Source organism: Streptomyces sp. MMG1121 (assembly GCF_001280015.1).
Lineage (GTDB): Bacteria > Actinomycetota > Actinomycetes > Streptomycetales > Streptomycetaceae > Streptomyces.
In genome coordinates this window covers 115343-170790 of record NZ_LGDV01000201.1, presented here as the reverse complement: position 1 = coordinate 170790, position 55448 = coordinate 115343, and the positions used below count along the sequence as shown (strand labels likewise).

At 72.3% G+C, this 55448-nt stretch carries 55 protein-coding genes and 3 tRNA genes (2 of these 58 running past the window's edge); 29 read left to right on the top strand and 29 right to left on the bottom strand.

Annotation, left to right across the window (positions count from 1 at the left end):
- The 10 genes from ADK64_RS25860 to ADK64_RS25815 all read left to right on the top strand — a co-directional run.
- Nucleotides 1–1118 carry the 3' portion of a sensor histidine kinase gene (locus tag ADK64_RS25860; RefSeq protein ID WP_107093081.1) on the top strand. 1066 nt of this gene lie to the left of the window's left edge, so only the last 1118 of its 2184 coding nucleotides appear in the window; its start codon lies off the left edge, out of view; the stop codon is at nt 1116–1118.
- Between the two features lie 104 nt (nt 1119–1222).
- Nucleotides 1223–1657 carry a roadblock/LC7 domain-containing protein gene (locus ADK64_RS25855; RefSeq protein WP_053662433.1) on the top strand — a complete coding sequence of 145 codons (435 nt, stop codon included), beginning with the start codon at nt 1223–1225 and terminating at the stop codon, nt 1655–1657.
- A gap of 2 nt (nt 1658–1659) precedes the next feature.
- Complete coding sequence (locus ADK64_RS25850) at nt 1660–2031, top strand: DUF742 domain-containing protein (protein ID WP_053662432.1); 372 nt, start codon at nt 1660–1662, stop codon at nt 2029–2031.
- Nucleotides 2009–2608 (top strand): GTP-binding protein, encoded by a 600-nt coding sequence (locus tag ADK64_RS25845; protein WP_053662424.1) that lies wholly within the window; start codon nt 2009–2011, stop codon nt 2606–2608. The genes ADK64_RS25850 and ADK64_RS25845 overlap by 23 nt, the downstream gene beginning before the upstream one ends.
- 85 nt (nt 2609–2693) lie before the next feature.
- Nucleotides 2694–3269: a GAF domain-containing protein gene (locus ADK64_RS25840; RefSeq protein WP_053662422.1), complete on the top strand. Its 576-nt coding sequence runs from the start codon at nt 2694–2696 to the stop codon at nt 3267–3269.
- Nucleotides 3270–3495: 226 nt separating this feature from the next.
- Nucleotides 3496–4524, top strand: coding sequence for an L-threonine 3-dehydrogenase (gene tdh, locus ADK64_RS25835; RefSeq protein WP_053662420.1), 1029 nt, complete (start codon nt 3496–3498; stop codon nt 4522–4524).
- Between the two features lie 54 nt (nt 4525–4578).
- Nucleotides 4579–5778 (top strand): glycine C-acetyltransferase, encoded by a 1200-nt coding sequence (locus tag ADK64_RS25830; RefSeq protein ID WP_053662418.1) that lies wholly within the window; start codon nt 4579–4581, stop codon nt 5776–5778.
- Between the two features lie 31 nt (nt 5779–5809).
- Nucleotides 5810–6718: a LysR family transcriptional regulator gene (locus tag ADK64_RS25825; RefSeq protein ID WP_053662416.1), complete on the top strand. Its 909-nt coding sequence runs from the start codon at nt 5810–5812 to the stop codon at nt 6716–6718.
- Nucleotides 6719–6793: 75 nt separating this feature from the next.
- Nucleotides 6794–7153, top strand: coding sequence for an MmcQ/YjbR family DNA-binding protein (locus tag ADK64_RS25820; protein ID WP_053662414.1), 360 nt, complete (start codon nt 6794–6796; stop codon nt 7151–7153).
- A 96-nt stretch (nt 7154–7249) separates the two neighbouring features.
- Nucleotides 7250–8539, top strand: a complete 1290-nt coding sequence (locus tag ADK64_RS25815; RefSeq protein WP_053662412.1) for an MFS transporter — start codon at nt 7250–7252, stop codon at nt 8537–8539.
- Between the two features lie 87 nt (nt 8540–8626).
- On the opposite strand, the gene ADK64_RS25810 is transcribed toward ADK64_RS25815, so the two are convergent.
- Nucleotides 8627–9547: a transketolase family protein gene (locus tag ADK64_RS25810; RefSeq protein ID WP_053662410.1), complete on the bottom strand. Its 921-nt coding sequence runs from the start codon at nt 9545–9547 to the stop codon at nt 8627–8629.
- A 46-nt stretch (nt 9548–9593) separates the two neighbouring features.
- Nucleotides 9594–10301, bottom strand: a complete 708-nt coding sequence (locus ADK64_RS25805) for a transketolase (RefSeq protein WP_053662408.1) — start codon at nt 10299–10301, stop codon at nt 9594–9596.
- Between the two features lie 125 nt (nt 10302–10426).
- On the opposite strand from ADK64_RS25805, the gene ADK64_RS25800 reads away from it, so the two are divergent.
- Nucleotides 10427–10500, top strand: a tRNA-Pro gene (locus tag ADK64_RS25800).
- 120 nt (nt 10501–10620) lie between these two features.
- Here the strand turns inward: ADK64_RS25800 and ADK64_RS25795 are convergent.
- On the bottom strand, nt 10621–11028 hold the full coding sequence (locus tag ADK64_RS25795; RefSeq protein WP_053662406.1) for a hypothetical protein: 408 nt from the start codon (nt 11026–11028) through the stop codon (nt 10621–10623).
- A 142-nt stretch (nt 11029–11170) separates the two neighbouring features.
- On the opposite strand from ADK64_RS25795, the gene ADK64_RS25790 reads away from it, so the two are divergent.
- On the top strand, nt 11171–13306 hold the full coding sequence (locus ADK64_RS25790) for an NB-ARC domain-containing protein (protein ID WP_078992830.1): 2136 nt from the start codon (nt 11171–11173) through the stop codon (nt 13304–13306).
- On the opposite strand, the gene ADK64_RS25785 is transcribed toward ADK64_RS25790, so the two are convergent.
- From ADK64_RS25785 to ADK64_RS25760, 6 genes are all read right to left on the bottom strand, one after another.
- Nucleotides 13294–14907, bottom strand: a complete 1614-nt coding sequence (locus ADK64_RS25785) for a translation initiation factor 2 (RefSeq protein ID WP_420713041.1) — start codon at nt 14905–14907, stop codon at nt 13294–13296. The two genes, ADK64_RS25790 and ADK64_RS25785, sit on opposite strands and share 13 nt — an antisense overlap.
- A 166-nt stretch (nt 14908–15073) precedes the next feature.
- Nucleotides 15074–15871, bottom strand: coding sequence for a hypothetical protein (locus ADK64_RS25780; protein ID WP_053662402.1), 798 nt, complete (start codon nt 15869–15871; stop codon nt 15074–15076).
- 183 nt (nt 15872–16054) lie between these two features.
- Nucleotides 16055–16582 carry an NUDIX hydrolase family protein gene (locus tag ADK64_RS25775; RefSeq protein ID WP_053662400.1) on the bottom strand — a complete coding sequence of 176 codons (528 nt, stop codon included), beginning with the start codon at nt 16580–16582 and terminating at the stop codon, nt 16055–16057.
- A gap of 16 nt (nt 16583–16598) precedes the next feature.
- On the bottom strand, nt 16599–17786 hold the full coding sequence (locus ADK64_RS25770) for an amidohydrolase family protein (protein WP_053662398.1): 1188 nt from the start codon (nt 17784–17786) through the stop codon (nt 16599–16601).
- A gap of 2 nt (nt 17787–17788) precedes the next feature.
- Complete coding sequence (locus ADK64_RS25765) at nt 17789–19192, bottom strand: glutamine synthetase family protein (RefSeq protein ID WP_053662396.1); 1404 nt, start codon at nt 19190–19192, stop codon at nt 17789–17791.
- 44 nt (nt 19193–19236) lie between these two features.
- On the bottom strand, nt 19237–20046 hold the full coding sequence (locus ADK64_RS25760) for an SAM-dependent methyltransferase (RefSeq protein WP_053662394.1): 810 nt from the start codon (nt 20044–20046) through the stop codon (nt 19237–19239).
- A gap of 161 nt (nt 20047–20207) precedes the next feature.
- Between ADK64_RS25760 and ADK64_RS25755 the strand changes: the two genes are divergently transcribed.
- Nucleotides 20208–21062: a Cof-type HAD-IIB family hydrolase gene (locus tag ADK64_RS25755; protein ID WP_053662392.1), complete on the top strand. Its 855-nt coding sequence runs from the start codon at nt 20208–20210 to the stop codon at nt 21060–21062.
- 44 nt (nt 21063–21106) lie between these two features.
- Here the strand turns inward: ADK64_RS25755 and ADK64_RS25750 are convergent, their stop codons facing one another.
- Together ADK64_RS25750 and ADK64_RS25745 are read right to left on the bottom strand one after the other, a co-directional pair.
- Nucleotides 21107–21904, bottom strand: a complete 798-nt coding sequence (locus tag ADK64_RS25750; protein WP_053662798.1) for an SAM-dependent methyltransferase — start codon at nt 21902–21904, stop codon at nt 21107–21109.
- Nucleotides 21905–22024: 120 nt separating this feature from the next.
- Nucleotides 22025–22834 (bottom strand): alpha/beta hydrolase, encoded by an 810-nt coding sequence (locus ADK64_RS25745; RefSeq protein WP_053662390.1) that lies wholly within the window; start codon nt 22832–22834, stop codon nt 22025–22027.
- A gap of 161 nt (nt 22835–22995) precedes the next feature.
- Between ADK64_RS25745 and ADK64_RS25740 the strand changes: the two genes are divergently transcribed.
- The 3 genes from ADK64_RS25740 to ADK64_RS25730 all read left to right on the top strand — a co-directional run bounded on the left by ADK64_RS25740 (nt 22996) and on the right by ADK64_RS25730 (nt 26641).
- The gene (locus tag ADK64_RS25740; protein WP_053662388.1) at nt 22996–24183 is read left to right on the top strand and encodes a thiolase family protein; all 1188 of its coding nucleotides are present in this window, start codon (nt 22996–22998) and stop codon (nt 24181–24183) included.
- A gap of 73 nt (nt 24184–24256) precedes the next feature.
- The gene (locus tag ADK64_RS25735) at nt 24257–25786 is read left to right on the top strand and encodes a long-chain-fatty-acid--CoA ligase (RefSeq protein WP_053662385.1); all 1530 of its coding nucleotides are present in this window, start codon (nt 24257–24259) and stop codon (nt 25784–25786) included.
- Between the two features lie 72 nt (nt 25787–25858).
- Complete coding sequence (locus ADK64_RS25730; protein WP_053662384.1) at nt 25859–26641, top strand: sulfite exporter TauE/SafE family protein; 783 nt, start codon at nt 25859–25861, stop codon at nt 26639–26641.
- Here the strand turns inward: ADK64_RS25730 and ADK64_RS25725 are convergent.
- Nucleotides 26630–27415 (bottom strand): TIGR01458 family HAD-type hydrolase, encoded by a 786-nt coding sequence (locus tag ADK64_RS25725; protein ID WP_053662383.1) that lies wholly within the window; start codon nt 27413–27415, stop codon nt 26630–26632. The genes ADK64_RS25730 and ADK64_RS25725 overlap by 12 nt on opposite strands.
- A gap of 62 nt (nt 27416–27477) precedes the next feature.
- Here ADK64_RS25725 and ADK64_RS25720 point away from each other — a divergent pair, with 62 nt between their 5' ends.
- On the top strand, nt 27478–28224 hold the full coding sequence (locus tag ADK64_RS25720; protein WP_053662381.1) for a cobalt-precorrin-6A reductase: 747 nt from the start codon (nt 27478–27480) through the stop codon (nt 28222–28224).
- Nucleotides 28225–28259: 35 nt separating this feature from the next.
- Here the strand turns inward: ADK64_RS25720 and ADK64_RS25715 are convergent, their stop codons facing one another.
- The 3 genes from ADK64_RS25715 to ADK64_RS25705 form a co-directional block, all read right to left on the bottom strand.
- A complete protein-coding gene (locus ADK64_RS25715) occupies nt 28260–30344 on the bottom strand; it encodes an MDR family MFS transporter (RefSeq protein ID WP_053662379.1) in 2085 nt (694 codons plus the stop codon).
- A gap of 59 nt (nt 30345–30403) precedes the next feature.
- Nucleotides 30404–31189, bottom strand: coding sequence for a precorrin-6A synthase (deacetylating) (cobF, locus tag ADK64_RS25710; protein ID WP_053662377.1), 786 nt, complete (start codon nt 31187–31189; stop codon nt 30404–30406).
- 73 nt (nt 31190–31262) lie between these two features.
- Nucleotides 31263–31778: a DUF309 domain-containing protein gene (locus tag ADK64_RS25705; RefSeq protein ID WP_053662376.1), complete on the bottom strand. Its 516-nt coding sequence runs from the start codon at nt 31776–31778 to the stop codon at nt 31263–31265.
- A gap of 108 nt (nt 31779–31886) precedes the next feature.
- Between ADK64_RS25705 and ADK64_RS25700 the strand changes: the two genes are divergently transcribed.
- Nucleotides 31887–31963: transfer RNA gene (locus ADK64_RS25700), tRNA-Pro, on the top strand.
- A 27-nt stretch (nt 31964–31990) separates the two neighbouring features.
- Here ADK64_RS25700 and ADK64_RS25695 read toward each other — a convergent pair.
- The 6 genes from ADK64_RS25695 to ADK64_RS25670 form a co-directional block, all read right to left on the bottom strand.
- Nucleotides 31991–33034, bottom strand: a complete 1044-nt coding sequence (locus ADK64_RS25695; RefSeq protein WP_053662373.1) for an MASE1 domain-containing protein — start codon at nt 33032–33034, stop codon at nt 31991–31993.
- A gap of 144 nt (nt 33035–33178) precedes the next feature.
- Complete coding sequence (locus ADK64_RS25690) at nt 33179–34456, bottom strand: GAF domain-containing SpoIIE family protein phosphatase (protein WP_324614438.1); 1278 nt, start codon at nt 34454–34456, stop codon at nt 33179–33181.
- An 812-nt stretch (nt 34457–35268) separates the two neighbouring features.
- Nucleotides 35269–36156 carry a carbohydrate ABC transporter permease gene (locus ADK64_RS25685; protein ID WP_053662369.1) on the bottom strand — a complete coding sequence of 296 codons (888 nt, stop codon included), beginning with the start codon at nt 36154–36156 and terminating at the stop codon, nt 35269–35271.
- Nucleotides 36153–37133, bottom strand: a complete 981-nt coding sequence (locus ADK64_RS25680) for a carbohydrate ABC transporter permease (RefSeq protein ID WP_053662796.1) — start codon at nt 37131–37133, stop codon at nt 36153–36155. The genes ADK64_RS25685 and ADK64_RS25680 overlap by 4 nt, the downstream gene beginning before the upstream one ends.
- Nucleotides 37134–37153: 20 nt before the next feature.
- Nucleotides 37154–38467, bottom strand: coding sequence for an ABC transporter substrate-binding protein (locus tag ADK64_RS25675; RefSeq protein WP_053662367.1), 1314 nt, complete (start codon nt 38465–38467; stop codon nt 37154–37156).
- Between the two features lie 297 nt (nt 38468–38764).
- Entirely contained in the window at nt 38765–39556 is a 792-nt protein-coding gene (locus ADK64_RS25670; protein ID WP_053662365.1) for a GntR family transcriptional regulator, read from the bottom strand.
- A 174-nt stretch (nt 39557–39730) separates the two neighbouring features.
- Here ADK64_RS25670 and ADK64_RS25665 point away from each other — a divergent pair, with 174 nt between their 5' ends.
- From ADK64_RS25665 to ADK64_RS25645, 5 genes are all read left to right on the top strand, one after another.
- A complete protein-coding gene (locus tag ADK64_RS25665; RefSeq protein ID WP_053662363.1) occupies nt 39731–40750 on the top strand; it encodes a sugar ABC transporter substrate-binding protein in 1020 nt (339 codons plus the stop codon).
- Nucleotides 40750–41835, top strand: a complete 1086-nt coding sequence (locus ADK64_RS25660) for an ABC transporter permease (RefSeq protein ID WP_053662361.1) — start codon at nt 40750–40752, stop codon at nt 41833–41835. Before ADK64_RS25665 ends, ADK64_RS25660 begins: the two co-directional genes overlap by 1 nt.
- 3 nt (nt 41836–41838) lie before the next feature.
- Nucleotides 41839–42750, top strand: a complete 912-nt coding sequence (locus ADK64_RS25655; RefSeq protein ID WP_053662359.1) for an ATP-binding cassette domain-containing protein — start codon at nt 41839–41841, stop codon at nt 42748–42750.
- Nucleotides 42751–42752: 2 nt separating this feature from the next.
- Nucleotides 42753–43661, top strand: coding sequence for a sugar phosphate isomerase/epimerase family protein (locus ADK64_RS25650; RefSeq protein WP_053662357.1), 909 nt, complete (start codon nt 42753–42755; stop codon nt 43659–43661).
- 122 nt (nt 43662–43783) lie between these two features.
- Nucleotides 43784–43978, top strand: coding sequence for a hypothetical protein (locus ADK64_RS25645; protein ID WP_053662355.1), 195 nt, complete (start codon nt 43784–43786; stop codon nt 43976–43978).
- Here ADK64_RS25645 and ADK64_RS25640 read toward each other — a convergent pair.
- The 4 genes from ADK64_RS25640 to ADK64_RS25625 all read right to left on the bottom strand — a co-directional run bounded on the left by ADK64_RS25640 (nt 43966) and on the right by ADK64_RS25625 (nt 47429).
- The gene (locus tag ADK64_RS25640) at nt 43966–44256 is read right to left on the bottom strand and encodes a hypothetical protein (RefSeq protein ID WP_053662354.1); all 291 of its coding nucleotides are present in this window, start codon (nt 44254–44256) and stop codon (nt 43966–43968) included. The two genes, ADK64_RS25645 and ADK64_RS25640, sit on opposite strands and share 13 nt — an antisense overlap.
- 172 nt (nt 44257–44428) lie before the next feature.
- Nucleotides 44429–45433, bottom strand: coding sequence for a Gfo/Idh/MocA family oxidoreductase (locus ADK64_RS25635; protein ID WP_053662352.1), 1005 nt, complete (start codon nt 45431–45433; stop codon nt 44429–44431).
- 38 nt (nt 45434–45471) lie between these two features.
- Complete coding sequence (locus ADK64_RS25630) at nt 45472–46248, bottom strand: SDR family oxidoreductase (protein ID WP_053662350.1); 777 nt, start codon at nt 46246–46248, stop codon at nt 45472–45474.
- Between the two features lie 14 nt (nt 46249–46262).
- A complete protein-coding gene (locus ADK64_RS25625; RefSeq protein ID WP_053662349.1) occupies nt 46263–47429 on the bottom strand; it encodes a phytanoyl-CoA dioxygenase family protein in 1167 nt (388 codons plus the stop codon).
- 127 nt (nt 47430–47556) lie between these two features.
- Here ADK64_RS25625 and ADK64_RS25620 point away from each other — a divergent pair, with 127 nt between their 5' ends.
- Together ADK64_RS25620 and ADK64_RS25615 are read left to right on the top strand one after the other, a co-directional pair.
- Nucleotides 47557–48588, top strand: coding sequence for a LacI family DNA-binding transcriptional regulator (locus ADK64_RS25620; protein ID WP_053662347.1), 1032 nt, complete (start codon nt 47557–47559; stop codon nt 48586–48588).
- Between the two features lie 10 nt (nt 48589–48598).
- On the top strand, nt 48599–49219 hold the full coding sequence (locus tag ADK64_RS25615) for a poly-gamma-glutamate hydrolase family protein (RefSeq protein ID WP_053662345.1): 621 nt from the start codon (nt 48599–48601) through the stop codon (nt 49217–49219).
- 19 nt (nt 49220–49238) lie between these two features.
- On the opposite strand, the gene ADK64_RS25610 is transcribed toward ADK64_RS25615, so the two are convergent.
- Nucleotides 49239–50399, bottom strand: coding sequence for a Gfo/Idh/MocA family protein (locus tag ADK64_RS25610; protein ID WP_053662343.1), 1161 nt, complete (start codon nt 50397–50399; stop codon nt 49239–49241).
- 150 nt (nt 50400–50549) lie between these two features.
- Here ADK64_RS25610 and ADK64_RS25605 point away from each other — a divergent pair, with 150 nt between their 5' ends.
- Nucleotides 50550–51563: a LacI family DNA-binding transcriptional regulator gene (locus tag ADK64_RS25605; RefSeq protein ID WP_053662340.1), complete on the top strand. Its 1014-nt coding sequence runs from the start codon at nt 50550–50552 to the stop codon at nt 51561–51563.
- Here the strand turns inward: ADK64_RS25605 and ADK64_RS25600 are convergent.
- Nucleotides 51553–51897: a cupin domain-containing protein gene (locus tag ADK64_RS25600; RefSeq protein ID WP_053662338.1), complete on the bottom strand. Its 345-nt coding sequence runs from the start codon at nt 51895–51897 to the stop codon at nt 51553–51555. The two genes, ADK64_RS25605 and ADK64_RS25600, sit on opposite strands and share 11 nt — an antisense overlap.
- A gap of 130 nt (nt 51898–52027) precedes the next feature.
- On the opposite strand from ADK64_RS25600, the gene ADK64_RS25595 reads away from it, so the two are divergent.
- The gene (locus tag ADK64_RS25595) at nt 52028–52552 is read left to right on the top strand and encodes a hypothetical protein (protein ID WP_053662337.1); all 525 of its coding nucleotides are present in this window, start codon (nt 52028–52030) and stop codon (nt 52550–52552) included.
- Nucleotides 52553–52564: 12 nt separating this feature from the next.
- Here the strand turns inward: ADK64_RS25595 and ADK64_RS25590 are convergent, their stop codons facing one another.
- Nucleotides 52565–53143, bottom strand: a complete 579-nt coding sequence (locus ADK64_RS25590) for a TetR/AcrR family transcriptional regulator (protein ID WP_053662335.1) — start codon at nt 53141–53143, stop codon at nt 52565–52567.
- A gap of 134 nt (nt 53144–53277) precedes the next feature.
- Between ADK64_RS25590 and ADK64_RS25585 the strand changes: the two genes are divergently transcribed.
- The gene (locus tag ADK64_RS25585) at nt 53278–54705 is read left to right on the top strand and encodes an MFS transporter (RefSeq protein ID WP_053662333.1); all 1428 of its coding nucleotides are present in this window, start codon (nt 53278–53280) and stop codon (nt 54703–54705) included.
- 48 nt (nt 54706–54753) lie between these two features.
- Nucleotides 54754–54827, top strand: a tRNA-Pro gene (locus tag ADK64_RS25580).
- Nucleotides 54828–54901: 74 nt separating this feature from the next.
- Here the strand turns inward: ADK64_RS25580 and ADK64_RS25575 are convergent.
- A protein-coding gene (locus tag ADK64_RS25575) for an amino acid permease (protein WP_053662331.1) crosses the window boundary here: on the bottom strand, nt 54902–55448 show its end. It continues 893 nt past the right edge of the window; only the last 547 of its 1440 coding nucleotides appear in the window; its start codon lies off the right edge, out of view; it ends in the stop codon at nt 54902–54904.

Sequence of the window (55448 nt, the reverse complement as noted above, 5' to 3'; positions counted from 1 at the left end):
TGCTGGCCGACGGCCGCATCGGGCTCTACGTCGTCTCCCAGCTAGCCCGCCGGCACGGCATCCATGTGCGCCTGCAGACCAACATCTACGGCGGCGTGCAGGCCGTACTCGTCGTCCCGCAGGCCTTGTTGGGTACGGCGGCGGCAGCGCCCGGCGAGTCGGCCGACACCGGTGCGCCGCCGCAGACGGGACCGCAGGGACACGGGTCGCACGGCCAGGCGGAGGGGCACGCTCAGGTGCGGGCTTCCGCGCCCGCGTCAGCGCCGGTGCCGGGAGGTCGGCCGGAGTACGGAGCCGCCGCACAGGGCGGCGCAGGGCAGGTCTCCGGTACCGGACGGCGGAGGCACGCCCAGCACGGGACCGCGAGCGGCTCCGGGCAGCACGGTGTCGAAACCGGTGCCGGGCATGTCGGTCCTGGACACAGCGCTGCCGGACACAGCGGTTCCGCACATAGCAGTTCCGGACGCGTCGGGTCCGTACATGGCAGTTCCGTACATAGCGGTTCCGTGCATAGCGGTTCTGGAGACGGCGGTTCCGGAGACAGTGGTTCAGGGGGCCGTGGTTCTGAACGGCCCGTCACCGAGGCCGGCTCGGGGCGGCAAGGTGCCCTGGACGGCGCGGGCGGGCGGAGCGGAGGCGAACCCGCGCCGCTTCCCGTGCGCGGGGCCCGGCAGGAGCGGCCCACCCCCGCCGCGGCCGTGCCCGGCATCAGCGCCGGGGACCGGCCCGCGGTCGAGGCACACGCCGGCGTCCTGCCCACCCCGCGCGCCGGCACCGTACGCGGCACCATGGGCAAGCCCCAACTGCCCCGCCGCCGCGCCCAGGAGCACATCGTGCCCCAGCTGCGCGGCGGCCCGGCACCCCGCCAGGACGCCGACACCGTCGCGGGCCACGATCCGGGGCTGATGGCCGCCTTCCAGCGCGGCATCGGACTCGCCGAGGCGCAGCAGCACATGGAAAACCTGGGGCACCTGGAGGCCGTACCCATGGAGCCCGTACCCATAGAAGAGGCGGAGCACCTGGACCCGACGCCCATATCCCAAGGGCGCAGCCACGCGTCCGGATTCGACGGTGCCCATGGCGCCGGCCGGCCCGACGGGAGCGCCCCGGCCGGCTGACCGCCCGCACCTACCCACCCCCACGCCAGCCTTGCTCCACCCCGTCCCGTGTCCCAACTGCCCGCGCTCCCACAGACCTTCGTACCCCAAGGAGTCGATCCACCATGGCGAGCGATGCGCCGACCGCCCATGCATCCGACCTCGACTGGCTGCTGAGCGGCCTCGTGCAGCGCGTACCGCACACCAGCAGCGCGGTGCTCCTGTCCTGCGACGGGCTCGTGAAGTCCGTGCACGGCCTCGACATCGACAGCGCCGACCACATGGCGGCCCTGGCCTCCGGCCTGTACTCCCTCGGCCGCAGCGCGGGCGTCCGGTTCGGTGACGGCGGGGACGTCCGCCAGGTCGTCGTCGAGCTCGACTCGACCCTGCTGTTCGTCACCACCGCCGGCTCCGGCACCTGCCTGGCCGTGCTCGCGGGGCGGGAGGCCGACGCGGCCGTCCTGGGCTACGAGATGGCGATGCTCGTCAAGAGCGTCCGGCCCTACCTGGTGACCGCGCCCCGGCAATACCCTGTCGACTCCGCGGCGACGAGGCCTTGAGCGTGGCCGCAGCCGGCGACGGGCCCTGGCTGGACGACGCGGCCGGACGGCTGGTGCGTCCCTTCACGGTCAGCAACGGACGGACCGAGCCCAGCGTCGCCCTCGACCTGATGTCGCAGGTGATGGTCACCGGCGCCACCCCGCTCGGCTACCTCGGCCCCGAGCACGTCCAGGCGCTGGACCTGTGCCGGGCGCCCGTCTCGGTCGCCGAGGTCGCCGCGCAGCTGAAACTGCCCGCGGTGGTCACCAAGGTGCTGCTCTCGGACCTCCTCGACTGCGGGGCGCTGACCACCAAGCCCCCCGTCTTCCACCACACACCCACTGACCGGTCTCTGCTGGAGGCAGTGCTCGATGGACTACGACGACAGCTCTGACCCGTTCCCGACCGCGCTGAAAATCCTGGTGGCGGGCGGGTTCGGGGTCGGCAAGACGACCTTCGTGGGCGCGGTCAGCGAGATCGCCCCGCTCAGTACGGAGGAGCTGCTCACCACGGTCAGCGTCGGAACGGACAGTCTCGACGGCATCGAGAACAAGATGGAGACCACGGTCGCCATGGACTTCGGCCGGATCACCCTCGATCCGGAGCATGTGCTGTACCTGTTCGGCACACCCGGGCAGGAGCGATTCTGGTTCATGTGGGACGAGCTGTCCGAGGGCGCGCTCGGCGCGGTGATCCTCGCCGACACCCGCCGCCTGGAGGAGTGCTTCGCGGCCGTGGACTTCTTCGAGGAGCGCGGTCTCGCCTTCATCGTGGCGATCAACGAGTTCGACGGCGGCTTCCGCTACGACCCGGCGGAAGTGCGCGCGGCCCTCGACCTCGACCCCGGGATCCCGGTCGTCTGCTGCGACGCCCGCATTTCCAGCTCCGGCGTGCAGACCCTGCTCACCCTCGTACGCCACCTCCTCGCCCACGCTCCGGCGGCCGCGCCGAGCCACGGCGCCCACATGTGATCCCGACCTACCGCCCACGGAGTTCCTATATGAGGTACGCCCACAGCGCCGAAGCCCGGCCGGGAACCCGGCCAGGAGCCCGGCCATGAGCTACGAGCCGCCCCGGCCGGTCCGGGGTCTGCTGCTCACCCCCGAGGACAGAGAAGCCCCCGCGCGGGTCCACCGGCTGCGCCGACTCGGCCTGGCGGACCGCCCCGATCCCGCGCTCGACGGCTTCGCGGGTCATCTCGCCCAGCTCACCGGCGCTCCGTACGCCATGGTCAACTTCATCGGCGAGGAGCACCAGTTCTTCGCCGGCCTGAGCACCCCCGCCGTCGCACCGGTCGTCCGCGAGGACGGCACCAGAGCCGAGCTCGGCCGCGTCCTGCCGCGCGACCATGGCTTCTGCCCCCATGTGGTGGTCCGCCGTAAGGCGCTGGTCCTGGAGGATGTCCGCGACTACCCGCGTTTCGCCGGCAACCCGGTCGTCGACGCCTACGGCATCCGCTCCTACCTGGGTGCCCCGCTCATCGACAGTTCCGGCATGGTGCTCGGCACCGTGTGCGCGGCCGACATCGAGCCCCGTGGGTGGGGGAGGGCAGGCCTGGAGACCATCAAGGCACTCGCCGCCGATCTCGTCGTACGCCTCGAACGGAGCGCCGAGGACGGGTTGCCCCTCTGAGCCGGACGGGTGGCCCGCCGACACCGGCCGATGTGCGGGCAAACCCCCGCCGACGTGCGGGAAACCCCGCAGGCGTGAAGGAAAGCTGAGGCGGCGGTTAAGAAAAGCTCGATGGACCCGCACCCCGCACGTACGGCAGATTGCAGGGTGATTCCACCCCTCTGACCCGGTGCGGGCCTCTTACGGCTGCCCGCGCGCCGGGACCTCACCCACAGGAGCCGCACTCGTGAAGGCGCTGGTCAAGGAGAAGGCGGAGCCCGGGCTCTGGCTGACGGACGTCCCGGAGCCCGCGATCGGCCCCGGTGACGTACTGATCAAGGTCATGCGGACCGGTATCTGCGGCACCGACCTGCACATCCGGTCCTGGGACGGCTGGGCCCAGCAGGCGATCAGCACCCCGCTCGTGGTCGGGCACGAGTTCGTCGGGCAGGTCGTCGAAACCGGCCGGGACGTGACCGACATCCGCATCGGCGACCGGGTCAGCGGCGAGGGCCATCTGGTGTGCGGCAAGTGCCGCAACTGTCTGGCCGGCCGCCGCCACCTGTGCCGGGCCACCGTCGGCCTCGGCGTCGGCCGCGACGGTGCGTTCGCCGAGTACGTCGCCCTGCCCGCGACCAACGTGTGGGTGCACCGCGTCCCCGTCGACCTCGACATCGCCGCGATCTTCGACCCGTTCGGCAACGCCGTGCACACCGCGCTGTCCTTCCCGCTGGTCGGCGAGGACGTCCTGATCACCGGCGCCGGACCGATCGGCCTGATGGCCGCCGCCGTGGCCCGGCACGCCGGCGCCCGCAACGTCGTCGTCACCGACGTCAGCGAGGAGCGCCTGGAGCTGGCCCGCAAGATCGGCGCGAGCCTCGCCCTGAACGTCGCGCAGACCACGATCGCCGACGGTCAGCGCGAGCTGGGGCTGCGCGAGGGCTTCGACGTCGGCCTGGAGATGTCCGGCCGCCCCGAGGCCATGCGGGACATGATCGCCAACATGACGCACGGCGGCCGGATCGCGATGCTCGGCCTGCCCGCCCAGGAGTTCCCGGTCGACTGGTCCCGGATCGTCACCTCGATGATCACCATCAAGGGCATCTACGGCCGCGAGATGTTCGAGACCTGGTACGCGATGTCGGTGCTGCTGGAGGGCGGCCTGGATCTCGCCCCCGTGATCACCGGCCGGTACGGCTACCGCGACTACGAGGCGGCCTTCGCCGACGCCGCGAGCGGCAAGGGCGGCAAGGTCATCCTCGACTGGACCGCGTAAGCCGCGCGACGCCCGACTCCCGTCACCAGCCAGCACCTTCAGGAGAGCCCCCTCATGTTCGACTCCGTCCGCGACGATCTGCGCGCCACCCTCGACGAGATCCGCGTCGCCGGCCTGCACAAGCCCGAGCGGGTCATCGGCACCCCGCAGTCCGCGACCGTCGGCGTCACCGCCGGCGGCCGCCCCGGCGAGGTCCTCAACTTCTGCGCCAACAACTACCTCGGCCTCGCCGACCACCCCGAGGTGATCGCCGCCGCCCACGAGGCCCTCGACCGCTGGGGCTACGGCATGGCCTCCGTCCGCTTCATCTGCGGCACCCAGGAGGTGCACAAGGAGCTGGAGGCGCGCCTGTCGTCCTTCCTCGGCCAGGAGGACACGATCCTGTACTCCTCCTGCTTCGACGCCAACGGCGGCGTCTTCGAGACCCTGCTCGGCGAGGAGGACGCGGTGATCTCCGACGCCCTCAACCACGCCTCCATCATCGACGGCATCCGCCTGTCCAAGGCCCGCCGCTTCCGCTACGCCAACCGCGACCTCGCCGACCTGGAGACGAAGCTCAAGGAGGCGACCGAGGGCGGCGCCCGCCGCAAGCTGGTCGTCACGGACGGCGTGTTCTCCATGGACGGTTACGTCGCCCCGCTGCGCGAGATCTGCGACCTCGCCGACCGCTACGACGCGATGGTCATGGTCGACGACTCGCACGCCGTCGGCTTCGTCGGCCCGACCGGCCGCGGCACCCCCGAGCTGCACGGCGTCATGGACCGCGTCGACATCATCACCGGCACCCTCGGCAAGGCGCTCGGCGGCGCCTCCGGCGGCTATGTGGCCGCCCGCGCCGAGATCGTCGCCCTGCTGCGCCAGCGCTCCCGGCCGTACCTGTTCTCCAACACGCTCGCACCGGTGATCGCCGCCGCCTCGCTGAAGGTCCTCGACCTGCTGGAGTCGGCGGGGGACCTGCGGGAGAGGCTCGCGGCGAACACCGCGCTGTTCCGCGGCCGGATGACCGAGGAGGGCTTCGACATCCTCCCCGGCGACCACGCCATCGCCCCCGTCATGATCGGCGACGCGTCCGAGGCCGGCCGCATGGCCGAGCTGCTGCTGGAGCGCGGCGTCTACGTGATCGGCTTCTCCTACCCGGTCGTCCCGCAGGGCCAGGCCCGCATCCGCGTCCAGCTGTCCGCCGCGCATTCCACGGCGGACGTCAACCGCGCGGTGGACGCGTTCGTCGCCGCCCGCGCGGAACTGGCGGCCTGACCGGGGCGGACGCCCTGGGATAATGGAGCCCATGATCGAAGCGCGGCGGCTCCACATCCTCCGTGCGGTGGCCGACCACCGCACGGTCACCGCGGCGGCCGCCGCGCTCTATCTCACCCCCTCCGCGGTCTCCCAGCAGCTGACGGCGCTGGAGCAGGAGACCGGCCACCGGCTGGTCGAGCGCGGTGCGAAGGGGGTACGGCTCACCCAGGCCGGCGAGATCCTGCTCGGCCACACCAACGCGGTCCTGGCCCAGCTGGAGCGGGCCGAGGCGGAACTCGCGGCCTACGACTCGGGCGAGGCGGGCACGGTCACCGTGGCCGCCTTCGCCACCGGCATCACCCAGGTCGTGGCACCGGCCGTGGCCCGGCTCGCGGACACCGCGCCCGGCATCCGGACCCGGGTCCAGGACGTGGAGGGCGACGCGAGCCTGCCCATGGTGCTGGACCGGCAGGTCGACGTGGCGGTCGCCGTGGAGTACCGGGGTGCCCCGCCTGCCGACGACCCCCGGCTCACCCATGTCCCGCTCTACGCCGAGCCGTTCGACGCGGTCGTCCCGCCCGGGCACCGCCTCGCGGACAGCGCCGAGGTGCCCCTCGCCGACCTGGCCAAGGATCCCTGGATCGGTCCGTACCCCGGCAACCCCTGCCACGACGTGGTCGTCCTCGCCTGCGAGAGCGCCGGCTTCCAGCCCCGCCTGGAGCACTCCTCCGACGACTTCCGCGCCGTCGTCGCCCTGGCCTCGGCCGGCGCGGGCGTGGCCCTCGTACCGCGCTCCGCACTGAACGGCATGGACCTGACCGGCGTGGTCGTCCGCCCCGTCGACGGCGTGGCCCCGACCCGGCGCGTCTTCGCCGCGGTACGGCGCGGAGCCGAGGGACACCCGCTGATCCGCCCGGTCCTGGAGGCGCTGGGGCGGGCGGCGCAGGAGGCGGCGTGAGGCTGCCCTGACGCACGCGGGCCGGCGCGTTCGCCGGACGGGTGAGTGTCAGTGGCAGGGGCTACGGTGCGTTGCATGCCGGACGCAGAAGACGTACGCCGTATCGCCCTGTCCCTGCCGGACACCACGGAGAAGATCGCCTGGAGCATGCCCACCTTCCGGGTCGCCGGGAAGATGTTCGCGACCCTGCCCGAGGAGGAGACCTCCATCGCCGTGCGCTGTCCCAAGGACGAGCGCGACGAACTGGTGCTGGCCGAGCCGGAGAAGTTCTGGATCGCCTCCCACGAGGCGCAGTTCGCCTGGGTGAGAGCGAGACTCGGCGCGCTGGAGGACGAGGACGAGCTGCGCGACATCCTCGCCGACTCCTGGCGCCAGGCCGCCCCGCCCCGACTGCTGGACGCCTACCCCGAGTTGGGCCGTCTGCCCGGGGAGTGAAATTCCCCGGTGGGTGCGGGCCGGGCGTGGCATGATCCCGCGCGGCGCGGGCGGCGTGGTGGTCCGGCCGGGCCGGCAGGGGAGGGAGCATCCGCCATGACGGGAACGGACGCACAGCACGACAGCACCACCCGGGGCGCACGGCTGAGCGAGGCCGGGGCCCCGGCCGTCTGGTCACGGGACTTCGCCCTGTTCTTCGCGGCGCGGGCCGTCGCCCGGCTCGGCGACACCATGCTGCCGGTGGCCCTCGCCGCCGGCCTGCTGGAGCACGGGTACGGCGCGGGCGCGGTCGGCCTCGCCATGGCCTCTACGGCGGCGGCGTTCGCCGGACTCGTCGTCTTCGGCGGCGTCATCGCCGACCGGTTCAGCACCCGTCGGCTGATGATCGGCGCCGACCTGGTCCGGCTCGTCACCCAGTCCCTCGCCGCGAGCCTGTTCTTCACCGGGCAGGTGGTGCTGTGGCAGGTCTGCGCCATCGGCGTCGTCAACGGCGTGGCGGGAGCGGTCTTCCAGCCGGGCGTGGCCAGTACGGTGCCCCGGCTGGCCGCCGACATCCAGGGCGCGAACGGCGCGATACGCGTCGCCGAGTCCGCCGCCCAGCTCGCCGGCCCGGCCGTCGCCGGCCTCCTGGTCGGCTTCGCCTCACCCGGCGGTGTGTTCGCCGCGCACGCCGGCACCTACGCGGCGAGCGCCCTGTGCCTGCTGCTGCTCCGGCTGCCCCCGCTGCCCGAGGGCGCCCGCGTGCGGGCCGGCCGCGGGATACGCGCCTTCCGGGCCGATCTGGTCCAGGGCTGGCGGGAGTTCGGATCCCGGCCCTGGCTGTGGGGCGTGATCGCCGTGTGGTGCCTGTACATGATCGCCGTGTACGGACCCACGGTCCCGCTGGTGGCCACCGAGGTCGTCCAGCACCACGGTCCGCGCGCCTACGGCCTGGTCAACTCGGCCCTCGGCGCGGGCACCGTCGTCGGCGGTGTGCTCGCCCTCCGGCTCCGCCCGCACCGCATGCTCCGTGCGGGCGCGGTCGCCCTGTTCGCCTTCTTCGGCTTCCCGGCGGCCGTCGGCGCGGGCCTCGGCGTACCGGCGATGGCGGCCGGGGCGGCCGTCGCCGGTGCCGGGATGTCCTTCTGGGGCGTGATGTGGGCGACCAGCGTGCAGACCCAGGTTCCGGCCGACGTCCTCAACCGCATCCACGCCTACGACGTCGCGGGCTCCCTCGCCATGATGCCGGTCGGCCAGGCCCTCGCGGGCCCGGCGGCGGTTACCCTCGGCGCCGGCCACGTCCTGCTGGTATCGGCCGCGACGAGCGTCGCGGTGGCCACGGCCCTGCTCGCGATCCCGGCGATACGCGACCTGGTCCGGGCGGACGCGTACACACCGCCGCACTGACCATTCGCGAGGAACCCGCACCAGCCGTGTCGCTCCCCGCGCGCAGCCGCACGCAGTCCCCGTTCCGGGGCGGCGCCGGCCCCGCGATCACACCCCTGCGGCCGACCGCCCCGCCCCCACGAACCCGCCGATCCGCTCCCGCAAGCCGCTCGCGTCCAGCCCGTGCGCGGCCACGTGCTCCTCGATCGTTCCGTAGCGGCGCAGCTCCCGGCGGCCCACGCCCAGGGCCAGCACCCGGTGCGGTACGCCGGACAGGGCCTCGCTCACCGCGCTGGTCGAGGTGCCCGCGAGACAGGGCTCGACCAGGACGACGTCGGTGCCCGTCGCCTCCGTGGCCCGGCGCAGGCCCGCCGCGTCGAAGGGCCGTACGGTCGTCGCGTACAGCACGGTCACGTCCAGGCCCTCCGTCGCGGCGAGGACCGCGTCCAGCATCGGGCCGACGGCGACGACCACGCCGGAGCGGCCCTCGCGGACCGTGACGAAGTGCCGTCCGTCGAGCACCCGGCCCCGCTGGTTGGACTGCACGGAGAGCCGTACGTACACCTTGTCGTCGCCCGCGGCGACCGCGTGGTGCAGCAGGGCCTCGGCCTCGTCCGGATGGCCGGGCACATGGACGGTCCAGCCGTCGAGGGTGTCGAGGAGCGCCACGTCGCCGGGAGACATATGTGTGTAGCCGCCCGCCGGCCAGTCGTACGAGGCCGCCGCGCTGACCAGCACCGCTCCCGCGTCCTGATGCCCGAGATCCAGCTTGACCTGCTCGAACGGCCGCTCCACGAGGAAGCTGGCGAAGGTGTGCACGACCGGCCGCAGTCCGGTCAGCGCCATCCCCGCCGCCGCCCCGACCAGCAGCTGCTCCCGGATGCCGACGTTGACGACCCGGTCCGGATGCCGGGCCATGGCCTCACGGAAGCCGTCCTTGCCGATCTCGGCGAGGACGACCGCGACCCGCGGATCCTCGTCGAGCATGCGGGAGACGGCGGGGGCGATACGGTCACGCATGGTTTCCATGAAGGGGAGCCCTTTCCAGAGAGCGGTTCCAGACAGCGCGGGAGAGTCAGGCGTTCTTCGGCTCGACCCGGGCCACGACCACGTGCGGTCGCCCCGGATGGGGCGCCGTGAACGCGGCGTACAGCGCCTCGTGATCGCGCCCGTCGACGGTCACCGCGGACCAGCCCGCCGCCTCGAACCGGGCGGCGATCCCGCCGGGCAGCGCATGGCTGGCGGAGGAGTTGTCGACCACGATGGTGTGCAGCCGCTCCAGACCGGCGGGCCCGGCGAAGGCGATCGCCTCGTGGTTGCTGCCCTCGTCCAGCTCGGCATCCCCGATCAGGACCCAGACCGCCGGGTCGTGCAGCCCCTGCGCCCGCAGGCCCAGCGCGCTGCCCACGGCGATGGGCAGCCCGTGCCCGAGCGACCCGCTGGCGATCTCGGCCCCCGGCACCAGCACCCGGTCCGGGTGATGCCCGAGCGGGGAGTCGTACGACCCGAACCCGGGCAGCCAGCCGGCCGGTACGAATCCCTTCGCGGCCAGTACCGCGTAGTACGCCATCGGCCCGTGACCCTTGCTCAGCAGGAACCGGTCCCGGGCCGGATCGTCCCGCCGCTCCGGAGTCACCCGGAGCACCCGGTCGTAGAGCACCCACAGCACGTCGAGCGTGGAGGTGGCCGCCGGCCCGTGCTTCTCGTCGCCGGTCATCAGGCTCATCAGCTCGGGCAGGTCGTCGTAGCCGTACGTGCGGCTCTCGTCCGCTGTGATCGTCATGTCGACGATCGTGCAACCTCGACCAAGGTTGAGGTCAACAGGGAAACCGGGGCGCGACCACTGATCCGAGTGCGGTATGGTTTCCCTGCGCGTTTCGACCGGGGAAATCCCAGGTCAGACGGCACCGGGACGTGGCGCAGCTTGGTAGCGCACTTGACTGGGGGTCAAGGGGTCGCAGGTTCAAATCCTGTCGTCCCGACGGTGCGAAGGGTCTTCGCAGGCGAGAGCCTGTGGAGGCCCTTCTTCGCGTTGATCGTCCGTCAGCGGCGCCGACCACGCCGCCACCGAGGGGGGCGACGGGCGGCTCAGCGTCCAGCCATCACTGCTGCCCCAGATGCAGTGTGATGCTGCCGGAGAAGTCCCGGCCCTGAAACACCGTGCCGTTCTGTGTCCCGCTCACGGTGTTGTGCACGTCGCCGCCCGTGTCGGCACGCGCCCGCGTCCACCACTCCTCCAGCAGCGCCCGGAACTCGCCGTCGAGGGCCGCCCGTACGCCGAGCGCGGTGGCCAGGGCCTGGGCGTGGGCGGCGTTGTCCGGCTGGCCTGCCAGCGCGGCCAGTTCTACCTCGCCCGAGCTCACCCCGGAGACCTCGCCGGAGTCCTCGCCCGCCGCCCGGCGGAAGGGGCGGCGCACCAGCGCGGCCAGTCCCTGCCAGGCGTTGCGCCCGGCCTCGCCGCCGAGGCTCCCGGCCAGCGAGGTGAGCGCCGCCGCGGTGATCGGGTCCATCGAGGTACTCCCTGGTCGGTGTGTGGAGCCACACCTTACGGCGCCGAGTGCCGTACTCGCGACACACCGGTGAGACAAGTTGGCACGTTCCGACCATGCCTGGCGCACCGTCAGCAGGGGGCGTGGACCGTAGGGTTGGCGCATGGCCGAGGAGACGCGCAACACGATGGACGGGCACGCGGAGGCGGTGGTCCAGGCCGGACGCATCGGAGAACTGCACCAGCACTGGCACGGTGCGGCGCCCGAGGTCCGGCCGGCCCCCTTCCAACTTCCGCCCGCGCTCACGACGTTCGAGAACCGCCTGCGGGAACAGGAGCGCATCGCCGGAGCCGTCGAGGGCCACACCGGCCACGCCGGGCCGCTGGTCGTCGCGTTGACCGGAGTGGGCGGGGTCGGCAAGACCGCGCTGGGCTTCCACCTGGCACGTCGGTACAGCGACCGCTACCCGGACGGTGTGCTGTACGTAGATCTGGACGATCTGCGCCGGGACGGCGCCGTGGAGGTGGCGGACGCGCTCGCCGAGCTGCTGACCGGTCTGGACGTCGCCGCCGAATGGTGGGGGCGGTCGTTCGCCGGCCGGTCGAAACAGTACTGGAACCGCACCCGGGACAAACGGCTCGTCGTGGTCGTCGACAACGCGCGGTCCGGCAGCGAGGTCCTGCCCCTGCTGCCGTCCTCGCCCCACAGCCTGGTGATCGTCACCAGCCATGGCGTGCTGTACGACCTCGACGTCACCTCGGCCGTCGAAGTGGCCGTCGACCCGCTGTCGGTGGACGACGCCGTGCGGCTGCTCGGGAAGATCGTCGACGATCCGCGGTTGCGGGCCGAGCCGGAGACGGCGGCCGAACTCGCCCGAGGCTGCGGCGGGCTCCCCGCGGCCCTCCAGGTGGCCGGCCACTGGGTCCGCCGCTACCGCAGGCGCGGACTGTCCCGGCTGGTCGCCGACCTGACCGCGGAGCTGCACGAGAAGGGCATTCCCATGGTCGAGGCGGTGTGGGACGCGGCGTACGCCGGGCTCGGACCGCAGGCCGCGCGCCTGTACCGCCTGCTGCCCCAGCATCCGGCTCCCTTCCTCACGGCGCCGGCCGCCTCCGTACTGCTCGGGGACGGGCCGCAGGAGGCGGACGACGCGCTGGAGGAACTGGAGTCGGCGGGACTGCTGGAAGTGCGCCCCGAGGGGTACCGGACGCACGCCCTGCTCCGCGGCCACGCCGAGCGCCGGGCGCGGCAGGCCGACCCGGAGGGGACCGAGCGTGCCGCCGCACGGCGCCGGCTGCTCGGCTGGTACCGACGGCAGGCCGCCCGCGCGGACCTGCTGGCCGCCGGAGCCCGGATGACCTTCGCCGAGCTGCCCGGCGGTGCCGCGCCGGCGGCCGACGACATCGCGTTCGCCGGCAAGACGGAAGCGCTCAAGTGGCTCCGGTCCGAGCGGCTGGCGCTCTACGGCTGTGTCCGGCTGGCCCACGACACAGGCCTCCACGCGGACGCCTGGGCGCTGTGCGAGCCCCTGTGGACGCACTTCCTCGACCACCCCCACTACGCGGACATCACCGACGTCTTCACCATCGGTGTCGCGGCGGCCGACCGCTCGGAACACCTGCCGGCGATGATCCGGATGCGCTGCCAGCTGGCCCGGCCGCTCTGGGAACAGCAGCGGTACGACGAGGCCGCCGAGCAGGTGCGGCAGGCGCTGCACGCCGCCGAGGCCCTGGGCGACTCCGTCGCGGAACGGAAGCTGAAGGCGTCGACGGTGGAGTTCCGGGGGCTGCTGAAGTCGGCGCGGGGCGACGCGTCGGACGCGGCGGGCGACGCCGAGGCGGCGCGGGGCGCATGGTCGGGCGCGGCGGCCGACTTCGAGGCGGCGCGCGCGGCCCACGCCGAGATCCCCAACCCCTACGGCGTGCTGCTCCAGACCTACCTGCTGGGCGGTGCCGTGCTGCGCCTGGGCGACGCCGAGCGCGCGGTCCTGCTGCTGACCGAGGCGCATCGCATGGCTGTGGAGCAGGAGCGGGAACGCATGACCGCGCGCACGGGCTTCGCCCTGGGCCGGGCCCTGCGCCGGACCGGCCGGGCGGCGCGGGCGGAGGAACTCGTCCGCGCCGCCCTGGACAGTGCCCGCGAGCGCGGCTCCGGCACCGACGAGGCGCGGATCCTGGCGGAGCTGGCCGCGCTCGCCGAGGAGCGGGGCGACGCCGCTGGGGCCGAGCGGCACCGTACGGCGGCGCGGCAGCTGGAGCTGGAAGCCGGTGCCCTGTCCGGCGGCCCTCACAACTCGTAGTCGAGGTCGCCCGGATCCACGTCCTCCACGCGCACCCGGACCGTCGACGGGCCGATGTCGCACACCAGCGACACCGGCGCCTTCGACGGCCCGGCCGCGCCCAGCCAGGCATGGACCGCCGAGACGACGGCGGCCGGATCGGGGCGCACGACCTTCCCGTCGGCCCGGACCGGTGCGACGTGGACCGTGAACGTCCCGGCGGTGCGGTGCCGGACGAGGCAGCGCTCCGGGGTGAGGATCGCGGCGGCGGTACGGCAGCCGGGGGCCTCGTCGAGCATCCGGGCGGTCCAGCCTCCGGCGGTCCAGGCGCTGCTGGGCGGTGCGGCGGCCCCGCCCGAGGCCCGGCGCCACAGCACGGCGGCGCTCTGCGTGTGCCGTGGCCCGGCCTCGGGGTGCTGGGCCGCCAGATGGTGTACGGCCTCGGCGGTGCCGGGGGCGAGGCGCTCGACGCGGACGTGGTGCCCGGACACAGCGGCCCGTACGGCGAAGGCGGCCGGCCGGCGAGGCGTGCTCGTGGGCCGGGTGAGCGGGGCCGCGGCGACCGGGACGGCACGGGGCGCGAGGCCGAGCAGCCGGTACAACTCGTCGCGCAGCCTGCCGAGCGACTCGCCCTGCCGGGCGAACGCGGCGCGGGCGAGGCCGACGGTGTCCACCGCCGCGGCGGCCGCGAGGGCCTCGTCCAGTTCGGCGGGCGAGGACAGTGCGGGCACGCGGGCCAGGAGCCGGGCCATCGGGCTGTCCGGGATCAGTTCCGCTCCTCCGTCGTAGGCACCGATGACGGGGCGCCCCTGAGCGGCGGCGTAGAGGGCACTGGACCCGTGGTCGGTGATGACGGCGTCCGCCGCGACCAGCACCGCGGCCCATTCCTCGTACGGGCCGGCCAGGACCAGACCGCCGGACAGGGCGGGTGCCAGCTGCCGGGACAGGTCGAAGGACCCGAGCCGGCTGAACTCGTTCGGATGCAGGACCAAGGCGAACTGGTAGGAGTCGTAGGGGAGTTGGCCGACGAGTTCGGCGGGCAGGCCCGGGCGGCGGGTGAGGAGGGACTCCGGTCCCCAGGTGGAGGCCAGGACGACCAGCCGGCGCCCGCCGGTGCCGAGGGCCTGCCGGTACCGGCCCCGGTGGCCGGCGGAGGCGAGGAGCCGGTCCAGCGTGGGGTCGCCCACCACGGCCGCCCGGGCGGCGGCCGCGGGGCAGTGGCCGGTGAGGGCGGCGAGCTGGGTGTCGTGGGCCAGGGCGTACAGATCGGCCCAGGGCTCGCCGTCCGCGAGCAGATGGTGGGGGTCGAGGCCGGAGGGCAGATGCGGTGAACCCTCGCCGGGGATCGTCTTGTTGAAGCCCGCTCCGTGCGGGAGCAGTGCCCGGGGGCCGGACAGGACACGCAAGGGGCCCTTGGGGCTGGCGCCGAGGATCAGGTCGTGCCGGCCGACGCGGGCCTCGTCCCAGGAGACCGTACGGGCCCCGGACCGCTCCAGGGCCGCCAGCGCGTCCACGTCGAAGTCGGAGCCGGGCACCAGGGTGAAGCGGATGCCGATCCGCTCATCGCCCTCGAAGACGGGCAGTACGTCGAGCAGCCGGTGCAGCGCCCCGGCGGACCGCACGGCCACGAGCACCACGCGCTGCTCGCTGCTCGCTGCTCGCTGCTCGCTGCTCGCTGCTCGCAAATCGTGCATTGTATCAAGAGTGCCGTCTCTGCTGTCGGTTCCGCCCTTCCGGAAGGATCCTACCGGGGGCCGGAATCGGCCCCCGCGGCCCGATGCGCCGCAGTCAGACCGTCGGCTCGGTGTCCCGTCGCGACACCGCCATGAACACCACGAACCCGACGATCGCCACCGTCCAGGACAGCGTCACCGGCCCCAGCCCCCACGCCAGGCCGCCCCGCTTGGCCGGAACGGCCATCCAGTCGGCGAGGGACGCGCCGAGCGGGCGGGTGATGACGTACGCCGTCCAGAACGCGGTCACCGCGCCCAGCAGGCGCATCCGGTGGGTGAGGGCCGGGACGCAGATCGCCACGGCGAACAGCACGGCCGAGCCCAGGTAGCCGAGGCCGATGGTCGCGGTGAGGTCGCCCGCGGCGGTGCCCAGCGCGAACGTGGCGAGGACGGCCGCCCAGTAGAAGCACTCGCGGCGGCGGGTGCGGATCGAGTGGATGGACAGGGTGCGCTCGCTCGCGTACCAGAGGGCGAAGACGGCCGCCAGGGCGACGAGGAAGAGCGGGGTGGACAGGGTGTACGGGACACCGAGGCCCACGTGCAGCACGTCCGCGGCCATCGTGCCGAACACGCTGACCATCACGATCGCCGTCCAGTAGATCCACGCCACGTACCGGCGGACGGCGAACTGGAGCACGAGCGCCGCGGCGAAGGCGAGACCGCCGAGACCGACCGCCGGGATCGGGCCGAACAGGTGGGCCAGGAAGTCGGAGGCGGTCTCGCCCATGCCGGTGGTGAGGACCTTGATGATCCAGAAGTAGACGGTCACCTCCGGCACCTTGTTCGCGCTCTCGCGTATGCGCGCGCGTGCGTGATCGCGGGGCCGCTGGTCGAGGACGTGCTCTGTGCTCATGGCTCGCACCCTCGCATGCGCGACCGCCGTTTCCCCATCCCCCTTTGCCATTGTTTTGGGGCCTCTGGTGCAGTTGTTGCCACGGGGTGCGGCGAGCCTGAACACAACCTGAACGCGTCGATGACTTCCCTGGTCAGCGGCCGGACGGGCCTGATAGACAGGCCGGTTCGGCGGTCGCCGGTGTCAGTACGTCACACCCACGTGCGCGAGTGCCTGCTTCAGCAGGGCCCCGTGCCCGCCCGGCATCTCGCTCTGCACGGCCGGGGAGGCGGCCTCCTGCGGGCTGAACCAGACGAGGTCCAGCGCGTCCTGCCGGGGGCGGCAGTCGCCGGTGACCGGTACGACGTAGGCGAGGGAGACCGCGTGCTGACGCGGGTCGTGGTAGGGCGTGATGCCCGCCGTCGGGAAGTACTCCGCGACCGTGAAGGGCTGGAGCGAGGCGGGGATACGGGGGAGCGCGACCGGGCCGAGGTCCTTCTCCAGATGGCGCAGCAGGGCGTCGCGGACCCGCTCGTGGTGCAGGACGCGGCCGGAGACCAGGGTCCGGCTGACCGTCCCGTCCGGGCCGATGCGCAGCAGCAGTCCGATGCTGGTGACTTCGCCGCTGTCGTCCACGCGTACGGGCACGGCCTCGACGTACAGGATCGGCATGTGGGCCCTGGCCAGTTCCAGTTCGTCCGAGGTGAGCCAGCCGGGCGCGGTTTCGGTCATGTCTGACATTGCTTGATCATACTTTCCGGGTGGGGCGCCCGCTGGGGTCGCGGGCCGGTTCGGATACGGGTGGTCCGGGGAGTCCGTAGAGGCGGCGGGCGTTGTCGCGGCCCGTCCAGGCGGCGATGCGCAGGGCGTCGGGCAGGCTCAACTCGTCCGATTCGACGCGGTCTTGGAGTAGTTCGGCGAGGCCCTGCCGGAAGCACAGGGCGCCCAGGTGGTGGAATTCGGCCACGCCGTAGGCGTCGGAGCTGTACAGCAGTTTCCGGAACGGGGTGATCTCCAGGGCCTCCTCCAGCACCGCCCGGCAGCGGGCCGGGCCGGTGTGGTGCAGGGCCAGGCCGACATCCAGGTACACCTGCTCGAACACCGCTGCCAGATAGGCGGCTTGACGATGGTAGGGCCAGCAGTGCAGCAACAGGACGGGGACCGTGCCGGAGGTCAGGCGCAGCCAGTCGGTCAGCAGGGCCGGGTCGGCGCGGTGCAGCCGCAGGTCGGCGTCCCCGAAGCCGGTGTGCAGCTGGAGCGGCAGGCCGAGGTCCGCGGCGGTCCACAGCAGATGCCGTACGAGGACCGGGTCGGTCAGGCGGCCCCCGGCCGCGAGCCAGTGCCGGGCCGCCCGTGTCACCTCGGCGTCGGACGGGCGGGCCGGGTCCAGGGCGAAGCCCGTGCGGTAGGCGGCGACGGACTTCACCGCCACCACGCCCGGCCGGCGTACGGCCTCCTCGGCGGCCCCGCGGAACGCCTGCGCGTACGCGTCCGGCTCGACGCCCCGCGCGGCCACCTCCTCGGCCACCTGCTCCAGGCGTACCACCTCGCGGGCCAGGGCACCGGAGGCCGCCGCCAGCTCGGCGGGGGAGGTGAGGGGGTGCGCGGTGTAGCCGGTGTCCACGAGGAACGCCCCGGCTCCGGCGGCGGTCAGGAAGCGGCGGTTGACCTCCTGCCAGCCCAGCTCGGTGCGGCGGGCCGTGTAGGCGTCCGGCGGCGCGTGCCGGGGGAGGTCCAGCAGGGGCGCGCAGTGCCGGCGTACGGCCACGCCGACGGGCGTGTCGAAGGGCGAGACACCGGGCCAGGCCGCGCCCTCGGTCAGGAGCGGGGCGAACTCGGCGGGCGCGAGGTCGGCCGTCACGGCGCCGTGGCAGTGGTGGTCCACCAGCGGCAGCGCGGCGAGGGCCTCCTGGACCGGTCCCGGTGCGGCGGCCATGGTCAGTACACCCAGCGGTAGGCGGCCGCCACCTGTGTGTCGTCCAGGTTCTCGACGGCCGCTGCCTCGCCCAGCCGTACGGCGCTCACCGCGTCCGCGAGGACCGGGCCCAGTGCGGCCCGCAGCACCTCGTCCGAGCGGAACGCCTCGACGGCCTCGGGCAGTGAGCGTGGCAGCCGCCGTACGCCGAGGGCCGCCGCCCGTTCGCTGTCGTACCGGGCCGGGTCTCCGGTGATCTCCCGCGGGAGGGGGCGGGCCGATACGAGACCGTCGAGGCCCGCGGCGATGACGCCGCCGAGCGCGAGATAGGGGTTGGCGGCCAGGTCGACCGGTTTGACCTCCAGGTTGGCGTCCTGTTCCCGGCGGCCCGCCGTACCGGTGATCACCCGCAGCGCCGCCTCCCGGGTCTCCCGGCCCCAGGCCGTGAACGCCCCCGCCCACTGCGAGGGTCTGAGCCGCAGACAGCTGGCCGGGCTCGGGGCGGTGAGCGCCGTCAGCGCGGGCAGCCGGGCGAGCACCCCGGCCGTGAACGACTCCGCTTCGGGCGTCATGCCGTACCGGCCCTCGCCGCCGGCGTGCAGGTTCACCCCGGCGCGCCAGCAGGACAGATGCAGATGGCCGCCGTTGCCGACGCCGTCGGCGGACACCGCGGGCGAGAACGAGACGCGCAGACCGTGCCGCTGCGCGACCGCCCGGATCGTCTGCCGCACCAGCACGCTGCGGTCGGCCGCGCCCACCGGGTCCAGCGCGCCCACCGAGATCTCGAACTGCCCGGGAGCGTACTCGGGATGGAGCTGGTCGACGGGCACGTCCTGCGCGGCGAACGCGGCCAGCAGGTCGGCGGTGTAGTCGCTCAGCCCGACCTGCCGGATCGCGCCGTACGCCGGACCGGAGACCGCCGGGACGAACTCCCCGACGGGCGCCGAGTCGAGCCCGACCGACCACTCGACCTCGATCGCCGCCTTGACGACCAGACCGTGCCGCTCGGCCGCGTCGGCCACGGTCCGGCGCAGAAAGGTTCGGGCACAGCCGGGGTGCCGGTCGCCGTCCTGGGTGACCCGGTCCACCGGCGCCCACGCCCAGCCGGGCTGCCCGGCCAGTTCCACCAGCTGATCGAGGTCCGGGTAGAGCCTCAGGTCGCCGTCCGGGGAGCCGAGCACGTCGGTGGTGACGATCGAGTCGTTCGCGAGGAAGGTGTCGAACACCGGGGACATGCCGACGCCCCACGACACGGCCGATGCCAGCCGCGCGGTCGGGACGGTCTTCACCCGGCAGACACCCGCGGTGTCCACGTACGCGAGCACGATCCCGCGCACGCCCCGCGCGGCCAGTTCGGAGGTGAGCGCGGCGACCCGGCGCAGATCCTCGGGGCGCCCGCCGGGCACGGGGTCGGCAAGGGTGGTCATACGTCCTCCTCGGCGCGGTCCGCGCGGTGCTGGCCTCGGTCCGGTCAGGGTTTCACGGCCACCGCGCCGAACTGCGGTACCGGCGCCGCGGACGCCGGATCGGCGCGCCACTGCGAGCAGGGCACGAGGCCCGGCTCGACCGGTTCCAGACCGTCGAGGAACGCGGCGATCTCGGCGCGGCTGCGGGCGGTGATCGGCGGGGTGGCGTTGGCGTTCCAGAACGCCATCGCCGCGGCGTTGCCCTCGCCGCCCACGTCACCGTCGTGGGTCGGGTGGGTCAGGACCAGGTGGCTGCCCGGGGGCAGGGCCCCCACGAGCCGCCGCACGATGTCCCGGGCCTCGCCGGTGTCCAGGACGAAGTTCAGGATGCCCAGCATCATCAGTGCGACCGGCCGGGTCAGGTCCAGGGTCTCGGCGGCGCGCTGCACGATCGCGTCCGGGTCGCGCACATCGGCGTCGACGTAGTCCGTGACGCCCTGCGGCGAGCTGGTGAGCAGCGAGCGGGCGTGCACGAGCACGATCGGGTCGTTGTCGACGTACACGATCCGGGACTCGGGCGCGATGCGCTGGGCGATCTCGTGGGTGTTGTCCACGGTCGGCAGACCCGTGCCGATGTCCAGGAACTGCCGGATCCCGCGCTCGGCGGCCAGGAACCGCACCGCGCGCGTCAGGAAGTCCCGGTCCGCGCGGGCCACCTCGCGGATCACCGGGAACATCCCGGCGACGTGCTCACCGACCCGCTGGTCGACCTCGTAGTTGTCCTTGCCGCCGATCCAGTAGTTCCACACCCGGGCGTTGTGCGCCACGGTGGTGTTCAGCCTCGCCGGCCCGGCCGTCGGGGAGCCCTCGGTCACGTCGCCGCCCTTCTCGCACGCGGTGTCCCGCCGTCATTGTGCCGCCCGTTGATCGCTCTGTCCCGGGAAACGCGCACCTCGGGCGGTTCGGGGCGGCTCCGGGAGGGTGCGGCGGATGAGGAACACTGGACCGGTACGCCGCCCCCGGACGGAAGCAGCACATGCCCGCCACGCCCACGCCCCTGCTCGACACCCCGGACCTGCCCACGGGCCCCGCGGACATCCGGCTGATCGTCACCGACATGGACGGCACGCTGCTGGACGACGCCAAGCGGATACCCGGGGGCCTGTGGCCGATGCTCGCCGAACTGCGCCGCCGCGGTGTGCTGTTCAGCCCGGCCAGCGGCCGCCAGTACGCCACGCTGGCCCGGCAGTTCGCCGAGGTCGCCGAGGGCATGGTGTTCATCGCGGAGAACGGCACGTACGTGGTCCGCGACGGCGTGGAGCTGAGCTCCGACACCCTCGACGCGTCCGTGGCCGCCGGCCTCGCGCGGACGGTACGACGGCTGGTCACGGACGGCGCGGACGTCGGGGCCGTGGTGTGCGGCAAGCGGTCGGCGTACGTCGAGCGGACCGACGAGGCGTTCCTGGCGGAGGTGCGCAAGTACTACGTCGAGCACCGGATCGTCGAGGACGTCACCGCCGTCGACGACGACGTGATCAAGGTCGCGCTGTTCGACTTCGGCTCCGCCGAGCACTCCACCGCCCCGGCGCTCGCGGAGTTCGCGGACACCCACCAGGTCGTCGTCTCCGGCGAGCACTGGGTCGACGTCATGAACCGCACCGCCAACAAGGGCACCGCCCTGCGGGGCCTCCAGCGCGCGCTCGGCGTCACGCCCGCCCAGACCATGGTCTTCGGCGACTACCTCAACGACCTGGAGATGCTCGACGCGGCCGAGTGGTCCTTCGCCATGGCGGGCGCCCACCCGGAGGTCGTGCGCCGGGCCCGCCACCTGGCGCCGTCCAACAACGACAACGGCGTCCTGCGCACCATCGCGCACGTGCTCGGCCTGTAACGGCCTGCCGACCCGGCGCGCGGCGCACGCACGCGTACCGTCGGTCAGGGCCTGCGGCCGACCCCGCCGTACAGCGAGACCGGCCCCCGGCCGTCCGGCGTGCCCTCGCTGCGCCAGTCGGCGACCGACACGATGCCCGGCTCCAGCAGGTCGAGTCCCTCGAAGAAGGCGGCCACCTCGTCGCGGGAGCGGGCCACCAGGGTCACCCCGCCCGCCGTGTAGGCGGCGATGCCCTTCTCGACGTTCTCCGGTTCGAAGTCGGCCGTCATCGTCGACAGCACCAGGCCGCTGCCCGGCGCCAGCGCGTCGACCAGGGTCGCGACCACCTCGTGGGCGCCGTCCTCGTCGGCGACGAAGTGCAGCAGCGCGATCAGGGACAGGGCCACCGGGCGGCCGAAGTCCAGCACGCGGGCGGCCTGTTCGAGAATGGTGCGCGGATCGCGGGCGTCGGCCTGGACGTACTCCGTGACGCCCTCCGGGGTGCCCCGCAGCAGCGCGCTCGCGTGCGCCAGGACGATCGGGTCGTTGTCGACGTACACCACCCGGGCGTCCGGGGTCACCGACTGCGCGATCCGGTGCAGATGGGGCTCGGTCGGTATGCCGGTGCCGATGTCCAGGAACTGGTGGACGCCGTCCTCGGCCAGGGTACGCGTGGCCCGCTCCATGAACGCCCGGTTGGCGCGCGCGGCCCGGACGGCGCCCTCGTCGATCGCCATGATCCGTCGGCCCAGCTCCTCGTCGACGGGGTAGTTGTCCTTGCCGCCAAGGAACCAGTCGTACACCCGGGCCGGATGCGGCCGGGTGGTGTCGATGGGCGCTGCGGTGCGATCGGTCCCCGTCACGTGCTGGTCCTCCGTCCGGCCGGCGGCCCGGCCGTCACGCCGGACGTGCGGGCAGCAGTCTGACACGATCACGCCGCAGCTCCAACGCGCTTGCCGAAAAGGCTGGTTGGCCGTTGCCGGTCAGCCGGGCAGTGTCCGGTCCAGGAAGCGGAGCAGCTCGGCGAAGGCCTCCTCCTTGTCCGTCTCGTGGAACACCTCGTGCCGCGCCCCGGGGAAGATCCGCTCGGTCGGCCGGCCGCCGCTCAGCCGCTCCACCCCGGTCCGGCTGCCGGACAGCGGCACCAGCCGGTCGTCGTCGCCGTGCAGCCACAGCAGCGGCAGCGGGCCGACGTCACCGCTCCTGGCGACGGTCTCCAGCATCCGGGTGAACGCCTCGAGCGTCGGCCGTTTCATCGGTCCGTGCCACACCAGCGGATCGGCGGCGTAGGCGGCGCCCACGGCCGGGTCCCGGGAGAGGGCGGCCGGGCTGACCGGGGTGTCCGGGATCTCGGGCAGGGCCAGCAGCCGACCCGGCAGCTCCCAGGTGCCGATCACCGGCCCGGACAGGACGAGCGCGCTCAGCTCGGTGCCGTGGCGCTGGGCGTAGCGGGCCGCGATCAGACCGCCCATGGAGTGGCCGACCAGGACGAGCGGCAGGCCGGGGTGCGCGGCCCGGGCGAGGTCCGCCACGGCGTGCACGTCGGTGACCACGTCCTCGAAGTCCTCGATCACCACGCGTTCCCCGGCCGACCTGCCGTGGCCGACGTGATCCGGCCCGTACACGGCGGCCCCGTGCCCGGTCAGTACCGCCGCGAGTCCGTCGTACCGGCCCGCGTGCTCGCCGTACCCGTGCACCACCAGGGCCAGGTAGCGGGGCGCCGGGTGCGGCCACTCGCGTACGGCGACGGAGCCGTGCGTGCCGTCGATGGTGTGGGCGCGGACGTGGGGCATGTCTCCTCCGGAGGACTCGGTGAAGGTCCGGGAGGATCTTCCCAGCGGGCCGGTCGGCGGTCTATAGTCCAAAACTAGCAGTGCTAATTAAGTGTCCAGTATCCCGAGCGGTCCGCTGATCGACAGTGTCGTGGGTCAGTCGTAGGTCAGGAGTCGAAGCCGTGCGTCCCGTCCACTTCGCGGCCGCCCGCCGCACCCCCATCGGCAAACTGCGCGGCGCCCTGTCCGGCGTCCGGCCCGACGACCTGGCCGCCACGGTGATCCGTCACCTGGTGGCCGGCGTGCCCGCGCTCGACCCGGCCCGGATCGACGACGTCTACTGGGGCGCGGCCAACCAGGCCGGCGAGGACAACCGCAACGTCGCCCGCATGGCCGCCCTGCTCGCCGGCCTGCCCGAGTCCGTGCCCGGCGCCACCGTCAACCGGCTGTGCGCCTCCGGGCTGGAAGCGGTCACCACCGCGGCCCGCACCATCGCCGCCGGCGAGGCCGACATCGTGGTCGCGGGCGGCTCGGAATCGATGAGCCGCGCTCCCTTCGTGCTGCCCCGCCCCGACGAGGCCCTGCTGCAGCGCATCGAGACCCACGACACCCGCCTCGGCTGGCGCCTGGTGAACCCGGCGATGAAGGACCTGCACGGCCTGCTGTCCATGGGCGAGACCGCCGAGGAGGTCGCCGAGCGCCACGGCATCTCCCGTGCGCGACAGGACGAGTTCGCGCTGCGCAGTCACCGACTCGCCGCCGAGGCCCGCAAGAACGGCCACTTCGACGCCGAACTCCTGCCCGTGGAGCGCCCGGACGGCGTCACGGTCACGCAGGACGAGTGCGTCCGCGAGGACACCTCGCTGGAGAAGCTCGCCCGCCTCAAGCCGGTCTTCCGCGCCGGCGGGACGGTCACCGCGGGCAACGCCTCGCCGATGAACGACGGCGCGGCCGGGCTGCTCCTGGTCAGCGAGGAGGCCCTGAACGAACTGGGCCTGGAGTCCCTCGGCCGCTATGTCGCGGGCGCCTCCGCCGGGGTCCACCCCGACGTCATGGGCATCGGCCCGGTCCCCGCCACCCGCAAGGCGCTGGCCCGGGCCGGCTGGGACGTGGCCGACCTCCAGGAGGCCGAGTTCAACGAGGCGTTCGCCGCGCAGGCACTCGCCTGCGTCGACCAGCTGGGCATCGACCCCGGCCTGGTCAACCCGACCGGCGGCGCCATCGCCCTCGGCCATCCGCTCGGCTGCTCCGGCGCCCGCATCCTGACCACCCTGCTGCACCGGATGCGGCGCACGGGAGCGGGGCGCGGGCTCGCGACGATGTGCGTGGGAGTGGGGCAGGGCAGCGCCGTACTGGTGGAGCGCAACTGACGCATCATCAGTGACGGTTCCCCGCAAGGGAATTCGGTAGTAGAGCCGCAGCAAGGAAACGGAGCACCACTCCATGGCAACCCTGTCCGTCGCCACGATCCTCGCCGAGAACGCCCGGCGCCGCCCCGGGAAGACCGCCCTCGTCGAAGGCGAACTGCGGCTCACCTTCGCCGAGGTGTGGCGGCGGTCCCTCGCCCGGGCGGGCGCGCTCACCGGCGCCCTCGGCGTACGGCCGGGGGACCGGGTCGCCCTCATGGCCCCCAACACCGCCGAGTTCCCGGTCGCCTACTTCGCCGTCACCGCGGCCGGCGGGGTCGTCGTCCCGGTGCATCTGCTGCTGTCGGCCGGCGAGGTCGAGCACGTGCTGCGGGACAGCGGGGCGGCCCTGCTGCTCGTCCACCCGGCGCAGGCCGAGACCGGGCGGGCCGCCGCCGAGGCCCTGGGGGTCCGGGTCGTCACCCTGGGCGAGGAGTTCGACAAGCTCGCGGCGGACGCCGAGCCGCTGCCGTCGTACGTCACCCGCGCCGCCGACGACCCGGCGGTGATCTTCTACACGAGCGGCACCACCGGCGTCCCGAAGGGCGCGGTCCTCAGTCACTTCAACATCGTGATGAACGCGACCGTCAACGCCTTCGACGCCAACGACATCCGCGCCGACGACGTCGCCCTCGGTGCGCTGCCCCTCTTCCACGCCTTCGGGCAGACCGTCTCGCTCAACTCCACCTGGCGGGCGGGCGCCACGCTCGTCCTGCTGCCCCGCTTCGACGCCGCGCGCGCCATCGAGCTGATGGTCGAGGAGGGCGTGAACACCTTCCACGGGGTGCCGACCATGTACGTCGCCCTCACGGCGGCCGCGGCACAGGCGGAGCGGCTGCCCGGGCTGCGGATCTGCATCTCCGGCGGGGCCTCCCTGCCCGTCGCCGTACTGGAGCGCTTCGAGGAGGCGTTCGGCGCGAAGATCTACGAGGGCTACGGGCTGTCGGAGACCTCACCGACCGCCACCGTCAACCAGCCCCTGTTCGGCACGAAGGCCGGCACCATCGGCCATCCGCTGTGGGGCGTCGACGTGGAGATCGCCCGCGCCGAGACGGAGGACCGCATCGAGCTGCTGCCGGCCGGCGAGCTGGGCGAGGTCGTCATCCGCGGCCACAACGTCTTCTCCGGCTACCTCGGCCGGCCCGAGGCCACCGCCGAGGCGGTCGTCGACGGCTGGTTCCGCACCGGCGACCTCGGCACCAAGGACGACGAGGGCTTCCTCAGGATCGTCGACCGCAAGAAGGACGTCATCATCCGCGGCGGCTACAACGTGTACCCGAGGGAGGTCGAGGAGGTCCTGATGCGCCACCCCGGCATCGCCCAGGTCGCCGTCATCGGCCTGTCCGACGAACTCCACGGCGAGGAGGTGTGCGCCGTCGTCGTACCGAAGCCGGGCGGCGTTCCCGACGCCGCCGCGCTCACCGAGTGGTCCAAGGAGTACCTGGGCCGGCACAAGTACCCGCGCCGCGTGGAGTTCACGGACGCGCTGCCGCTGGGCCCCAGCATGAAGGTGCTGAAGCGGGAACTCCGGGCCCGGTACACGGAGAAGCGGGCGGACCAGGCATAGCGGGCGGCAGGGGTCACCTGGCGAGACGGTCCTTACGCCGAAGGGTTGTCCGGACATAGCATCGGTCTCCGCATGAACACGATGACGCTCTGGCACATATCCGGCTGGGAGTTCGCCGCGCTCGCCTTCGCGGCCCTGCTCGTCGGCTTCTCCAAGACCGCGGTGAGCGGGGCCAACACGGTCAGCCTCGCGATCTTCGCGGCGGTCCTGCCCGCCCGCGCCTCCACCGGCGTGCTGCTGCCCGTCCTGATCGCCGGCGACGTCCTCGCCGTCCTCACCTACCGGCGGCACGCCCACTGGCCCACCCTGTGGCGGCTGTTCCCCGCCGTCGCGGCCGGGGTCGTGCTCGGCACGCTGTTCCTGGTGTGGGCCGACGACGGGGTCGTACGGACCTCGATAGGCGCGATCCTGCTGCTGATGGCCGGCGTCACCCTGTGGCGGCGGCGCCGGGCGGAGCGCACGGGCGGGCAGGACGAGCCGGACGCGGTGGCGAGCCGGACGGGCCGGACGAAGGCGCGCTCGTACGGCGTGCTCGGCGGGTTCACGACGATGGTCGCCAACGCGGGCGGCCCGGTGATGTCGATGTATCTGCTGTCCGCCGGCTTCCGGAAGCTGGGTTTCCTCGGCACGTCGGCGTTCTTCTTCCTGATCGTGAACGTGTCCAAGGTGCCGTTCAGCGTGGGCCTCGGCCTGATCGACGGGAACTCGCTGCTCCTCGACGCCGCGCTCGCGGTGTTCGTCGTGCCCGGTGCGTTGTTCGGCAGATGGGCTGTGAACAGGATCAACCAGCGACTCTTCGAACAACTTGTGATCGCGGCGACGATCGTGGGCGGAGTGCAGCTGCTACTGCGCTAGCCCCAGCAGCGCCGGGAGGTCGGCGAAGGAGTCCAGCACATGGTCCGGGCGCCCGCTCGCCCGCTCCAGGGTCTGCGGCAGGAACTTGCCCGTCCGCACCAACACCCCGGTGATGCCGAGCCGCTGCGCGGCCAGGACGTCGTACTCGACGTCGTCCCCGATCATCAACGCCTGCTCCGCGCTCACCCCGAGCCGTCCGAGGGCCGCCTCGAAGAACGCCCTCGACGGCTTCCCGGTGACCTCCGCCTCGACCCCCGCGGCCGCCTCCAGGCCCGCCAGGAACGCCCCCGCGTCCAGCTGGAGTCCCTCGTCCGTGCGCCAGTACAGGTTCCGGTGCATGGCGACCAGCCGCGCGCCCCGCTGGAGCCGGCCGAAGGCCCGATTGAGCGCCTCGTAACCGAACTCCGGCCCGGCGCCGCCGAGCAGGACGACGTCCGGCACGTCGTCGTCGGAGCCGGAGTCGCCGACCAGGGTGATCCCCTCCAGGTCCGCCCTGATGTCCCCGCTGTTCAACAGCGCGACACGGGCCCCGGCAAGCTGGACGGCGGCGGCCGCGGGAGCCGTCAGGACGTCCTCGGCCGTCACCGGGAACCCCCTCTCCGCGAGCGAACCGGCGAGCGAGGCCCGCGACCGGGAGGTGGTGTTGGTCACCAGGACCACCCCCAACCCCGCGTCCCGGACGGCCCGCAGCGCCTCCACCGCACCCGGCAGCGGCTGCCAGGAGACGGTGAGGACACCGTCGATGTCGACCAGGACGGCACGCACGGATTCCATGACGTCAGACCGTAGCCACCCGGGCACCGGATCGGCCCGTACGACCTCGTACGCTCACCCCTATGCCCGCGCACGTCCTGATCCTCGGCGGCACCACCGAGGCCCGCCGCCTCGCCGCCGACCTCGCCGCACGCCCCGGCGTCCGGGTCACCACGTCCCTGGCCGGCCGGGTCGCCCGGCCCGAAGCGGTGGCCGGCGAGCTGCGCACCGGCGGCTTCGGCGGCGCCCAGGGCCTCGCCGACTGGCTGCGCACCCATCACGTGGCCGCCCTGGTCGACGCCACCCACCCCTTCGCCGAGGCCATCACGGCCAACGCGGCCCGCGCGGCGGCGGCCACCGGGGTGCCCGCGATCGTCCTGCGCCGCCCCGGCTGGCGACCGGTCCCCGGCGACCGCTGGTACGACGTCCCGTCCCTGTCCGAAGCCGCCGAGGCACTGCCCGGTCTCGGGCGCCGGGTGTTCCTCAGCACCGGACGTCTGGGCCTCGCAGCCTTCGCCCACCTGGCGGACCTGCACTTCGTCGTCCGCTCGGTCGACCCGCCCGCGCCCCCGCTGCCCCCGCACACCGAACTGGTCCTCGCGCGCGGCCCGTTCAGCGTCGCTGCCGAGACGGAACTGCTGCGCAGCCACGGCGTCGAGGTGCTGGTGACCAAGGACAGCGGCGGCGAGGCCACGGCCGCGAAACTGACCGCCGCGCGGGAACTCGGGCTGCCCGTCGTCGTCGTACGCCGCCCTCCGCTCCCGCCAGACGTGACGGCGGTTCCCGACGTGGCGGGCGTACTGGAGCGGCTCGGCCTCAGCGCCGTGTGAGGACCGGCGCGCATGCGTCGGCTCACCCGGTGCTCCTACGCCGTACTCGGCTCCGGTGCCACGGCGGCCCGGTCGGGCAGGCCGTCGGACAGGTCCTCCACCAGCAGGCGCTTGGCGATCGTGTCGACGGCCGCGCGCAGGTCCGCGCCGGGCGGGTGGCCGAGGTCCCGCTGGACCCGGTCCGCCAGCCAGGCGCCCCAGGCCCGGCCGATCACGTCGGCCTCGCGGCGGCCCGCGTCGGTGTGGGAGAGAAGGGAGCCGTGCCGGGTCAGATAGCCCTCGTCCACCATCCGGTCGAAGACCGGCAGCAGCACCTCCGGCGGCAGATGCCGTCGCCCCGCGATCAGGCCGAGGCTCGCGTGCCCCACCAGCCGGCTCAGCATCTCCACCTGCATCACCGCCCAGGCCCCGGCCACATCGAGCCGCGAGTCGGACTCCCTGATGATCCGGCGTCCGGTCTCCAGGTCCGTAGTGCCGAGGATCTTCGCGACGGAGGCCTCCAGCACCCGCTGCGAGTCCGGTCCGTGCGGTGAGGCGAAGCCCTCGCCCATGTCGGTGGAGCCCAGACGCGCGCTGTCGCGCAGCTGCACCTGCTTGAGGAACAGGGCGACCACGAAACCGAGGGCAGCGACCGGCACCGTCCACAGGAACACGGTCTGGATCGTGTCGGCGTACGCCTCGATGATCGGGGCGGCGACGGGGGAGGGCAGGCTGTGCAGGCCCACGGGACTGGTCGCCGCCCGGCTCACCGCCGCCGGATCCACGGCTCCCCCCGCCGCCTTCACCGCCGCGCCGATACCGTCCTTGAGCCTCGGGGCGAGTGTGTTCGTGTAGATCGTGCCGAACACGGCCGTGCCGAACGAACTGCCCAGCGTACGGAAGAAGGTCACGCCGGAGGTCGCGGTGCCGAGGTCGGCGTAGTCCACGGTGTTCTGCACGGCGATGGTCAGCACCTGCATGGACAGGCCGATGCCGACACCCAGCACGAACATGTACAGGGACTCCAGCACGACCCCGGTCCCCGGGCCCATCAGCGACATCAGATACAGCCCGACGCCCATCACCAGCGAGCCCACGATGGGGAAGAGGCGGTACTGCCCGGTCTTGCTGACCACGTTGCCGCTGAAGACCGACGCGATCAGCAGGCCGATCACCATCGGCAGCGTCCGCACCCCGGAGATCGTCGCCGAGTCGCCGTCCACGTACTGCAGATAGCTCGGCAGATACGTCATCGCGCCGAGCATCGCGAAGCCGACGATGAAGCTGAGCACCGAGCAGACCGTGAACACCGGGTTGCCGAACAGGCGCATGGGCAGCATCGGTTCGCGGGCCCGGGTCTCCACCCGACAGAACAGGGCGAGCGCCACCGCGCCGCCCGCGAACAGGCCGATGATGGTGCCCGAGCCCCACGCGTACTCGTTGCCGCCCCAGCTCGTCGCCAGGATCAGCGCGCTCGCGCCGATCGCGACCAGCGCGATGCCCAGATAGTCGATGACCGGCCGGGTCGCCGACTTCACCACCGGGATCGTGCGCGCGGCGGCGGCCACCACGACGATCGCGATGGGGACGTTGACGTAGAACGCCCAGCGCCAGGACGCGTGGTCGGTGAACACCCCGCCCAGCAGTGGCCCGATGACCGTCGCCACCCCGAACACCGCGCCGATCGCACCCTGGTACTTGCCGCGCTCGCGCAGCGGGATGACGTCCGCGATCAGCGCCATCGCCGTGACCATCAGCCCGCCCGCGCCGATCCCCTGCACCGCCCGCCAGGCGATCAGCAGCGTCATGTTCGTGGCGAGGCCGCACAGGAACGAGCCGGTGATGAAGACGATCGCCGAGACCTGGAAGACCACCTTGCGGCCGAACAGGTCACCGAACTTGCCGACCAGCACGGTCGCGACGGTCTCCGCGAGGAGATACGAGGTGACCACCCACGACATGTGCGCCGCGCCGCCCAGGTCCGACACGATCGTCGGCAACGCCGTGCCGACGATCGTCTGGTCCAGGGCCGCGAGCAGTATGCCCAGCACGATCGTCACGAAGACGACGTTGCGCCGGCGGGCGTCCAGCACCGGAGGCTGTGCTGCGGCGGGCGGCGCGGGTTCCTCGGTCACGGTCACGAGGTCACGATCACACGGGTGGGCTAGCCACGCATGCGGGGCCGTCCGCCCGGGTGCCGTCAGCTCTGGCCGGGGTTCTGCTCGGGGTTTCTGCGCAGCAGATACGTGTCCATGATCCACCCCTTGCGCTCGCGCGCCTCGGCCCGCACCCGCTCGATACGCGGGCCGGCCTCGGCGATCGGCCCGGAGACGAGGATCTCGTCCGGCGTGCCTATGTACGCCCCCCAGTAGATGTCCATGTCCTCCCCGGCGTACTGCCTGAAGGTCTGATGCGCGTCCAGCATCACCACCACGTCGTCCACCCCCTCCGGGAAGCCCTCGGCCAGCCGCCGCCCGGTGGTGATCTGCACCGGGCGCGCCACCCGGTTCAGGCCCGTGCGATGCCGGGCGACGAGCGCGGAGACACTGCTGATCCCGGGCACGACGTCGTACTCGAACGCGACCGTGCCCCGCTCCAGCACCTCCTGGAGAATCCCGAGCGTGCTGTCGTACAACGCCGGGTCGCCCCACACCAGGAAGGCGCCGGTGCCGTCCTCGTCCAGCTCCTCGGCGATCAGCCGCGCGTAGATCCCCGCGCGGGCACTGCGCCAGTCCTCCACCGCCGGCGAGTACGCCGACCCGCCCGCTCTCCTGTCCCGCTCCGGGTCACGGGCCTGGACCACCCGGTACGACCCCTCGGGCAGATGCGTGTCGAGCATGTCCCGGCGGAGCTGGGTGAGATCGCTCTTCACCTCGCCCTTGTCGAGCAGGAAGAACACGTCCGTGCTCCGCAGCGCCCTGACGGCCTGCAGGGTCAGCTGGTCGGGGTCGCCCGCGCCGATACCGATGACATGAATCTTTCGCACGCCCCGAGTCTGCCGTATGCCACTGACAACGCGTCCACCGCCTCCGTACGCACGGTCATCAGGGCCTGCCCGGTCAGCGGATCTCACCCCACCCGAGCCGCGGCGCCTCGGCCACCGGATCCACCGGCCCGGCCCCACGCTCCACCCGCTCCGCCAGCTCCCGCGCCCACCGGGCGAGCCCGGCGAGATCCAGCCCGTACGGCCGGTCCTCCCCGCGCCCCTTCTCCCACGCCTCGACCGCCCCCGCGCCCCGCCGCAGCAGGCGCGCCCCGCCGACGGCGTTGCCACGGGCCGCGTGGGTGAGCCCGACCGCCAGCTGGGCCAGCCCCCGCCACATCGCCCGCTCGTCCTGCGGCCCTGCCTTCCAGGCGTCCTCGAAGACCTCGTGCGCGTGGAAGGGCTTGCCCGCGTCCAGCAGCGCCTGCGCCTCGGTGACCGTCTCGTCGGGCGCCCGTACGACGCCCTCCGGCTGGCGGGGGACGCCCTCATTGCCGTACGGCAGCGGCCGCCCGAGCCCGTCCCGGGGCCGCGCGCTGCGCGCCCGCCCGTCCGCGTCCCGGTCCCTGGCATCCGATGCGTCCGCGTTCATCACACGGCCGATTGTCCACTGCTCCGGTCAGGCCCTCTTCGGCGCACCCCCGGACGTGGGGTAAAGTTCTGTTCGCGCGATCACGCGGGGCACCGCGAGCGAGCGCATCGGGACGTGGCGCAGCTTGGTAGCGCACTTGACTGGGGGTCAAGGGGTCGCAGGTTCAAATCCTGTCGTCCCGACCAGCTTTCTGCCGGTCGGAGGTCGTCTTCTCAGGGATGAGGAGGCGACCTTTTCGTGTCCGGGGGTGCGTCCTGCCCGTAGTCTCCGCGGTCCCCGTCGGGCTCGGGGCCGGGGAGCACCGGGTGGCGGTCGCCGGTGGCGATCTTGGCCACCATCGCGGCGAGCTGCCCACAGGCCCGTGCGATCTCCCGCTGGGTCTGGTCGCGCTCACTGATGACTGTCGCGACCAGCAGCGCGGTCAGCGAGGCAGAGCCGTTGAAGGCCTGGAGAGTGATCATGTTGGTGAGCAGGTCATGACCGGCGAAGGGACCTGATCCCCGCGCGGCCGCGATGATCGCGAAGGTGGACACGGCCAGTGCGCAGGGCGCGGCGCCGCCCAGCCGGAAGCGGAAGGCCGCCCAGATCAGCAGCGGGAAGCCGAGGAACATGAGGGGCGTGCGACCGGTCTCGACGACACCGACGCCGACGATGGCTGCCGCGAGCAGCACTCCCTCCGCCCAGCGCAGCGGCGACGCGCCCTTCGGCCAGCGCGCCGACCAGGCGACGAGCAGGACCGGCGCGACCACGAGAACGCCCATCGCGTCGCCGGTCCACCAGACCGACCACGTCGGCCAGAAGCCCTCGGTGCTCAGGACACCGGCGAGGACCAGGGTTCCGGTGCCCGTCGTCGCGCTGATCAGCATCCCGGTGAACGCACCGAGAAAGATCAGGGAGAGTGCGTCCCGCAACCGGTCCAGTTCGTTCCGGAATCCCGTGTGGTGCAGCAGCGCGTAGGAGCAGACGGGCGCCAGGGTGTTTCCCGCAGTGATCGCGAACACGGCCGGCAGCGACGGCCCCAGCGAGACGTTGACCAGGAACGCGCCGAGTGCGATTGCGGGCCAGACCCTCGGGCCGCGCAGGAGCAGACCTGCCACCGCTATACCGCTCGGCGGCCAGAGCGGGGTGACCTGACCGCGCACCAGTTGCTGGAGCAGTCCCACCCTGGCCGAGCCGTAGTACAGCGCGGCGATGGCACAGATCTCCAGGACGTCCGCACCACCGCGACCGAGTCGTACCCGTCGCGGTACAGCCATCGGGCAACCTCCGGGGCTACGTCACCCCGGAGCCCATCATCCGCCGGATCGCCCGGATCCTCCACGGCATCGCCGACCGGCGGGGCCGGCACCCCACGAGAGGGCGCCGGCGGGCCTCGTCCGCGAGGAGCCGGAGAGCCGGGGTCAGGCGGGCGGCGTGCGCAGGGCGAGTATGGCGATGTCGTCGTGACCGTCGCTGGGGTGGTGGTCGGCCAGGGTCTGGACGAAGGCGGGCAGGGGCAGGGCGGCGTGTTCCACGGCGAGACCCGCGAGTGCGTCCAGGCCCTCGTCGATGGAGCGGGCAGCGTGCTCGACCAGTCCGTCGGTGAAGAAGACCACGGTGGCGCCCGGGGGCAGCAGACACGAGTGGTCCGGGCGGGGCTGCTCGATGTCGACGCCGAGCGGCAGTCCCTGCTCGGCGAGCAGATAGGCCACGTGGCGCTCGCGGGTGAGCAGTAGGGGAGGGACGTGGCCCGCGGCGCTCCAGCGGAGTCGCCAACCCGAGCCCTCCGGTTCGATGCGGGCCAGGGTGGTGGTCGTGACGGGATTGTTCGTGATGGCCTCCAGGACCCGGTCGAGCCGGGCGAGGATCGCGCCGGGCGGATCGCGCCGGTCGAACAGCAGTGCACGCAGCATGTTGCGGGTGGAGGCCATGGCGGCTGCGGCCTGCAGATCGTGGCCGGCCACGTCACCGATGACGACCGCCACGACGTTGTCGGACAGCAGGACGGCGTCGTACCAGTCCCCGCCGAGCTGACTGGGCTCGGCAGCGGGCCGATAGACGGCGGCGGCGGTGAAGGGCCGCAGGTCGGGCAGTGTGGGCAGCAGCAGCCGCTGGAACTGCTCGGCGCCGACCCGGATTCGCTCGAACAGGCGGACGTTTTCGATCGCGATGCCGGCCGCGCCGGCCAGGGCGACGACGACGTTCTCGTCGTGCAGGTCGAAGGGCTCTCCGTCCAGCCGTTCGGAGAGGTAGAGGTCACCGTAGATCTCGCCGCGCACGCTGATGGCGACGCCGAGCAGCGTGCGCATGCGTGGGTGGCCGGGCGGGAACCCGGTGGAGGACGGATGGGCCGGGATGTCGTCGATCCGCAGGGGCTCGGGGTAGCGGATCAGGTGGCCGAGGACGCCCAGGCCGCGCGGCAGGCCGGTCTGGGCCAGGGCCGTGCGTTCCCGCTCGGACAGACCGGCCGAGATGAACTGCTCCAGGCGCTCCCCGGAGTCGTCGAGTACGCCCAGAGCCCCGTAGCGGGCGCCCACCAGGTCCATCGCGGTGGTCACGATGCGGTGCAGTACCTCAGGCAGTTCCACCTCACGGCTGATGGCCACGACCGCGTCCAGCAGCCCCTGGAGCCGGTCCATGGAGGACAGCAGGGCGCGCAGTTGCTCGTCGATCCGGCCCAGCTCGGAACGCAGGCGCACATGCAGGTCGGGTAGGTGCGGCTGCCTCGGTCGTCTCGCCTGTCCCTGTCCGGACATCACCGGCACCCGGTCGCCTGGTGCCCGGTCCCGGCCGTCGTCGGGACCGCTCGCCGCTCACGGCGGATCCCCTCGCACGGTCCCTGACCCGAGCGCTGCATCCCAGCCTCCTTCCACGACCCTGATCACCTCAGGGCGGACGGCCATCGCTGCGTTGTCTCCGATTGTGGCACCGGCGCGCACGCCGCGGCGGGCGCTGCGCGCCCGGACGATCAGGGCCCCGGCTGGGCGACCGCCCGGCGCCGCAGGTCAAGGGTGCTGTCGGGAGAACCCGACAGCACGTACGAGGTCACGCCCGACGACCGCCGCACCCCTGCCGAGACCTGTGCCAGTCGGCCGCACACCCCCCGCCCCACCGTCCGCCACTCGGTCGACCCGCCACTGCGTCGACCGAACCGAACCGGGTCACCTCCGGGCCACCACCGGGTCACCACCGGGCCGACCTCCGGGGGCGCGGCCCTCCGCACCCGCCTCCTCGGACTCACCAGGCCGCGCTGGCCGTCCGGCAGCCGCCGTGGTCCGGGTCCCGGAGCGGGGCCACGGCCCGTGGGGCCCGCCGGACGCGGGGCCGCCGGGGGGCCGCGCGAAGGGAACCCTGACGCGACCGAGGTGGCGGAGGCGTTCGCGCGGCGCACCGTCGATTGGGGGAGCGCGGCCTGGCCGAGGCGTCTTCGCCGAGGCCAGGCGGGGCTCGGACGCGTGCGGGGTCGGGCCCGGCCGGCTGGTCACCTTCGCGGACCACCTGGCGCAGGTGCTCAGCCCTTGTTGGACCCCAGCGTCAGACCGCTGACGAACTGGCGCTGGAGCACGAAGTACACGACCAGGGTCGGGATCGCGGTGAGCAGGGCGCCGGCGGCGACCAGGTTGGGATCGGTGAAGTACTGGCCGGAGAGGTTGTTCAGGGCCGAGGTGATCGGCATGTTCTCGCCGGTCGAGATCAGGACCAGGGCCCAGAAGAAGTCGTTGTAGATCCAGATGGACAGCAGGGTCGCCAGCGCTGCCATCGCCGGCTTGCACAGGGGCAGCGTGATCTGCCAGTACAGCCGCCACACCGAGGCGCCGTCGACCAGCGCGGCCTCGGTCAACTCGTGTGGCAGCGAGCGCATGTAGTTGCTCAGCACGAACGCGCAGAACCCGGACTGGAACGCCACGTGGATGAGGACCAGGCCGAGCGCGGAGTCGTACAGCTTGCCGCTCGCCGTGATGCCCGGCAGGTCCGTCAGCAGGTAGAGCCGGTACAGCGGGGTGATGATGACCTGTTGGGGCAGGAGGTTTCCGGCCGTGAAGACCAACAGCAGGGCCAGGTTGAGACGGAAGTCGAAGCGGGCGACGTAGAACGCCACGCAGGAGGACAGGAACAGGGTCAGCAGCACGGCCGGTACCGCGATGATCAGCGTGTTGCCGAAGTAGTGCAGCATGTCCGACTGCTGGAACGCGTTCTTGAAGTTGTCGAAGTTCAGCGTGTGCGGCCAGGAGACGTAACCCCTGGCGCTGGTCTCGCTGTACGGCCGCAGCGCGGAGAAGACCGCCCACAGCAGCGGGGCCAGCCACGCCAGCGCCGTACCAGCGAGGAAGACGTGCAGCAGGACGCGGGCCGGGCGGATCGGGGCGCGCCGCTTCAGCGGGAGACTGGTGGAGCTCATGCGCGGCGCTCCTTGCGGAAGGTGGCGATCAGATACGGGATGATCACCGCTAGGGAGATCACCAGCAGGACCACGGCGATCGCGGAGCCGTAGCCGATGCGGCTGGACTCGCCGATGATGTTGTTGGTGACCAGGATCGACAGCAACTCCGTGCCCTGGGCGCCCTTGTTGAAGACGAAGACCAGATCGAAGGCGCGCAGGGCCTCGATGATGGTGACGACCAGGACGACCGTGTTGGTCGGGCGCAGGGTCGGGAAGATGACGTTCTTGAACGTCTGCCACTCGTTCGCGCCGTCCAGCGCGGCGGCCTCGCGCAGTGACGGGTCGACGCTCTTCAGGCCGGCCAGGTACAGGATCATCATGTAGCCGGCGTGCCGCCAGGACGCGGCGATGAGGACCGCCCACAGATTCAGATGCGGGTCGCCGATCCAGTCGATGTAGTGGCCGGGTTTGTTGGCGCCGATGATGCTGTTGATCAGGCCCGTGTCCGGGTTGTAGACCAGCTGCCAGACGAAGCCGATGCACGCCATCGAGATGACGACGGGCAGGAAGAACGCGGTCTGGTAGACCCGGCTGAAGCGGATCCGCTTGTCCAGCTGGACGGCCAGGAACAGGCCGAACGGTGTCGGGATCAGGATCAGTACGACGAACCAGATGACGTTGTGCTGGACGGCCGGCCAGAACTGCGGGTTGTCGTTGAAGAGTTGTCTGAAGTTGTCCAGCCCCACCCACTTGATCGAGTCGAACCCGATGCCGTCCCAGGTGGTGAAGGCGAGGAAGATCGAGGCGATGGCCGTGACCCACACCAGGGCCACGTGCAGGATCGTCGGCACGCCCGCCATCAGGGCGAGCGTGATCCGGTCACGGCGGGTCAGCAGGCGCCGGTGGCTCTGCGTGGCCCGCCTCTTCGCAGGCGTGGGCCCCGGCGGCGGCGCGGCTGCCGCCTCCGGGGTCTTCGTCGTCGTGTCGGACGTCATGTCGGTCGTCATCGGGTCGCTCACTCGGACGCGAAGATGGTCTTCTTCTGGCGCTCGATGGACGACAGCAGGCTGTCCACGCCCTTGGGGTTCTGGAGGAACTTCTGCAGTCCCGGCTGCATCACCGTGGAGGTGAAGTCGGGCCGGGAGTCGCGGTCCATGAACTGGGTGAGGCTCTTGGCGCTGCCGATCATGTCGAACGCCTTCTTCTGCAGCGCCGAGTACGCGGAGGTGCTGGCCTTGCTGGAGGCGGCGACCACGCTCGAGTCGGTCTTGAGGTACAGCTCCTCGGCCGCCGGAGCGCCCAGGTACTCCAGCAGCTTGAGGACACCGGCGTGGTTCTTCGGGGCCTTGCTGACCATGAAGCCGTCGGTCGGCGCCTCGACCGTGTCCTGGCCGTACGCGGAGTTGATCTCCGGGAAGGGGAAGAAGTCGAGGTCGTCCAGGTCGGCCTTGTTGGTGAACTGCTGGGCCACAAAGGAGCCGAGGAGGTACATGCCGGCCTTCTTCGAAACCAGCGACTGTGCGGCGTCCTCCCAGGTGCGGCCCATGAAGCCGTCCTGGTGGTAGGGGAGCAACTCGGCCCAGTGGTCGAAGACGGCCTTCACCTTGGCGTCGGTCCAGGAGGCCTTGCCGGCCATCAACTGGACGTGGAAGTCGTAGCCGTTGAGCCGGAAGTTGATCTGGTCGAAGGTGCCCATCGCCGGCCAGGCGTCCTTGTCGCCGAAGGCGAGCGGGACCAGGCCGTCCTTCTGCATCTGCTTGCACAGGGCGACGAGTTCGTCCCAGGTGGCCGGAATCTTGTAACCGTGCTGCTGGAAGACGCTCTTGCGGTAGAAGACCGCCCAGGGGTACGTCGTCAGCGGCACGAAATAGTACTTGCCGTCCTCGCCCTTGCTGAGCTTCTTCATCGCGTCGGGGAAATTGTCCCCGATCTTCTGCCACACGTCGTCGATCGGCATGGCCAGCTTCTTCGCCGCGAAGAACTGCATGCGGTAGCCGGCGAACCAGTTGAACACATCGTCCGGAGTGCCCTGCAGATACGAGTTGATCTGTTCCTGGAAGGTGTTGTGGTCCTTGGTGTTCACCCTGACCGTGAGGCCGGACTGCTTCTTGAAGTCCGCGTAGACACTCTCGAACGCCTTCTTCGGCACCGCGTCCGAGGCGTTGGAGCCGAGCGTGACGGTCTTCGGGTCGGAGGAGGAACCGCTGCCTCCGCAGGCGGACAGCAAGGGTATGCCGGCACCGGTGAGCAGGGCGGCACCGCCCGCTCCACGCAGCAGCGAACGACGGCTGGGACCCGGGACGTGAACACCGGAGGGGGAGAGGCGCATGGCGGCTCCTGAGGAATACAGGGCTCGGTCAAGGGGGTGAGTTGATCACCGAAAGGTTGTCGAAACCGCTCAGAAACCAACTCGACCGAACATCGTGGGCGTCATAACACCCCCATGTCCGCTCATGCGTCAATAGGTCGGCTCGCACTGGGGAGTCTCTTGCCCGAAACGTAATCGTCATCGTTACCTGCGGTGTTGGCGCGGTACGGGCAAAACGGCCCGCGCGGCAACCGCGGCCGCGCGGGCTGTGTGAACACGAGTGATTCCGCTTCGGGCCTGACCAGCACCGAGGAGTCTTCAGGACCTGACCAGCAGCTGGAAGTCGAAGGCGTAGCGCGACGCCCGGTAGACATGGCTGCCGTACTCCACCGGCCGGCCCGTGTCGTCGTAGGCGGTGCGCCGCATGGTGAGCAGGGCCGCACCCTCCTTCTCGTCCAGCAGGGCGGCCTCCTCGGCGGTCGCGCTGCGGGCGCCGACGGACTGGCGGGCGCTGTGCAGGGCGATCCCGGCGGACCGCATCATCCGGTACAGGCCCGTCGACTCCAGTCGCTCCGTGGGGAGTTCGAGGAGTGCGGTCGGCAGGTAGTTGCACAGGAACGCCACCGGCTGGCCGTGGGTCGAGCGCAGCCGCTCCAGCACGGTGACCTCGGTGCCCTCCGCGAGACCGAGGGCCGCGGCGACGTCGGCGGTCGCCGGGATCCGTTCGTTGCGCAGCACCCGGGTGGTCGGGCCCTGTCCGGCCGACTCCAGGTCGTCGTAGAGGCTGCTGAGTTCGAGGGGCCGCTTGACCTGGCTGTGGACGACCTGCGTGCCCACCCCGCGGCGGCGCACCAGCAGGCCCTTGTCGACCAGGGACTGGATCGCCTGGCGGACGGTGGGACGGGACAGGCCGAGCCGTACGGACAGGTCCACCTCGTTGCCCAGCAGATTGCCCGGGGCCAGCGCCCCCGTCTCGATGGCGGCCTCCAGCTGCCGGGCGAGCTGGTAGTACAGCGGCACCGGACTCGTGCGGTCCAGCGCGAAGGTGAGCGGGTCGAGCGCGCGATCACCCGGTGCCGTTCGCTGCCGTGTGCGGTGTACTGGGCTCATGCCTGTCAGGTGTAGGCCCGTGGAGGTCCCGATGTCAATGATTTGTACTTACATTCGGACCTGCGTGTGAAATGATGTCTTAACAAAGTATTGACAGCGAGCCTGCCAGAGACTTGGATCGCGTCCCAACGCAACAGCGTGCTTTCCCCCGTCGCACAGTGAGGTGCAGGAAAGATGGACCGCTCTTCCCCCTCCCGCTCCCGCAGACTGGCCCCCGCCGTGGCGCTGGCCGCCGCGGCAGCCCTCACCCTCGCCGGCTGCGCAAGCGCCCACGGCGGCAAGAAGGCCGAGGAGGCCGCACAGAACGCTTCGGTGGGCAAGGCCAACACCCCGCGCATGACCGTCGCACTGGTCACGCACCAGGCGCCCGGCGACACCTTCTGGGACACCGTCCGCAAGGGTGCCGAGGCCGCCGCGGCCAAGGACAACGTCAAGCTGATCTACTCCGCCGACCCCAACGCCGGCAACCAGGCGAACCTGGTGCAGAACGCGATCGACCAGAAGGTGGACGGCATCGCCGTCACCCTGGCCAAGCCGGACGCGATGAAGAACGTCATCGGCAAGGCACAGCAGGCGGGCATCCCGGTCGTGGGCCTGAACTCGGGACTCAGCGACTGGAAGAAGCTCGGTCTGCTGGAGTTCTTCGGGCAGGACGAGAGCGTGGCGGGCGAGGCGCTCGGCAACAAGCTGAACACGACCGGCGCCAAGAAGATCGTGTGCGTGATCCAGGAGCAGGGCAACGTGGGGCTGACCCAGCGCTGCGACGGTGTGCAGAAGACGTTCAAGGGCAGCACTGAGACCCTGTATGTGAACGGCACCGACATGCCGTCCGTCCGGTCGACGATCACGGCGAAGCTGAAGCAGGACAGCTCCGTCGACACCGTCGTCACCCTCGGCGCACCCTTCGCCCTCACCGCCGTGCAGTCGGTGGGCGACGCAGGCAGCAAGGCCAAGGTGGCCACCTTCGACCTGAACAGGGACCTGGTCAAGGGGGTGCAGAACGGCAGCATCGAGTTCGCCGTCGACCAGCAGCCCTACCTCCAGGGCTATCTGGCGGTCGACGGACTGTGGCTCTACAAGAACAACGGCAACTACAGCGGCGGCGGGGTGGAGCCGGTGCTCACCGGCCCGGCCTTCGTCGACAAGTCCAACGTCGACAAGGTCGCCGAATACGCCGCGAAGGGGACCCGGTGATGAGCATGGCCCAGCACGCCGAGCCGGCCGTGGGGACGACACCGCCGGCATCCGGTCCCGGGCACAAGCAGACCGACGGCCGCACCGCCCGGCGCCCCCTGGCGCTGCGGCTGCTGGCCCGGCCCGAGGTCGGCGTCTTCCTCGGCGCCGCCGCCGTACTGGTCTTCTTCCTGATCGCCGCGCCCGCGGTCCGCCAGGGCAGCTCGATGGCCACGATCCTCTACCAGTCCTCGACCATCGGCATCATGGCCCTCCCGGTGGCCCTGCTGATGATCGGCGGCGAGTTCGACCTGTCCTCCGGCGTCGCGGTCATCTCCTCGGCGCTCACCGCGAGCATGCTCAGCTACCAGCTGACCCTCAACGTGTGGACCGGCGTGATCGTCGGGCTCGCCGTCTCCCTCGGGATCGGCGCCTTCAACGGCTGGATGGTGGTCAAGACGGGACTGCCCAGCTTCCTGGTCACCCTCGGCACCTTCCTGATCCTGCAAGGCGTGAACCTCGCCGTGACCAAGCTGGTCACCGGAAACGTCGCCACCGACGACATCAGCGACATGGACGGCTTCAGCCAGGCGAAGAAGATCTTCGCCTCGTCCTTCGACGTCGGCGGGGTGCAGGTGAAGATCACCGTGGTCTGGTGGCTGGTCTTCGCGGCCCTGGCCACCTGGGTGCTGCTGCGCACCAAGTACGGCAACTGGATCTTCGCCGTCGGCGGCAACAAGGAGTCCGCGCGCGCCGTCGGTGTCCCCGTGAAGTTCACCAAGATCACGCTGTTCATGCTGGTCGGCTTCGGCGCCTGGTTCATCGGCATGCACCAGCTGTTCTCCTTCAACACCGTCCAGTCCGGCGAGGGCGTCGGCCAGGAGCTGATCTACATCGCCGCGGCCGTCATCGGCGGCTGCCTGCTCACCGGCGGCTACGGCTCCGCGATCGGCCCGGTCTTCGGCGCGTTCATGTTCGGCATGGTGCAGCAGGGCATCGTCTACGCCGGCTGGAACCCCGACTGGTTCAAGGCCTTCCTCGGCGTGATGCTCCTCGGCGCCGTCCTGATCAATCTGTGGGTCCAGCGCACGGCGACCCGGAGGTAACCGATGACTGACAACGGAACCGGAACGCACGGCGCCGTCCTCCAGGACACCCCGCCCGCATCGGACGGCCCGCTGGTCGAACTGCGCGGCGCCGGCAAGTCCTACGGCAACATCCGCGCGCTGCACGGCGTCGACCTGAAGGTGCACGCCGGACAGGTGACCTGCGTGCTCGGCGACAACGGCGCCGGCAAGTCCACCCTCATCAAGATCATCTCGGGGCTGCACCAGCACACCGAGGGCGAGTTCCTCGTCGACGGGCGGCCGGTGCGCTTCTCCACGCCCCGCGAGGCCCTCGACAAGGGGATCGCCACCGTCTACCAGGACCTGGCCACCGTCCCCCTGATGCCCGTGTGGCGCAACTTCTTCCTCGGCTCCGAGATGACCAAGGGCCCCTGGCCGGTCCGCCGGCTGGACATCGCCCGGATGAAGGAGACCGCCGACGAGGAACTGCGCAACATGGGCATCGTCCTGGACGACCTGGAGCAGCCCATCGGCACCCTCTCCGGCGGCCAGCGCCAGTGCGTGGCCATCGCCCGCGCCGTCTACTTCGGCGCCCGCGTCCTCATCCTGGACGAGCCCACCGCCGCCCTCGGCGTCAAGCAGTCCGGCGTGGTGCTGAAGTACATCGCCGCCGCCCGCGACCGCGGCCTCGGCGTCATCTTCATCACCCACAACCCCCACCACGCCTACATGGTCGGCGACCACTTCAGCGTCCTGCGCCTCGGCACCCTCGAACTGTCCGCCGAGCGCGCGCAGATCACGCTGGAGGAGCTGACCAACCACATGGCCGGCGGCGCCGAACTCGCCGCGCTCAAGCACGAACTGGCCCAGGTGCGAGGCGTCGACACCGAGGAACTCCCCGAGGAGAGCGACCTGTCCGCACCCGTGGCGACCACTCCGGAAGGAACCCCCTGACCATGGCGCACCCCACCCCGCTGGACCGCATCCGGGTCGGCTCGGCCCCCGACTCCTGGGGTGTCTGGTTCCCCGACGACCCCCGGCAGGTCCCCTGGGACCGCTTCCTGGACGAGGTCGCCGAGGCCGGCTACGAGTGGATCGAACTGGGCCCCTACGGCTACCTCCCCACCGATCCGGCACGGCTGAAGGACGAGGTCGCCCGGAGGAACCTCAAGGTCTCGGCGGGCACGGTCTTCACCGGCATGCACCGGGGCCCCGCCGTCTGGTCGCAGACCTGGGCGCACGTCAGCCAGGTCGCCGCGCTCACCCAGGCCATGGGCGCCCGGCATCTGGTGGTCATCCCCTCCTTCTGGCGGGACGACAAGACCGCCGAGATCCTGGAGCCGCCGGAGCTGACCGCCGAGCAGTGGGCGCATCTCACCAAGGGCATGGAGCGGCTCGGCCACGAGGTCAAGGAGACGTACGGCCTGGACATCGTGGTCCACCCGCACGCCGACACCCACATCGACACCGAGGACCACGTCGAACGCTTCCTGGACTCGACCGACACCGAGCTGGTCAACCTCTGCCTGGACACCGGGCACTACGCGTACTGCGGCGGGGACAGTGTCAAGCTGATCGAGACCTACGGTGAACGCATCGGCTATCTGCACCTCAAGCAGGTGGACCCGGAGGTCCTCGCCTCCGTGCGGGCCGGGGGAACCCCGTTCGGGCCCGCCGTGGCACAGGGGGTGATGTGCGAACCCCCTTCCGGAGTACCGGAGTTGGAGCCCGTCCTGCAGGCGGCCCAGCGGCTGGGCGTGGACCTGTTCGCGATCGTCGAGCAGGACATGTACCCCTGCGAGCCGGACCGGCCGCTGCCGATCGCGGTGCGCACCCGCGGGTTCCTGCGCTCCTGCGGAGCCTGAGGGGACCGTGGGCGTTCCTACGTCACCCCATGGGATTCGGCCGGCGGGTGGCCGGGAACCAACGGGGGGCACGCGGGCGTTGAGAAGGTGACGGGGGACGCCCGCGCAGACGGGAGGACACGATGACACACCGTACGGAAGCACGGCAGACGCCCCGGGACACGGCCGACGCGGCGGCCGCACGCCGCGACCGGTTCGGCACACTGCCCGAGCGGATACGCCCGCAGGACATGGTGGAGACCGAACCGGCGACCCTGCCGGACCCGGCGCGCGACCGGTACAGCGCGGACGAGTGGCTGGTGCGTTACTGCCTCTGAGCCGCACGCACAGGGACGGCGCCGTGGGCCAGCAGGCCCTCGGCGCAGTCCAGCGCGGTCTGCCCGGCGGGTCGGGGGCGCCTGTCGAGCAGCCGCTCGGCCTTCCCGGTGCCGTGCCGGTCGCGACGGCCGAGGACGGGGACGATCCCGTGCGGAGCCGGGTCGCCGAACCGGGCCCACGAGCCGGACGAGCGCGTCGGGTGGGCGGCGCGTGGGCACCCGCCGTACCCGGCCCGCCCGGTCCGTCCCGCACCGCCTGGGGCATGTCCGCCCTCCACGGGAACTCCCCGGTGGCGAGGAAGCGTTCACAGCCGGCGGCCGGTGCGGGCAACGAACGCCCCGCGTCGCCCCGGCGTGCATGCCGGAGCCGTCCGCCGACGGGCTGCGCGCCCGGCCCGCGTGACGGCGTGCGGCGGGTTACGACGGATGGCCGCCGTACCCCCGGGGAGGTCAGGCCTCGCGGACCTCCGCGATCGTCACCGGGCGGTGCTCGCGCAGGGACAGGGTGCAGGCCTCGGCGATCCAGCCCGCCTCCAGGGCGTCCTCGATGGTGCACGGGGACGGACGGGTGCCGGACACGACCTCGGTGAACGCGCTGAGTTCGGCGCGGTAGGCGTCGGTGAAGCGGTCCATGAAGAAGTCGTGCGGGGTGCCGGCCGGGAAGGTCACGCCGGGTTCGACCGAGCGCAGCGGGAGCTTGTCCTCCAGGCCCACGGCGATGGAGTCGGCGAAGCCGTGCAGCTCCATGCGGACGTCGTGACCCCGGGCGTTGTGACGGGAGTTGGAGACCACCGCGATCGTGCCGTCGTCCAGGGTGAGGATCGCTCCGGTGGTGTCGGCGTCGCCCGCCGCCGCGATGTAGTCGGCGCCCCGGTTGCCGCCGACCGCGTACACCTCGGTGACCTCACGGCCCGTCACCCAGCGGATGATGTCGAAGTCGTGCACGGAGCAGTCGCGGAAGATGCCGCCCGACGCGGCGATGTAGGCGGCCGGCGGCGGCGCCGGGTCCAGGGTCGTGGAGCGCACCGTGTGCAACTTGCCCAGCTCACCGGCGCGCACCGCGGCTCGGGCGGCGGCGAAGCCCGCGTCGAAGCGCCGGTTGTAGCCGATCTGGATCGGCACGCCGCTGTCCTGGACGGCCTTGAGCACCTCGACGCCCTCGCTCATCGTCCTGGCGACGGGCTTCTCGCAGAAGACCGGGATGCCGGCCTCGACGCCGGCCAGGATCAGGGCGGGGTGGGCGTCGGTGGCGGCTGCCACCACGATGCCGTCCACGCCGGCGGCCAGCAGTGCCTGAGGCGAGTCCACGACCTCGGCGCCGAACCGCTCGGCGGCGGCCTTGGCCGCCTCCGCGAACGGGTCGGTGACGACGAGCGACTCGACGGCGTCGAGGCCGGAGAGGGTCTCGGCGTGGAACGCGCCGATGCGGCCGAGGCCGAGGATTCCGATACGCATGAGGGGTGCTGCTCCTAGGGGTGTCGGTGCGAAGGGTTCTAGTCGAGGCCGCCGAGCACGTTCTGGTCCCAGTCGATCACCGAGCCCGTGACCACGCCCGAACGATCGGACAGCAGGAAGACCACGAAGTCCGCGATTTCGTCCGGCCGGCCGAGCCTGCCCATCGGCAGCCGCGCCGCGGCCTGCTCCCGCCAGTCGTCGCCGGCGCCGTGGAAGGCGCGCTGGGTGGCGTCCTCGCCCTCCGTCGCCGTCCAGCCGATGTTCAGGCCGTTGATCCGGATCCGGTCCCAGCGGTGGGCGTGCGCCGCGTTCCGGGTCAGGCCCACCAGGCCCGCCTTCGCGGCGACGTACGGCGCCAGGAACGGCTGCCCGCCGTGGGCCGACGAGGTGATGATGTTGACGATCGTGCCGGGCGCCTCGCGGGCCACCATGTCGGCGACCGCCGCCTGCATCGCGAAGAAGGGACCCTTGAGATTGATCGCGATGTGCTGGTCGAACAGCTCGGGCGTGGTGTCCAGGAGCGTGCCCCGGGACGTGAGGCCCGCCGAGTTCACCAGGCAGTCGATCCGGCCGTGGGCGGCCACCACCTCGGCGACCGCGGCCCTAGCCTGCTCGGCGTCCGAGAGGTCGGCGCGCACGAACATCGCCTTGCCCCCGGCCGCCGCCAGCCCGGCCACCAGCGCCTCACCCGGTTCGCTGCGCCGGCCCGTGACCGTCACGACGGCGCCCTCGCGGACGGCGGCCCGCGCGATCGCGGCCCCCACGCCCTGGCTGCCGCCGTTGACGAGCAGCACCTTGCCGTCGAGAAGTCCCATGAGTGTCCGTCCTCTCAGCTCTCGCGCCGCTCGGCGCCCGCCCGCAGCCGCGTCCGCAGCAGTCCCGGATCCCATCCCTCGCGCACCGCCCGGCGCACCAGGTCCGCCTGCGCCGGCGGGGCCAGACCGTCCACCGGCGGGTCGCTGTCGAGGTTGGTCGGGAAGGGGTAGCCCTCGGCGCTCGCCGCGATCACGTTCTCCAGCCATGCCGCGTCGGCACCGGCGGCCGCGCGCCGCAGCAGCACCGGGAACACCGCGTTCGCCACCGCCTCCCGGTCCACCGTCTCCATCGCGCGCCCGAACGCCGACGAGACCTGGAGCAGATTGGCGGTGCGCCGCACGCCGGCGGTCCTGTTGCCGCCGGCGGCGTGGAAGAGCGCGGGGTTGAAGAAGACGGCATCGCCCTTGACGAGCGGGAGTTGGACGTGGCGTGCCTCGAAGTACGCCTGGAACCGCGGAAGTCGCCAGGCCAGATAGCCGGGCTCGTACAGCTGCGAGTACGGCAGATACAGCGTCGGACCCGACTCCACCGGCATGTCGCAGTGGGCGACCGCGCCCTGGAGCGTGAGCACGGGGGAGAGCCGGTGCACCTGCGCCGGATAGGCGGCCGCCACCGCGTTGCGCAGGAAGCCAAGGTGGTAGTCCCGGTGCACCCTCTGGCCGGCGCCGCCCGGGTTGACCACGTTGACCTGCGAGGTCACCTGGTAGCCCGGGCCCAGCCAGGCCGCGCAGACCAGCGCCAGGACCTCGTTCGCGTAGTAGTCGGCGAACGCCTCCGGGTCGTACAGGGCCGCCTTCTCCAGCGCGTTCCACACCCGGTCGTTGGCGCCCGGCTCCGCGAAGTGGTCGCCCGCTGTGGCCCCGGCGGCGCGCTGCTCGGCGATGAGCGCCTCGAACACCGCGGTGAGCCGGTCGACGACCGCCGGATCCGGGAAGGCGCCCTGTACGACGAAGATCCCCGGGCCGTCGGCGAGCGCCCGCACCAGCTCGGCCCGCAGCGCGTCGCGGTCACCTGCCGTGCGCAGCCGCTCGCCGTCGTACAGCGGGACGTTGTCGCGTACGGACACGGCGTGCGGGTGGTCGGCGAGGCGGGTCGTCCGGTCGATGAGGGCGCGGAAGGCGTCGAGGTCGCAGTCCTGCTCGGACAACCAGGTGCGGCCTGGCGCGGAGGCGACGGACATCGGTGTCCTCTTTTCGGGAGGTGAGGGCGTTCGGCCACGCGGGCGGCCGGGCCCTGTCATTCTTGTCAGTACAAACCCCTCGAACAACCAGCAGCCAGCCATCAAAAACCCCTCAAGGAGCCGGGCCGTGGGCCATCCGTTCCCGATCCGGGAAATCGCACGTCAGGCAGGTCTCAGCGAGGCCACCGTGGACCGCGTGCTGAACGGCAGGGGAGGGGTGCGGGAGAGCACCGCACGGGAGGTGCACCGGGCCATCGCCGACCTCGACCGGCAGCGCACCCAGGTCCGGCTGGTCGGCCGCACCTTCATGGTCGACATCGTGGTGCAGGCGCCCGAGCGGTTCAGCAGCGCCGTCCGCGCCGCTCTGGAGGCCGAACTGCCTTCCCTGCACCCGGCGGTGGTCCGCTCCCGCTTCCACTTCCGCGAGACCGGCCCGGCCGCCGAGCAGGTCGCGACACTGGACCGGATCGCCCGGCGCGGCTCCCAGGGCGTGATCCTCAAGGCACCGGACGTCCCCGAGGTCACCGCCGCCGTGGGCCGGCTCACCGCGGCCGGCATCCCGGTCGTCACCCTGGTGACCGACCTGCCCGCCAGCGGCCGGCTCGGCTGCGTCGGCAGCGACAACCGGGCCGCCGGCGCCACCGCCGCCTATCTGATGGGCCAGTGGCTCGGCGACCGGCCCGGCAACGTCCTCACCAGCCTCAGCAGCGGCTTCTTCCGCAACGAGGAGGAGCGCGAGATGGGGTTCCGCAGCGTGATGCGGGCCCGGCATCCCGAGCGGACCCTGGTGGAGATCGCCGAGGGACAGGGCCTGGACGCCACCCAGTACGACCTCGTCCGCGCCGCCCTGGAACGGGACCCGGAGATCCGCGCCGTGTACTCCATCGGCGGCGGCAACGACGCCACCCTGCGCGCCTTCGCCGACCTCGGCCGCGCCTGCGCGGTGTTCATCGCCCACGACCTCGACCGCGACAACACCCGCCTGCTGCGCGCCCACCGGCTCTCCGCCGTGCTCCACCACGATCTGCGCCAGGACATGCGCGAGGCCTGCCATCTGGTCATGCGGGCGCACGGCGCGCTGCCCCCGGCCGGACCGGTGCTGCCCTCCGCGATCCAGGTCGTGACGCCGTACAACATGCCCGCGCAGCCGGCCGAGTGAGGGGGACTTGGTGAACCGTACCGAACGCCTGGAGATCGAGGGCGTACCCCTGCTCGCGACCCTGGAACCGGGCCGTGGCGGCATCGGGCTGCTCGCGCTGCACGGCAGCAACGAGGGCGGCACCTCGCAACTCGCCGGTCTCGTGGCACGCCGCTGCGGCGCCAGCAGCCTGGTCTTCACCCAGCCGGGGGTGCGGCGGCCGGTGCACATCCCGTCCCCGCGCATGGCCGTGGAGCACTGCGCCCTCCTGCGCGCGTTCCTCGACCGGGTCCGGCTGACCGTCTCCCTCCACGGCCATCTGCGGGCCGAGGCACCGGACGCCATCTTCCTGGGCGGCGGCAACCGCGAGGCGGCCCGCGTCCTGGCCCGGGAACTGGGTGCCCTCGCCCCCCGCTTCCGGCCGGTGACGGACCTCGACGCGATCCCGGTCGCCCTGCGCGGCCTGCATCCGAGGAACCCGGTCAACCTGGCCCGGCTCGGCGGCGTCCAGGTCGAACTGCCGCTCCTGGCCCGCACCAGTGGCGGAGCGGACGTCCCTCCGGGGCCGGTGGTCGAGGCACTCGTCGCGGGGGTGACGGGGCTGGGGCCGGCGGCCCCGAACGGGCGCGGGGAACCCCACGAGCTGCCCTGACCGAACGGGCTCACCGCGCTCAGCCGGCCCCGACCTCCACCCAGCTCCCGCGCTCGGCGGACCGCGTCATCGCACCGAGCACCGCCGCGCTGTGCACGGCGTCGGCGAGCGTCGCCCCGTACGGTGTCCCCTCGGCGATGGAGCGTACGAACCGGTACGCCTCGATCACCTTCAGGTCGTCGTAGCCCATCGCGTTGGCCGCGCCCGGCTGGAACGCGGCGAACTCGCCCGCGCCCGGGCCGACGTACACCGTGCTCACCGGCTGGTCCTGGTACGTGGTACCCCGGCTGAGGGCCAGCTCGTTCATCCGCCGGAAGTCCCAGAAGACCGCGCCCTTGGTGCCGTGCACCTCGAAGCCGTAGTTGTTCTGCTCGCCGACCGAGACCCGGCACGCCTCCAGGACCCCGCGTGCGCCGGAGGCGAAGCGCAGCAGACAGCTGACGTAGTCCTCGTTCTCCACCGGGCCCGGCTCGCCCCCCGAGGCGAGCGCGTGGCCCGCGGTGGCGCCGGCCGGGCGGGCGCGCTCCGGGACGAAGACCGCGGTGTCGGCGGTCAGCGAGGCGATGTCGCCGAGCAGGAAACGGGCCAGGTCGGCGCCGTGCGAGGCCAGGTCGCCGAGCACCCCGCTGCCGCCGCGCGCCCGCTCGTACCGCCAGGTCAGGGCGCCGTCCGGATGGGCGGCGTAGTCGCTGAACAGACGGATGCGGACGTGTGTCACGGTGCCGATCTCACCGGCGGCGATCAGGTCGCGGGCGGCCTCGACGGCGGGCGCGTTGCGGTAGTTGAAGCCGACCGTGCCCTGCACTCCGGCCTTGGCGACCGCGTCGGCGACCGCGCGGGCGTCCTCGGCGCTCAGCCCCACCGGCTTCTCGATCCAGATGTGCTTGCCGGCCTCGGCCATCGCCACGCCGATCTCGCGGTGCAGGAAGTTGGGGGCGGTGATGCTGACGGCCCGCACCCGCGGATCGGCGGCCACCTCCCGCCAGTCGCGCGTCGCGGAGGCGAACCCGAACCGCTCGGCGGCCTCCTCGGCCCGCCCCGGCACCTCCTCGGCGACGGTCACCAGCCGGGGCCGCAGCGGCAGCCGCGGATAGTGGTGCGGCAGCCGGGCGTACGCCTGGGTGTGCACCCGGCCCATCCAGCCGAATCCGACGACGGCGACACCCAGCGCATCCACCATGACAGCCCCTCCTGGGCATGTTGGACCGGTCCATCCTCTGTCCAGGCCACCTTTGTTCGGACATAGGCCGGTGTCAACCCTCTGACGGGGAAGGGAGTCGCCGAGTCGCCCCTTTGACAGAGTGGTACACCGCATGGAACGGTCCATGTCATGAGACCGCCGACCATCCGAGACGTGGCCGAACGGGCCGGAGTGTCCAAATCGCTGGTCTCCCTGGTGCTGCGCGGCTCGGGCCCGGTCGGTCCCGAGAAGCGGGAGGCCGTGCTGCGGGCCGTGCGCGAGCTGGGCTACCGGCCCAACGCGGCCGCGCGCAGCCTGAGCGAACAGCGCACCCGGACCGTCGGCGTCCTCCTCGACGACCTGCGCAACCCCTGGTTCGTCGACCTCCTGGACGGCCTGAACTCCCCGCTCCACACGGCCGGTCTGCACATGCTGCTCGCCGACGCCCGGCTGAACCGGCGCATCGGCCACGACCTCGCCGAACCCTTCGTGGACCTGGGCGTGGACGGCCTGGTGCTGGTCGGCACGGTCCCGGACCCCGGCGAACTCGGGGCGCTCGCCCGGCGGATGCCGGTCGTGGTGGCGGGCGCCCGGGAGCCGCTGCTGCCCGGCGTGGACGTCGTCGCCGGGGACGACGAGCGCGGGGCCCGGCTCGCCACGGAGCACCTGCTCGGCCTCGGTCACCGCCGGATCGCCCACCTCGCGGGCCACGGCGCGGTGGGCGCGCTGCGCCGGCGCGGCTTCGAGGAGGCGATGCGGGCGCACGGCGCCGAGCCGCTGACCGAACCGGGCGACCTCACCGAGGAGGGCGGCTACCGGGGCACCGTACGGCTGCTCAGCCGCCCCGACCGGCCCACGGCGATCTTCGCCGTCAACGACATGGCCTCGGTCGGCGCCCTCTCCGCCGCCGGGGAACTGGGGCTCAGGGTCCCGCACGACCTCTCGGTCGTCGGCTACGACAACACCAGCATCTCCCGGCTGCGGCACCTGTGGCTGACCACCGTCGACACCGCCCCGCACGAGATCGGCCGGCGCGCCGCCCGCTGTCTGCTCGACCGGTTCGAGCGACCCGGGGCAGAGGGCCGCCTCCGGCTGGCCGCACCGGCGCTGGAGATCCGCGGGACGACGGGGCCGCCGCCCGGTCTCACCGGTCTCACAGATTGATCGCGTACGCCTTGCGCAGCGTCTCGTGCACCGTCCACGTCGTACGGTCGCCCGCGCGCAGCACCGCCATGTCGCCCGGCCCCACCGTCAGCACCGGCCCGCCCTCGACCTCGATCGTCGCCGACCCGCTGATCACCACGAACAGCTCGTCCGCCTCGGTGTCCGTCACCACGCCCGGGGTGATCTGCCAGATGCCCCGGAGCTGGCGGCCGTCCTCGGACTCCCAGACCACCTTCCCGGTCACCTCGGGGTTCCCGGAGACGATCTGCTCCGGTTCGAGGGGCTCGGGTTCGAGGTCGGCGTCGGGGATGTGGAGCGTGAAGCTGTGTGTCATGGGGCGACCCTAGCCAGCGCGCCGGGCGGGCCGGGGCCGACAGTGTGTGGGGCATCGGGGCCGGTCGCGGGACACTTCGTCGGGGTGTGCCCGCTGGCGGTGGGGGCGGGCCCGGGGGACCGTGGGGAGCATGGCTGACTCCACGGTGGCCACCGCCGGGCCGGGCGAGCCGTGCCGGTCGCACGACACCCGCGAGGCCGTCCTCTTCGGCGGGGTCTACGGCGCAGTCCTCGCCAGCTCGATGGTCGCCGCGCTCACCCAGTACGGCCGCACGACCGCGGCGGGCCGCCGCTACGACGCCGTCTGGCTGCTGGTGACCGCGTGCGCCTCCGCGCTCGCCCACGGCTACGCCCACTACATCGCCGAGCGTGCCCCGCACCGCCGCTGGGACGTCCTGCGCGCCCTGCGCGACGAGTGGACGCTGGTCGCGGCCGTGCTGCCCACGGTCTTCGTGCTGGCGGGCGCGGGCTGGGGCTGGTGGCCCCCGAACGGCGTCGAGTACTGGGCCTTCGGCCTCAACATCGTCATCCTCTTCGCCCTCGGTCTGGTCACCGCCCGCTGGTCGTCCCGCAACTGGCCGGTCGCGGTGCTCATGGGGCTGGGGGACGCGCTGCTCGGGGTGATCGTGGTGGTGGCGAACGCACTGATCAAGTAGGGCGTGGGCGGGTCAGCGGCCGGTGCGTACGCCGTCGAGCGCGATCGCCAGGACCCGGTCGCGCTGGGCGTCGTCGTCGAACGCGGTGGCCGTGATCCCGGCGACCAGCCGCAGCAGATCGCCGAAGTCCATGTCCGCCCGGGCCGCCCCGGCCTGCTGGGCGCGCTCCAGCAGCGGGCCGCCGGCGGCGTACATCGACTCGCGGCAGGACTGGAAGATCTCCGACTCGTCGTTGAGCGCCTCGCGTACCGCGCGCTTGGTGACCATGTACCCGGCGAACCGGTCCAGCCAGGCCGTCAGCGCCTGCCACGGCTCCCGGTCGGCGACCTCCACGGCCGCCGTGCACAGGGCGTTGACCTCGTCCGCGTAGACGCTCTCGAACAGATCGCGGCGGGTGGGGAAGTTCCGGTACAGCGTGCCGATGCCGACGCCCGCGCGGCGCGCGATGTCCTCCAGCGAGGCGTCCGAGCCGTGCTCGGCGAACGCCTCACGGGCGGCGGTGAGCAGGGCGTCGTAGTTGCGGGCGGCGTCCTTGCGGTGCGGTCGGCGGGCCGCCACGATCTCGCCGACGGGGAACGACGTGGCCGTCACTGCTGCCTCCCGGAGGACTCGGTGAATCGGAGGATCACCTCCGCATCTTGAACCGGAGGTACCCCTCCGCTACAGTGGAGGGGTACCTCCACTTTACCAGCGCACCATTCTCTGGATTTCGGAGAGGCTCCTTCATGCCCCGCAAGTCCACCCGCCTCACCTTCGCGGTCCTCGCGACCGGTGCGGGCGTGTTCTCCATGCTCCAGTCGCTGATCGCGCCGGCCCTGCCGACCGTCCAGCACGCCCTGCACACCTCCCAGTCGACCGCGACCTGGGTGATGACGGCGTACCTGCTGTCCGCCTCGGTCTTCACCCCGATCCTCGGCCGGGTCGGCGACCTCGTGGGCAAGAAGCGCACGCTCGTCGCCGTCCTGCTGACCGTCCTCGCGGGCTGCCTCGTCGCCGCGCTCGCGCCGGACATCGGCGTCCTCATCGTCGCCCGGGTCGTCCAGGGCGTCGGCGGCGCCCTCTTCCCCCTGTCCTTCGGCATCATCCGGGACGAGTTCGCCCCGGCCGAGGTCGGCGCGGCCATCAGCAACCTCTCCGCGGTGATCGCCGCCGGTGGCGGGGTCGGCATGGTGGCCGCCGGGCCGATCGTCTCCGCGCTCGACTACCGCTGGCTCTTCTGGATCCCGGTGGCGATCGTCGCGGCCACGGTCCTGATCGCCGTGGCCTACGTCCCCGAGTCGGCCGAGCGGGCCCGGGGGAGGGTGAGCTGGCTCGGCGCCGCCCTGCTCTCCGCCTGGCTGGTTGCCCTGCTGCTGCCGCTGAGCCAGGCCGGGCAGTGGGGCTGGGGCTCGCCGAAGGTGCTCGGCCTGTTCGCCGCCGCCGTGGTGCTGTTCGCCGTGTGGCTGACCGCCGAGGCCCGCTCCCGCAGCCCGCTCATCGACCTGCGTGTGATGCGGCTGCCGGCGGTGTGGACGACCAACGCCGCCGCCCTGCTCTTCGGCGCGGGCATGTACGCGATCTGGTCCTTCCTGCCCGGCTTCGTCCAGACGCCGTCCGCGGCCGGCTACGGCTTCGGCGCGAGCGTCACCGCCGCCGGCCTCCTCATGCTGCCGATGCTGCTGGCGATGTTCGTCTCGGGCGTCCTCTCGGGCCGTCTGGAGCCCCGGGTCGGCGCCAAGGCGCTGCTCACCACGGGTGCCGCGCTCGGTGCGCTGGCCTGCGGTTTCCTCACGCTCTGGCATGACGAGCAGTGGCAGATAGCCGTGGTCGCCGGGCTGTTCGGCCTGGGCATCGGACTCGCCTTCGCCTCCATGGCCAACCTGATCGTCGGCAGCGTCCCGCCCGAGCAGACCGGCGCCGCCACCGGTATGAACGCCAACATCCGCACCATCGGCGGCTCCATCGGCGCCGCGCTCACCAGCGTCCTGGTGACCGGCCGCCTCCAGCCCTCCGGACTGCCCTACGCCTCCGGCTACACCCACGGCTGGGCCCTGCTCGCCCTCCTCTGCCTGGCCGCGGCCGGCGCCGCCCTCCTGGTCCCGGCCCGCCGCCCCGGTCCTGCGACGACCCCCGCCGCGACGGGGGTGACACGGGCACCGGCACAGGTGCGGTAGGGTTGACCTGCGTGATCACGCGGGGGACACCCCCGGGTGGGACCGCAACGGGACGTGGCGCAGCTTGGTAGCGCACTTGACTGGGGGTCAAGGGGTCGCAGGTTCAAATCCTGTCGTCCCGACGTTGCGAGAACGCGAGAAAGGCGCCGTACCGGAATCGACCGGTACGGCGCCTTCCTTCTGCCCTCGATCCGGCTCACGCCGGGTCGGTCGCCGCCGCGTCGCGTTGGCGGCGGGCCGCCATCACCGCGTAGACGAGGACTCCCGCGAACAGGAACAGCACGCCCTGGTACACCGCGGCGTAACCGGCGCCGGCCATCAGCCAGAGGGAGAAGGCGGCCGCCACCGCGGTGATCACCCCGTCCCGGATCAGCCGGGCGCGGTTCACCGACTCGCCCCTGCCGGAGACGAGGTGGAAGAGCTGCGCGGCCGTGGCCAGCAGATACGGCACCGTCGCGGTGAACGTGGTGACGAGCACCAGGACCTCGAAGACCTTCCCCGAACCCGACAGGTAGTTGTAGGCGGTGAGCAGGGAGGCGAGGACGACCGTGACGGCGACGCCGAAGGTCGGCACGCCCCGGCGGCGCCGTGCGAAGGCGGCCGGGAACAGGCCGTCCTTGGCCGCGGCGTACGGGGTCTGGGCGCTCAGCAGGGTCCAGCCGTTGAGGCAGCCGGTCATCGACACCACCGCCGCCACCGCCACGGCCGAACCGCCCCAGCCGCCGCCGAACATCGCGTTCACG

What these genes read in the sequence shown, in the direction of transcription:
- ADK64_RS25605 (WP_053662340.1), top strand. Translation starts at nt 50,550, where the DNA reads ATGAGACCGCCGACCATCCGAGACGTGGCCGAACGGGCCGGAGTGTCC.
- ADK64_RS25675 (WP_053662367.1), bottom strand. Translation starts at nt 38,467, where the DNA reads ATGCGCCTCTCCCCCTCCGGTGTTCACGTCCCGGGTCCCAGCCGTCGT.
- ADK64_RS25725 (WP_053662383.1), bottom strand. Translation starts at nt 27,415, where the DNA reads ATGGAATCCGTGCGTGCCGTCCTGGTCGACATCGACGGTGTCCTCACC.
- ADK64_RS25805 (WP_053662408.1), bottom strand. Translation starts at nt 10,301, where the DNA reads ATGACGATCACAGCGGACGAGAGCCGCACGTACGGCTACGACGACCTG.
- ADK64_RS25730 (WP_053662384.1), top strand. Translation starts at nt 25,859, where the DNA reads ATGAACACGATGACGCTCTGGCACATATCCGGCTGGGAGTTCGCCGCG.
- ADK64_RS25610 (WP_053662343.1), bottom strand. Translation starts at nt 50,399, where the DNA reads ATGGTGGATGCGCTGGGTGTCGCCGTCGTCGGATTCGGCTGGATGGGC.
- ADK64_RS25780 (WP_053662402.1), bottom strand. Translation starts at nt 15,871, where the DNA reads ATGAGCACAGAGCACGTCCTCGACCAGCGGCCCCGCGATCACGCACGC.
- ADK64_RS25585 (WP_053662333.1), top strand. Translation starts at nt 53,278, where the DNA reads ATGCCCCGCAAGTCCACCCGCCTCACCTTCGCGGTCCTCGCGACCGGT.
- ADK64_RS25630 (WP_053662350.1), bottom strand. Translation starts at nt 46,248, where the DNA reads ATGGGACTTCTCGACGGCAAGGTGCTGCTCGTCAACGGCGGCAGCCAG.
- ADK64_RS25595 (WP_053662337.1), top strand. Translation starts at nt 52,028, where the DNA reads ATGGCTGACTCCACGGTGGCCACCGCCGGGCCGGGCGAGCCGTGCCGG.
- ADK64_RS25645 (WP_053662355.1), top strand. Translation starts at nt 43,784, where the DNA reads ATGACACACCGTACGGAAGCACGGCAGACGCCCCGGGACACGGCCGAC.
- ADK64_RS25815 (WP_053662412.1), top strand. Translation starts at nt 7,250, where the DNA reads ATGACGGGAACGGACGCACAGCACGACAGCACCACCCGGGGCGCACGG.
- ADK64_RS25810 (WP_053662410.1), bottom strand. Translation starts at nt 9,547, where the DNA reads ATGGAAACCATGCGTGACCGTATCGCCCCCGCCGTCTCCCGCATGCTC.
- ADK64_RS25820 (WP_053662414.1), top strand. Translation starts at nt 6,794, where the DNA reads ATGCCGGACGCAGAAGACGTACGCCGTATCGCCCTGTCCCTGCCGGAC.
- ADK64_RS25795 (WP_053662406.1), bottom strand. Translation starts at nt 11,028, where the DNA reads ATGGACCCGATCACCGCGGCGGCGCTCACCTCGCTGGCCGGGAGCCTC.
- ADK64_RS25855 (WP_053662433.1), top strand. Translation starts at nt 1,223, where the DNA reads ATGGCGAGCGATGCGCCGACCGCCCATGCATCCGACCTCGACTGGCTG.
- ADK64_RS25735 (WP_053662385.1), top strand. Translation starts at nt 24,257, where the DNA reads ATGGCAACCCTGTCCGTCGCCACGATCCTCGCCGAGAACGCCCGGCGC.
- ADK64_RS25665 (WP_053662363.1), top strand. Translation starts at nt 39,731, where the DNA reads ATGGACCGCTCTTCCCCCTCCCGCTCCCGCAGACTGGCCCCCGCCGTG.
- ADK64_RS25685 (WP_053662369.1), bottom strand. Translation starts at nt 36,156, where the DNA reads ATGAGCTCCACCAGTCTCCCGCTGAAGCGGCGCGCCCCGATCCGCCCG.
- ADK64_RS25745 (WP_053662390.1), bottom strand. Translation starts at nt 22,834, where the DNA reads ATGCCCCACGTCCGCGCCCACACCATCGACGGCACGCACGGCTCCGTC.
- ADK64_RS25625 (WP_053662349.1), bottom strand. Translation starts at nt 47,429, where the DNA reads ATGTCCGTCGCCTCCGCGCCAGGCCGCACCTGGTTGTCCGAGCAGGAC.
- ADK64_RS25705 (WP_053662376.1), bottom strand. Translation starts at nt 31,778, where the DNA reads ATGAACGCGGACGCATCGGATGCCAGGGACCGGGACGCGGACGGGCGG.
- ADK64_RS25695 (WP_053662373.1), bottom strand. Translation starts at nt 33,034, where the DNA reads ATGGCTGTACCGCGACGGGTACGACTCGGTCGCGGTGGTGCGGACGTC.
- ADK64_RS25825 (WP_053662416.1), top strand. Translation starts at nt 5,810, where the DNA reads ATGATCGAAGCGCGGCGGCTCCACATCCTCCGTGCGGTGGCCGACCAC.
- ADK64_RS25650 (WP_053662357.1), top strand. Translation starts at nt 42,753, where the DNA reads ATGGCGCACCCCACCCCGCTGGACCGCATCCGGGTCGGCTCGGCCCCC.
- ADK64_RS25830 (WP_053662418.1), top strand. Translation starts at nt 4,579, where the DNA reads ATGTTCGACTCCGTCCGCGACGATCTGCGCGCCACCCTCGACGAGATC.
- ADK64_RS25635 (WP_053662352.1), bottom strand. Translation starts at nt 45,433, where the DNA reads ATGCGTATCGGAATCCTCGGCCTCGGCCGCATCGGCGCGTTCCACGCC.
- ADK64_RS25845 (WP_053662424.1), top strand. Translation starts at nt 2,009, where the DNA reads ATGGACTACGACGACAGCTCTGACCCGTTCCCGACCGCGCTGAAAATC.
- ADK64_RS25790 (WP_078992830.1), top strand. Translation starts at nt 11,171, where the DNA reads ATGGCCGAGGAGACGCGCAACACGATGGACGGGCACGCGGAGGCGGTG.
- ADK64_RS25775 (WP_053662400.1), bottom strand. Translation starts at nt 16,582, where the DNA reads ATGACCGAAACCGCGCCCGGCTGGCTCACCTCGGACGAACTGGAACTG.
- ADK64_RS25655 (WP_053662359.1), top strand. Translation starts at nt 41,839, where the DNA reads ATGACTGACAACGGAACCGGAACGCACGGCGCCGTCCTCCAGGACACC.
- ADK64_RS25840 (WP_053662422.1), top strand. Translation starts at nt 2,694, where the DNA reads ATGAGCTACGAGCCGCCCCGGCCGGTCCGGGGTCTGCTGCTCACCCCC.
- ADK64_RS25670 (WP_053662365.1), bottom strand. Translation starts at nt 39,556, where the DNA reads ATGAGCCCAGTACACCGCACACGGCAGCGAACGGCACCGGGTGATCGC.
- ADK64_RS25765 (WP_053662396.1), bottom strand. Translation starts at nt 19,192, where the DNA reads ATGACCACCCTTGCCGACCCCGTGCCCGGCGGGCGCCCCGAGGATCTG.
- ADK64_RS25755 (WP_053662392.1), top strand. Translation starts at nt 20,208, where the DNA reads ATGCCCGCCACGCCCACGCCCCTGCTCGACACCCCGGACCTGCCCACG.
- ADK64_RS25680 (WP_053662796.1), bottom strand. Translation starts at nt 37,133, where the DNA reads ATGACGTCCGACACGACGACGAAGACCCCGGAGGCGGCAGCCGCGCCG.
- ADK64_RS25660 (WP_053662361.1), top strand. Translation starts at nt 40,750, where the DNA reads ATGAGCATGGCCCAGCACGCCGAGCCGGCCGTGGGGACGACACCGCCG.
- ADK64_RS25720 (WP_053662381.1), top strand. Translation starts at nt 27,478, where the DNA reads ATGCCCGCGCACGTCCTGATCCTCGGCGGCACCACCGAGGCCCGCCGC.
- ADK64_RS25600 (WP_053662338.1), bottom strand. Translation starts at nt 51,897, where the DNA reads ATGACACACAGCTTCACGCTCCACATCCCCGACGCCGACCTCGAACCC.
- ADK64_RS25770 (WP_053662398.1), bottom strand. Translation starts at nt 17,786, where the DNA reads ATGGCCGCCGCACCGGGACCGGTCCAGGAGGCCCTCGCCGCGCTGCCG.